Here is a 57,671-nt window from a genome sequence, read left to right as displayed (position 1 = left end):
GCGGGGTCCGGCCGACCATCCATCATCAGGTGGACGTGCGAGTCTATCAGTCCGGGCGCGACGTACCGGCCGCTGGCGTCTATCTCCTCGTCGGCGTCGTCCGGCACGTCACCGACCGCCGCGATCTCGTCGCCGTCGACCGCTACGTCCGCCTCGCGGACGCCATTCGCGTCCACGACCTCCGCACCGCGAAGTACGAGCATGTCCTTCCCCTCTGTGGCGGACAGCGTAAATCCCTGGGTTCCGGCAGGGGGTCGACCACGCTGGACGACCGTCCACCGACGACCCCGCGACCGTCCGTCGTGGAGACCGGGCGGCAGGCGTTCGTCGATGGCGTTCCGAATCGACCGCGAAGGACAAGAGTAACCTGCCGGGCCTCCGTCCAATCGGACATGACCGAGGAACGCGGAAACGACTCCGACGACGCCGAACCGTTCCGGTTCGAGACCCGGTCCATTCACGCCGGCCAGGAGCCGGACGAGGAGACGGGCGCGCTGATGACGCCCATCTACGCCAACTCGACGTACGTGCAGGACGGTCCGGGCGACCACCGGGGGTACGAGTACTCCCGCACGGGCAACCCGACCCGGACGGACCTGGAGGTGAACCTCGCCAGCCTCGAGGGCGGCGAGTTCGGGCGCGCGTTCTCCAGCGGGATGGGCTCCATCAACACGGTACTGAACCTGCTCGAATCGGGCGACCACGTCGTCGCCAGCGAGGACGTGTACGGGGGGACCCACCGAATCTTCACGCAGGTGTACGAGGACTACGACCTCGAGTTCTCCTTCGTGGACATGACCTCCCCCGACGAGGTCAGCGAGGCCGTCCGCGAGGAGACCGAACTGCTCTGGGTCGAGACGCCGACGAACCCCCTGTTGAACGTCGTCGACATCGCAGCTATGGCGGACCTCGCCGACGACGCCGACGCCATCTGCGCCGTGGACAACACCTTCGCCACGCCGTACCTCCAGCGCCCGCTCGACCTCGGCGCGGACGTCGTCTCCCACTCGCTGACGAAGTACCTCGGCGGCCACTCGGACGTGGTCGGCGGCGCGCTCGTCACCGACGACGCCGACCTCGACGAGCGGTTCGGCTTCTACCAGAACAGCGTCGGCGCGACGCCCGGTCCCCACGACTGCTTCCTCGTCCTCCGCGGGACGAAGACCCTGCCCGTCCGGATGGACCGCCACTGCGACAACGCCCGCGAGATAGCCCGGTGGCTCGACGGCCACGACCGCGTCGAACGCGTCTACTACCCCGGACTCGAATCGCACCCCGACCACGACCTCGCAAGCGAGCAGATGGACGACTTCGGCGGGATGGTCAGCTTCGAACTCGACGCCTCGCTCGAAGAGACCGCCGACGTGGTGAGCGAGACGCGGGTGTTCACGCTCGCAGAGAGTCTCGGCGGCGTCGAGAGCCTCATCGAACAGCCCGCCACCATGACCCACGCCGCGATTCCGAAAGAAGAACGGGTCGCCGCCGGACTTCGCGACGGCCTGATTCGGGCCAGCGTCGGCATCGAGAACGTCGAGGACCTGAAGGCGGACCTGGAGCGGGCGTTCGACAGCGCGCTTCGATAGCCGTTCACTCTCGGCGGGGGATTCCGGGAGGAACAGGTCTAACAGTCCGCTCGCCGTACTCGGGATTATGACAGACGACCGCCGTCCCGCCACCGAGTTCGACGTCACGGCAGACCGACCGGACAGCCCCGTCCAGGTCACGGGCACCGACCACGTCACGCTCGTCGGCAGCAACGCCGAGGACACCGTCGCGTTCTACCGCGACCTGCTCGGGATGCCCCTCGTCCTCAGGCAACCGAACCTCGATGACCCGTCCCAGACGCACCTCTTCTTCGACACCGGCGACGGCCGCATCCTCACGTTCTTCGTGAGCGACGACCGGCAGTCGAATCCGAACCCGCAGCGCACCGGCGTCGGCGCGGTCCACCACCTCTCTTTCAGCGTCGACCCCGAGCGGTTCGTCGAGGTTCGCGAGGCGCTCGCGGACGCGGGACGAGGCTACAACGAGTTCGACCGGGGCATCTTCCACTCGCTGTACACCCGGGACCACAACGGCCTCGTCGTCGAACTGGCGACCGACAAGTTCGAGATTCCCGACGACCGTCGCGGCGAGGTGCTGGCGACCGCCCAGCGCCTCCGCGAGGAGGACGGCGCGGACTACGCCGAGGAGCGACACCTCGAAGCCGCCCTGGAGGAACTGGGAATCGAGACGACGCGCCACGAACTGCCGGACGCCGAGAGCGGTGTCGGGGAGTAGACGCCCCGACAAGCTATTTCAGCCCCGCCGACCTGTTATGGGTATGAACGGTCGTCGGGGGCGACTCGTTCTGCTGGTCGCGCTGTTGCTGGTCGGCTGGGGGGCGATCCCACCGGGCGTCGCCACCGGAGCGTCCGGCGAGACGGCGAGCGTGGCGACTCCGGGGGCGACGAACGTATCGACCGCGGGAGCGGCGAACGCGCAGAACGCGGGGACGACGGACGTGGCGACCGCCGGGGGAGCGACGGACGCGCCGACCGTCGGAGTCGCGACCGACGCCCCGACGAACCGGACCGCGACCGCGTCGCGTCGACCCGACGACGAATCGGAGCGCACGACGGCGGTCGGCGTGAAAGTGACCGGCGGCACGCTGCCGGTCGACGCCGACCGCGTCTGGGGGCGCGTCGAGGCCATGCACGGGACGAACGTCGTCCCGCCGGTCGTGCGCGTCGACGACTCGGACCCCAGGCCGACCAAGAAGATGCTGCCGCCGAAGTTCCTGCGGGTGCTCGGCGCGAAGCCGGCACGTCTCAATCCCCCGACGCCCGGCGTCAACGGGCGCGTCTCGCCGCGCGGCCGCGTCACGATGTCCGTCGCCGACGCGCCACCGAAGGCGGTCGAACACGTCCTCGCTCACGAGTTCGCGCACGTCGTCCAGCAGTCGGCGGACGTTCTCGAACGCCTGCCGGACGGGAACTACCTGCTCGCCAAGAGCACGATAGAGGGCGGCGCGGAGTACGTCGAGGACGTCTACGCGCGGCGCTACCAGGACCACTCGTCGCTGGCGGCGACGCGCCGCGCGTACCAAAACGGAACCGCGTTCCAGAAGTGGGCCATCGCGCCGTACTACTTCGGCGCGCGGTACGTGCGCTCCCGGGTATCCTCGCCCCGGGAACTGTCGTCTGTGTACGCGAACCCGCCCACGACGACCGAGCAGGTGCTCCACGACTACCCGCCGGGGGCGGAGCCCGCGAAGTCGCTCTCCGTGACCGTCGACGAGACCGGCGAGTGGCAAGCGCGCCCGCCCGGTCGGAAGGGCGAACTGTTCGTCCGGGTCGCGCTCACGACCGAACTGGACGAGACGCGCGCGGCCCGGGCCGCCGCCGGCTGGGGGAACGACGCGCTCGTTCAGTTCCGTCGGACGCCGCGAGGACGAGACCCCGGCTACGCCTGGGTGCTCCGGTGGGACGACCGCTCGAACGCCACCCAGTTTCGACGCGCCTTCGAGACGGTGCTCGACCGGCAGGCGACCCGGACGGACGCGGGGTGGCGGCGCGACGACACCGCCTACCGCGTCGAGCGCGTGAGCGACGAGACGGTGGCCGTGTTCGCCGGCCATCCCCAGTTCGTGGCGAACGCCGCCGCGGAAGGGAGCCGCGACGACGTCGCGATAACCGTCGACTCGAACGGGCGACGGCCCGGCGACGCTCGCGGTGGCTCGGCGTTCGAGAACGACCGCCAGTGACGACGGACGAAGTAAAAGCGCGGTCTATATGCGACCGACGTTCTCGACTTCGACGCTCTCGACGTCGTCGACGTTCGAGAACTGCTCCTCGACAGCTTCGGTCCCGCCGGTGTCGTCGGGGACGATGACGGTCGGCAGCAGGGCGACGAGACCGAACGCGACCTCGTCACGCTCGAAGCCGTTTATCTTGGCTCCCTCGGGGAGGGAGTTCTCGAGTCGCTCCTGGAGGTCGTCGAGGTCGACCTCGGGGCTCTCCGGCATGACCTTGATTTTGGCAGCTACTTTCCCCATCGTTACGGACCCATGAACCCACAGTCGGGGCACTCGTAGAGGTTGCTCTGTTTGCGACACTTCGCGCAGCGGTAGATGGTCTGCCCGCAGTCCGGACACTTGAACGACGCGGCGTTCGTGCCGGAGATGTTGATCCCGCACGAGACGCACTTGCGCCTCTGTTTCTGCGATTGACTCATACCCCAACGTTGCCCTGCGCGACTTTTATACGCTTCCCTTTCACCTCGGGGAGCAGAAAGCGGCGAAGGAAGACGAATCGATGAGAACGACGGGGCCGGTCAGAACGCGCCGGTCTGGACGGAGGCGTCCGCGTGGAGACTGTCCTTGAGCGCGTCGTGGACCTTGCAGAGGTCGAACGCGCGGTCGACGACGCGCTCGGCGGTGTCGTCGTCCACGTCCGCCTCCCACTTGATGTCGAAGTCGACGGACTCCAGTTTGTCGTCGTCGTTGAGTTCGCCGTCGACGTCGATCTCGATCTTGCCGAGGTCGCCGGCGTCGCGCTGTTCGGCGCCGACGCGCAGGGCGGGGACGTAGCAGGAGCCGTAGGCCGCCAGCAGCGTCTCGAGCGTGTCCGGCGCTTCCTCGCCCGTCGCGTCGACGGTGAGCGAGAAGTCGCGGACGTCGTTTTCTGCGCTCATTCCCTCGTCGGACGTGGTAGTGACTTGTGGCATTGCATTCGGGGCTGTCGTCGGCGACGCCCCTAAGTATTGTTCTTCCGGACGCTCTCGTCACTGAGAGCAACTGCACCAGCGGAGTGACAGGTCCCGTTCCGGGACGACGCCGACCCGCCGTCGCGGGGTGGGTCCGAACGTTCAAGCCCGTCGCGTTCCAATTTCCGTCGAATGCGGCTGGACGAGTACATCGACGGTCTGCAGCAGGACGACGGCGAACGGCGGCGCCGGCTCGCCGAGGAGAAGTCCTACGAGATCCTCGACTACGTCGACGACTTCCAGGACCGCTTCGAGGAGGTGGCGCAGGGAGACACGCTGTTCGGCAGCACCTCCCCCTCCGTGTTCGTCGGGCGGTCGTCGTACCCGAATGTCTCGACCGGCATCCTCTCGCCGGTCGGAGCGGAAGAGAGCGCTTCGGAGTTCGCCACCAGCGGGGACTGGTACAGTCGTGGCCTCGACATCGACAACGTCCTCCAGTACCGGACGGGCCTGTTGAACTCCAATCGGTCCGCGCAGGTGAACGTCGAGGACACCTGGGACGGGTTCGTCGGCGTCCAGCGCGAGATAGCGATCGCCGACCGCCCTGTCGACGTGGAGATCGGTCTCTCCGAGTCGCTCGACCTGGACGTGGACGTGGACGACGTGGCGACCCCGACCGGACCCTCCGCCCGCGCCGAGTCCGCCGCGCTCGCGGAGAACCCGCACGTCCCCCGGCCCGTGAAGAAGACGCTGGAGGACGACGACTGGCAGGCGCAGGGCGCGATGAACTACCTCTACCGCCGCGGATTCGACGTGTACGACATCAACACCATCCTCTCGGCGGGCGCGCTCGGGCAGGGCGAGAACCGCCGGCTGGTCCCGACGCGCTGGTCCATCACGGCCGTCGACGACACCGTCGGGCAGTATCTCCGGGGGCGCATCCGGGACGCCCCGAGCGTCGACGAGACGCAGGTCTGGGTGAACGAGTACATGGGCAACCGCTACTGGGTCGTGCTCTCGCCCGGCCAGTGGGAGTTCGAACTCGTCGAGATGAAAGCGCCGGGGAGCATCTGGAACCCGAACCCCGACGACGACCTCTGGATGGCGAGCGCCCACGAGGGGTACGAGGGCCGGACGGGGTACGTCGACGAGACGGCCGGCGCGTACTACGCAGCACGCCTCGGCGTCCTCGAACATCTCGCCGACGTCGGTCGGCAGGCGAAGGCGCTCGTCTTCCGGGAGGTCAGCGACGACTACTGGGCCCCGGTCGGCGTCTGGCAGGTCCGCGAGAGCGTCCGGAACGCCTTCGACGGCGTTCCCGGCGGCGCGTCGGACGCGGCACCGGAGAGTCGCGAGTCGCTGGCCGGCGAGTTCGGCGAGGCCGAATCGTTCCACGACGCCGTCCGCACCATCGTCCCGCAGCTGCCCGTCTCGACGGCCGCCCTGCGTCGGAAGTCGAAGATGGTGTCCGGACTGCAGGTGCGGCTCTCGGACTTCGGATAGCCCGAAGCCGCTCTCCTCCACGGCTCACACCCCCCCAGAATCAGCGGGCCGAGGAGCACGCCCATCAGGTGGACGCGCCGACAGCCGACCCGGGTCGGTATCAGTCCGACGAGCGCGCTCCCGAAGAAGACGCCGACGCCGACGGCGCCCGCAAAGGCGAACGACACCGCGACCAGCAGCACGAGCACGCCGACCGTGAGGTAGGTGTAGTCCAGCCGTCCCACGGTCCGCAGGTAGCGGTCGCCGAGCAGGAGGACGAGCGCGAACCCGGCGGCGCTGGCGATGCCGGCGCTGGCGAGCAGGAGGGGGAGCGCGACGGGCGCGTTCGCCTCCCGGAGCGCGACCATCACACCGGTCCGCGGGGAGCCGAGCGACGCGAGCGCGAACAGGGCGAACACGGTGTTGGCCGTGTTGACGCCGCTGGTCGCCACGACGAACCCCCGGGCCTCGGTGCGCCCCGGGACGGCTGCCAGCGCTATCACGGCCGCGACGGCGCTGGAGACGCCGGGGAGGTAGCCGACGACCGCCCCCGCGAACGCGCCGGCCAGCGCGGTGACCCCGACCGACCAGGGCGGCGTAGCGACGGCGGGATCGGCCTGTTCGGGGACGCCGGCACCGCCGACGGCCTCGACGAGCACGGGCGCGCCGAACAGGCCGGCGAAGAGCGGCGCGAGCACGCCGTCCGCGGGCAGGGGCGCGGCCGGAGAGAGGTCCAGCGTCGCCCAGCCGAGCGCGGCGCTGACGGCGAACGCACCCAGTCCGGCGACGCGCCCGCGCCAGGTCGGCTCCGTGGCGACGAGGAAGCACACGACCGCCCCGAGGACGACCGGCAGGTGTGCCCGGACCGTCGGATAGGCGGTCGTCATCGCCTTCGTCACCGGCACGGCGAGGGGGACGGCCAGGAGAACGGCGAGACCGCTCCCGAGCGCCGAGAGCCGGACCGCCTCCCGGCCCCGTCCCTCGATGACGAGCCGGTGTCCGGGCAGCGCCGACGCGGCCATCGCCGGGTCGGGCACGCCCAGCGCGAGCGCGGGCACCACGTCGAGGAACGAGTGGACGACGCCGGCCGCGAGGATGGCCGCGCCGACGAGCCGCGGCGGGCCTGGAATCGCGAGTGCGACAGACGCCAGCAGCAGCGCGAGGTTGTTGACGTGGAGGCCGGGTACCAGACCGCTGGTCGTCCCGAGCGCGACGCCGCCGAGGACGAAGCCGAGCGCCGTCGCCGCGGCCGCCGGTGCGAGCACGACCTGGGTTCCGAACGCTTCCATCGGGCGGGAATGGTCCCGTCCTCCGGTTTAAACGTTCGCCGGGGCCGCCTCCGCGACCCCCGACGCAGGGCGGCAGCGACTTGCGTACGTTTAAGTGTTCGTCGGATAATCCTCGGGTATGTCTGGAATCGTACCCGAATCGTCGTCAGAGCGCGTCCTCCACGTCGGCCGCGACCGCCCGATTCGCATCAGCACCGGGCATCGCATCCTGCACCATGACGGGAAATGCAGCCGTCCGCACGGACACAACTACGAGATAGCGGTGACGGTCGTCGGCGAGTTGACCGAGGAGGGCTGGGTCGTCGACAAAGGAGAGATTACCTCGGTAATATCGAAGTGGGACCACCGGTTCCTGCTCGAGGCCGACGACCCGCTGGTCGAGGCGTTCGAGGCGAGCGGCGACGGTGACGCCGTGGTCGTGCTCGACGCGCCCCCGACCGCGGAGGTGATGAGCGTCGAACTGGAGCGTCGCCTCGACGAACGACTGCCCGACACCGTCTCGGACGTTCGGGTCCAGGTGTCCGAGACGGCCGAGCTCTGCGGCGGGAGCCCGCTCTGAGATGCCGGTGAGCAGCGACGCAGTGGAGCGCGAGGGAGACGGGGACGGATCCGACGAGCCGACCCTCCCCGTGAACGAGCTGTTCTACTCGCTCCAGGGCGAGGGGACCCTCGCCGGCACGCCCAGCGTCTTCGTCCGGACCAGCGGCTGTAACCTCCGGTGCTGGTTCTGTGACTCCTATCACACCTCGTGGGAGCCGACCCACGCACGGATGACGGTCGACGAGGTCGTCGCAGAGGTCGCGTCGCACGACGCAGACCACGTCGTCGTCACCGGCGGCGAACCGCTGGTCCACGACGAGATAGCGGTGCTCCTCGACCGCCTCGACGCGGCCGGCTACCACACGACCGTCGAGACGAACGGCACGGTGTACCGCGACGTTTCCATCGACCTCGCCAGCGTCAGCCCGAAACTCGCCGGGTCGACGCCGACCGCCGAGAAGGACCCGGCGGGCGAGGGCGAGTGGGCCGAGCGCCACGAGGCGCGACGCATCGACCTCGACGCGCTGGCGGCGCTCGTCGAGAACTACGACCACCAGTTGAAGTTCGTCGTCACCGACGAGGCGGACGTCCGCGAGGTCGAGGAGCTCCTGGGTCGAATCCGGGACGCGGCGAGCGTCGCCGTCCCGGACGACGCCGTCCTGCTGATGCCGGAGGGCGCGACCCGCAAGCGACTCGACGAGACGCGCCCCCGCGTCGCCGAACTGGCGATGGAGTACGGCTACCGCTACACGCCCCGACTGCACGTAAACCTCTGGAACGACGCCCCCGAAACCTGACGATGTCACCGACCGACACTCACGACGCATCCGACGCCGACGCATCGACCGAGAGACGAGCCGTCGTCCTCGCCTCCGGCGGGATGGACAGCGCGACCGCCGCCTGGGAGGCCCGCGAGCGCGGCTTCGTCCCCGTCTTCCTGCACACTTCCTACGGCCAGCGCACCGAGGACAGGGAGTTCGACTGCGCGAGACGGCAGGCCGACATCCTCGACGCGCCGTTCCTCCGCGTCGAGACGAGCCACCTCGCCGATATCGGCGGGTCGAGTCTCACCGACGACTCGATGGCGGTCGAGGACGCCGACATGGAGAGCGACGAGGTGCCGGACACGTACGTCCCGTTCCGGAACGCGAACCTCCTCTCGATGGCCGTCTCGGCCGCGGAAGCCAACGACTGCGACGCCGTGTTCGTCGGCGCGCACAGCGAGGACTTCTCCGGCTACCCCGACTGCCGCCCCGAGTTCTTCGAGGCGTTCCAGTCCGTCGTCGACGTGGGGACGAAACCCGACACGGACATCGACGTGGTCGCGCCGTTCGTCGAGTGGTCGAAGACCGACATCGCCGAGCGGGGGACGGAACTCGGCGTCCCCTACGAGCACACCTGGAGCTGTTACCGCGAGGAATCGCCGGCCTGCGGCACCTGCGACGCCTGTGCGTACCGCCTCCAGGCGTTCCGGAACGTCGGCGTGCGTGACCCCGTCGACTACGAGCGACGACCGGAGTACTGACGCGTCGTTTCGACCGGCGGGCTAGCCGGCCCCCGACGCCGTCGAGGTGACGTAGATGCCCGCGAGCACGACCGCACCGCCGGCGACGGTCGCCGTGCCGGGCACCTGGCCGAGCAGGACGAGCGCGAGCAGGGTGCTACCGACGGGTTCGCCCAGCAGGGAGACGCTAACGACGCTGGACTCGACGTACTTCAGTGCCCAGTTGATGACGGTGTGGCCGAAAATGCCCGGTCCGACCGCCATCCCGAGGAAGAGCAGCCACTCCACCGGCGGGTAGGCGGTGAGCGCGAGGTCGGCCGCGCCGACCTGCGCGAGCGCGACGCCGAACAGGACGACGGTACAGACGCCGTAGACGACGGTGACGTAGGGGACGAGCGAGACGCGCTGGCGGATGGACCGCCCGGCGAGGACGTACCCGGCCGCCGCGACGGCACCCGCGACCGCCAGGGCGTTGCCGTACAGCGGTCGCGGGCTGGCGCCGGCGCTCGCCGACTCGCTGTCGAGTATCGCGCCCGTGAGCAGTTCGTCCCACAGCGTGCCCGAAAGAACCCCCTGGAGCTCCGCGCCCGAGACCACGCCGCCGAGCGACATCGCCGCCATCCCGACGAACGCGACGAGGATGCCGATGACTGTCCGGCGCGTGACGCGCTCGTCGAGCAGCGCCCACGCGCCGACGGCGACGAACAGCGGCTGGGACTGGACCAGCGTCACCGAGGCCGCCACCGTCGTCCAGTCCAGGCTCTCGAACCACGTGATGAAGTGGACCGCCAGCGCCCCTCCCGTGACGACCGCGGCCAGCAGGTCCCGTCCGGCCAACGTCGCGAGGTCGCTCCGGTAGCGCGTCGCCGCGAACGGCGCGAGCAACAGGGTGGTGAAGAGGACGCGGTAGAACGCCTTGACGATGCTCGGCGCGTCGCTGAACTCGATGAGGATGGCGCTCGTGCTGACGGCGACGATGGCGACGGCGAGGGCGACCATCGGCGGCACCTCTCGTTCGGCCCAGTCGACGACGTGAAACATCGCTCTCGCTCGACGTTGGTTCCGGCACGCGATTCAAAGTTCGGGTCCCGGCGAAGGGCGAGGCCGGGAGAGCGCGCGGACGATGGACGGCGAACACCGCGAGAGCGCGTCGACGGACCGCGTGGCGACGCGGCCCTACAGACCCAGGGCGGTCGTGAGCGACAGTCCGCTGGCGAGCGCGCCGACGAGGTAGCCGCCGATGGCGCCGCCGTTGAGCAGCGGCAGGCCTGCGTGCGCTCGGCCCTTCAGCACCAGCCACAGCAGGACGACGAGGCCGCCCATCGTCCCGACCATCGACGTCAGCGCGGGGAGGTTCAGGGCGATGCCCGAGACGAGCGGTTCGACCGGCGCGAAGAAGGCGGCGCTGGCGACCATCACCGTCGGCATGACGGCGTCGCCGAGGCCGATGAAGAACACGTCGCGCTCGGACGCCCCCGGGCCGTGGCCGGTGGCCGTCCCGTCGTTCGCGCCGCCGTCGCCCAGTCGCTCGTCCGCCGAGACGGCTCCCTCCGGGGTCGCCTGCGCCGTCTCCTCCAGGTAGGAGTACGACAGCGTCAGCGGGATGACGAGCACGACGGGAATCTTGAGGTCCATCACGCCAGACGCGAGTGTGAGCATGTGTTCGGTACCGTAGACGCTGATGGCGTCGTAGACGGCGAGCACGGAGAGCAGGACGATGGCTGGCAGCAGGCCGAAACTGATGCCGAAGAGGCCGGCCGCGCCGGCACCCATCACGACGCCCGCCGCGTCGATGACGTACCACTCGGGGTACACCGCGAGTGCGAGCGCGACGAGCGCGGCGGCGACCCACGCCAGCACGTTGAACTGCGCCCCGCCGAGCGTGACCACCAGGGAAGCCGGTATCACGACGCTGAAGACGTACAGCGAGAGCAGACCGCTCGTGGCGATGATGACGACGCGGAGAATCCACTCCACGCCGAGTTTCATCACTGCGAGCATCCCCGCCGTAAATACGAGGATGATGCCGATGTAGACCAGACTGTTGGTGGGGTCCGAGGGGTCCTCGACGGTCTGGAAGCCGGCCGACTGGAACGGCTCGACCAGCGCCAGCGCGCCGAGCTGGACGAGGAGGAAGATGGCGACCGTCAGCCCGGCGGCCCCGAAAACGCGCGTTCGCTGTTCCATGCCCGGACCATCGAAGTCACAGGTCTTTGGGGTTTCGGGTTCCCACTCGGCGGACTGCGAGCGGTCCGGCGCTCCGTCCGGCGTCCGCGCCGATCACTCCGGGCGCCGCCGGGCGTGGCCGGGGTAGTCTCGCTCGAACCGCTCTTCTATCTCCCGTTCGCTGAACTCGACGACGACGGGCCGTCCGTGCGGGCAGGCGTACGGGTTCTCGCAGTCGTCCAGTTCGGCTAGTAGCGACACCACGTCGCCCTCCTTCAACGACGTGTTGCCGGTGATGGAGGGGTAACACGCCAGGTCGGAGATGAGCGCGTCCGCGGTCGTCGTCGCGGCGTCGTCGGTCTCGTCTCCGTCCGTCGAGACGAACTCGCTCAGCACGTCGCGGAGTAGCTCCGGGTCGAGCGTCTCGTCGAGCACCGCCGGAACGGTCGTCACCTCGACGCTGCGGCTCACCGCCGACGCGTCGCCCTCGTCGTCCGGTTCGTTCCCCTCCGGGTCCTCCGGCACGCGTCCGGCGTGGAACCCGAGCTGGGCCAGCGCGTCGCGGTACTCGTCGAACAGCGCCGCCTCCCGCGCGGTGAGTTCGAGTTCGACCGGCTCCGCGAGCACCTGCGTCGTCGTCTCGCCCGCGAACTGCTCGCGGAGCCGCTCGTAGTTCACGCGCTCGTCGGCGGCGTGCTGGTCGACGAGAACGAGTCCGTCCCTCGTCTCCGCGACGACGTACGTGTCGTGCAACTGCCCGAGGACGGACATCGCCGGCAGGCGGTCGAACTCCCGCTCCGGGGCGTCCCCGAGCGTCCCCGCCTCCGTCGCCGGCCGGAACTTGCGCTCGGCGGACCTCGGAACCTCCGACCCGCCGGCCGTCGATCCGCCGTCGTCCCCGTCCCGCGCGTCGTCCCTCGACGCGCTCGCCTCGTCGCCGCGGCGGCGTCCCGTCCGCCGATTCGCCGGCGTTCGACTCCCGGCCGGACTCGACCCGTCGGCGTCGGCTCTGCGTGCGGACCCGTCGACCTCGGTCGCCGTACCGGCGTCGTCCGTCGAGGCGGGTGCCCGGCCGGAGTTCTGTTCGGAACGGGACTCGCGTCCGTCCGTCGACGGTCGGGACGACCCCCCGGTCGCGCTCGTCGAGACGGACGACTCAGTCGCCGAGGCGGACGACTGCCGCGTCGGGGCGTCGGTCCGCTGCGGACCACCGTCGTCGGCGTCGTCGCCCGCGCCGACGCCCGCGGGGCCGGCCGAAGCGCCGAGTTCCGACTGATCGCGTGGCGGCCCGTCGCGGTCGACGTCTCCCCGCACCGGGTCGACGTCGGCCTCCGGAGGAGTCGAGCGTCCCCGGGGCGCAGACGAGCGAACCAGACCGTGGTCGAGCAGTGCCGACTCGACGGTCTCGCGGACCGTCTCCCGGACCGCCGCCTCGTCCCCGAACCGGACCTCCATCTTCCGCGGATGGGCGTTCACGTCCACCGCGTCCCCCGGCAGGTCGAGGAAGAGCACGGCGAACGGGTAGCGGTCGGGCGCGAGCTGGTCACCGTACGCGTCCAGCACGGCCTCCCGAACTGCCGACGAGCGCACGTAGCGCCCGTTGACGTAGGTCGAGACGTACTCGCGGCTGCTCCGCGTCGTCTCCGGATGGCTGACGTACCCCGAGACGTCGACCGAACTTTCCCCGTCCCCCGACGCAGCGAAATCGTCCCTGTCGCCCGGCTCTACCGATTCGTCCCCGTCCCTTGACCTCGCGGACTCCCCACCACTCGACTCGACGGGAATCATCGCCTCAGCGACCTCGCGGCCGTACACCGAGAGGATGGCCGACCGGAGGTCGCCGCGGCCGGTCGTCGAGAACACCTCGCGGCCGTCGTGGGTCAGCGAGACGGCGACGTCCGGATTCGCCAGCGCGTAGCGCGTGACCACGCGGTTGACGTGCGAGAACTCGGTCGCCTCGGTCTTCAGGTACTTCTCGCGCGCCGGCGTGTTGAAGAAGAGGTCCGCGACCTCGACCGTCGTCCCCTCGGGACAGCCGGCGGGCCCGACGGCCTCGACCTCGCCGCCGACCAGTCGGAGTTCGGTCCCGCGGTCGCCGTCCCGTGGCTTCGTCCGGATGGTCGTCCGGGACACCGCGCCGATGGTGTACAGTGCCTCACCGCGGAACCCGAGCGTCCCCACGCCCGATTCGAGGTCGTCGATGTCCCGTATCTTGCTCGTCGTGTGCTCCCGGACGGCGGCGCGAGCGTCCGCTTCCGTCATCCCGACGCCGTCGTCGCTGACGGCGATGCGCTCGGTGCCGCCCGCCTCCACCGTCACGTCGACGCGCGACGCGTCGGCGTCGAGGCTGTTCTCCACGAGTTCCTTGACGGCGCTCGCGGGCCGTTCGACCACCTCACCGGCCGCTATCTGCTGGACCGTCCGTTCGTCCAGTTCGCGGATGGTCGTATCCCGGGCGTTCGCGTCGTCGTCCCCCTCGCTCATCCCTCTAACCGTGTCCTCGCGGCGCCTTCAACGTTGTCACCGCCGACGGACCGTCACTCCATCAGCCGCTGATGTTCGACCTTCATGCAGTGGTCCTGGACGACGCGCTTGCCGGCGTTCTCTGCGCGTTCGGCCGCCTCGTCGTCGCGGATGCCGAGCTGCGTCCAGATGACGTCCGCGTCGTCGCGCTCGACCGCGGCGTCGACGATGCCTGCGACCTCGTCGCTCGGCCGGAACACGTCCACGACGTCGACGCCCTCCTCGACGTCGGCCAGCGAGTCGTACGCCCGACGGCCGAATATCTCGTCGGCGTACGGGTTCACCGGAATCACGTCGTAGCCGTGTTCCCGGAGGTACTTCGGAATCTCGTGGGCGTCTTTGCCTTCCGTCGTCGAACAGCCGACGACCGCGACGGTGTCGAGTTCGAGTATCTGACGGAGTTCGTCGTCGCTCTCGACTGGCATACCGGTAAATCACGGGACGCGCCAGCAAAAACGTGCTGCCGAAGGCCGACGTACTGCAGAGAAACGGCGTGCTGGAGAACGGCCCGCAGAAGCGGTCGACCGCTCGACTCCGCTCAGACGGTCTGCCACTCTGTCGTCTCGCCGACGCCTTTCAGTCGAAGCTCCGACCGGTCGGCGTCGCTCTCTCGAACCTCTATCTCGCCGTCGAACAGCTGTCGGAGCGGGCTCATCGTCTGGTCGTCGTGTGCCGTCGAGTCGACAACGAACAGGCCAAGGGCGTCTGCGCTCTGGACGCGACCCGTGAAGACGTGGAGGAACCGGAACACGGTCTGGAGGTTCGAGTACATCAGCAGCGTCGACAGCGAGTCGAGCAGGATGCGGTTCTCGCGGACGCCGCGCTCGTAGAACCGCTCCAGAAACTCCGAGAGTTCGATACCGATGCCGGTCATGTCGACCGGCGAGGACGCGTAGGCCACCCTGTCGGTGGGCGTCGGACTCGCTCCCTGCTGCTTGGAGACGCAGTCGACGACGCCCACTGCCGGAACGGCCCCGTCGAAGCGGTCCTCGTACGCCCGGAGGACCTCGTCGCCACTGTCCTGCGTCGTGACGACGATCGCACCGTCGCCCCGACGACTGCCGTGCGTCAGTATGTCGAGACCGAGGGCACGCTTGCCAGTCATCGGCGGGCCAGCGATCAGCAGGTTCGTCCCCGGTTCACATTCGGTGGCCGAGCACGCGTCACCGAGTTCATACATGACGTCCCTCACGGCAGTGTGGCAGGAGAACGCCGGCCGTCGACCACGGTCGACCCTCTCCTCTGTCTCATCGTAGATAAAGATAGGCACTTTTACTTATATTCTTTTTTATTGGTATCTGTTCCGTCACGTCGCTAGAGAAGGGTGCCGACGCGACCGACGACGAACGCCGCCGCGGCGAGGAACATGCCGTACTTGAGGTGTAACTGGCCCGCGGTCGGGTCCTCGAAACTCTCGTAGGCCGCGTACAGCATCACCGCGTCGGCGGGCGCGACCGCCACGAGGTACACCGCGCCGAATGCCGTCCAGAAGTACGGGAGCGGACTGGCGGCGACTGCGACCACGAGCAACGCCGCCCCGACGGCGAGCGCCGGCCGCGCACCGATGGCCAGCGGGAGCGTGTTCAGCCCCTCCTCGCGGTCGCCCGCCATGTCCTCCACGTCCTTGACGATTTCGCGCGTCAGCGTCGACAGTGCGGCCAGCACGAAGAGGACGCCCGACCCGGCGATGCTGCCGACGGCCGCACCCCCGAACAGGAACGTGCTCCCGCCGAGGTAGGCGACGACGGCGTTACCGACGCCCGGCAGTCCCTTGAACCACTCCGTGTACAGGAGCAGCGCGAGGAGGTTCACCAGCGCGATGGCGATGGCCAACGGCGGCAAGGTGAGCGTCGCCAGGACCGCACCGACGAACAGCGCCGCGCTGAACCACAGCGCCTCCCGCGGCGTCACTGCTCCGCGGGGAATCGGTCTGGCCGGCGCGTTGATGGCGTCTATCTCCCGGTCGAAGTAGTCGTTGATGGAGTTGCCGGCGGCGGTCGCGAGCCACGTCGCCGCGACCGCGGCCGTGACGTTGCCGACCGGATCCGCGACCGACTGGTCGGTGATACCGGCGACGAACGCCCCGATGAGGGTCAGAACGCCAGCGGCGAACGTGTTCCCGGGCCGGGTGAGTTCGAACAGCCCCCGGGCACGTCCGTCGTCCATACCCCGGCTACTCGTCCGACCCTGTATAAATGAATCGGACGTGCCGCGGTCCGGGAGAAACCACGGCGCTTAAAAGGAGTCGCGCAGTACGTGTGACCGAGGGCGCTTAGCTCAGTCTGGACAGAGTACTTGGCTTCGGACCAAGCTGTCGCGGGTTCAAATCCTGCAGCGCCCATCACGTTCTGTGACGGTCTGCATCCAACAGACGGCGTCGAGTTGGTTTTAAACGCGACGCCAGCCGCGGCAGAGAGTTCGTCATGCCGCATGACGCGGGTCACCGCTGTGGTGGAGTTCGCAAGAGCCAATTCATCGCGGATGCACTTATTGATTATTGAGGATAATATTCCATGTTGGGATGTCGCCCTACTATTCAGAGTCAACCTGTGTTGTTAGCGTGAGAGGCCAACCCGATTTACCACACTAAACCGACTAGTCTACCAATGAGTAAATCACCTAATGAGGACCGAGTTCAGAAGCTCGAGAGATCTATCCCAAATCTTTACTATTAGATAGCGGACTCTCACAAACAATGAGGAGAACAGAACCCTACGATGTCATGCAAGTTTGCATGAATGGTCACCAGATCACAGACCACTATATTGATCGCCCCCACGACAGACAGGACGCCTGTAGGAAATGTGGCGCTGATACTATCCACGAGTGCGTAGAGTGCGGGGAGACGATACGAGGAAAACATGATCCACCCGGAAGCGGGCGCGTGGGTATCTATAGCGCGACTGTTCCTAACTATTGCAAAGATTGCGGTGCGGCCTATCCCTGGGCAGACAACGCAAACGAGTTCTCCGAAGTCGATTCCGGCGTTCTCGACAGCGAACTTGCCGAAGAATGCCTCTCCACGTACGAAAACGGCGACTACCAAGAGGCTGTCCGGACAGCGTTCATCATTCTCGAAGAACGAGTGCGAGAAAAAGGAGAATTCGAAGCCGACGATTATGGAGATAGCCTCATGTCTGAAGCATTCAGCGTCAATGGAGGCCCGCTAAGCTTTGGTGAAACAGGTGCGGAGAAACAAGGAGCGATGTTCCTTTACCGAGGCGCAATTATGGCTTTACGGAATCCAGCCAGTCATCGCTTCGTTGAAGAAGCTGACCAAGACTACGCCCGAGACGTACTCCACACGGTCAACCTTCTCCTGCGCATCCTCGAAGAGAACACGGACTGATCGGGAACGCCGCCCCGGCTTCAATCATGATGATGCCACAACAGTTATCATTCTACATGTGGGGATTGGATGGGGGATAAGAATGCCAGAGACCGCAAAAGAGTGCCGTGAAGCAGTAGCAGAATTGCTGACTAAGTCTAACTCAATAAAACTTAATGAAGAGCAGAGAGACGCGCTTCGAGATGCTGCATACAATAGATCCAAATCTTGTGACGCCTTAGAAAAATTCGAGAAAGCGAAAAAGAGTCAATCTCCTAACCGGTTTCCTAAATATGTGATAGGAGTAGCAGCGTCAATATTGATTTATTTGTTTATGAGAAAGAAAAGGTGAATTTGGCTCTCTTAACCCCAGCTATCTCGACCGAGCAGAATCGACATCTCCTGCATCACGCCATGGGCGAACTTCCGCTTGCTCGAAAGAGCTGTCTCATCATCACATACACGCTCCATCTCCTGATAGATAAGCGCTATCTCACGTTGTTCTAAAACAAGAAGGTACTGAGTGGGCATTCCTAAATGAGTGGTTGGAGACGAGCGTGGTGGCTTTGGAGTGGAGGCCGTATCGCGTCGTGTGCCAGACCAGACGTAGACGTGGTTTGTTCACGCCGAGATTGAGCGTCACGTCGCCGTCAGCATCGGCTTCGCGGTTCTCGACCGACAACGTGAATTTCCCAACGTTAGTGACCGTGGCCTTATTGGCAGGGTCAGCAGGCTCGCCAGCGGAGTTGAACAGAGTTAGGGTGGTTCTCACGCAGATCAGGTTCTCACGGGTCTACTCTAATCCTAAATAGATTTTACTAATAAAGAAGTGGCAGTTAAGGTGGAAGTACGCCACAGATGCTTTAACTTTGGATAAAGTATGAAGATAGCGCTCCATATCAGATGTGGGTTAGGACGGAGGTGTGGATATGAAAAAGTCATCAGACAAAATTAGAATCTTTCCCATTCTTACAGACATTATTGGTTATTGTGACTTAAAGCTATTATTTATATGGGCTAAAAATACGTTCTACTCCTATATATTTCTTTCAGCTATATTATTGATCTCCATGCTTTACACTATACCGTTAAGTACTCTATCAAATACAGAGCTTGTTGTTTTCCCTATGTTAGCATTGATTCCTGCTGTTAGTTATTCAATAGATATTCTACAAACGTCTGTGCGCGGAATGGATGCTACACCGTCTCAAAAGAGAACTTTACCGCACTTACGAAGAGGATTAGAAGTAGGAATACTTTTAGTATTTTGGTGGTTTTCATTAAAAGCCATTGCATATTTTGTACTATCATTTATCTCGCCGGTTCTATCTCCGATTAATCTATATATATCGAATGATACAAATGTTATGGAGGAACTGCGATACATTATGAGCATTGCATTAACACCGCAACAGTCATATATTATTAGCGATTACTGGGAGCTAATTGATATTAACTACCATTTGTTTCTTGGCTTTTATGCCACTCCTTTTATCCTGGGGTCGTATTCTGAACGTGAGAGGTTTTTTGATTTTCTATCAATTCAAAGAGTGAGAGCTAGCATACTCACGAAGGATTATGCTATATTAGGTATTATCGCAGTAGTATTGTGGATAACTTTCTTATACTTAGGAAGTAATTCATTATCAGTTTTATACAAATACTTTGACTTATTCTTTCTCAAGTCAAACTTTGCCAAACGTTTCATTATAGGAAATACTTTAATACCGCTTTGGTTATATAACCCACTATATAATCTTATATATTTTATTCCTATTGCAATAATGATCAATATCAAATTTGCAGCTCCTTTTTATATTGTTGCCAGAATAACCGGTGTATATTGGCACATAATTGAACCAGATCAGGGGGAGAGAAAACTCCTTGTGGACACAACGAAACAACTCCAGCTCAGCTACTATGCGGAAAATCAACATAGAATATCACACCTATTACAGAAGATGATACTAATTATAAGTGAACCAGTTGGAGTGTGGAACGACGAAGAAGACGATGAATCTGATCGTTAAAGGATTATGTCAGGAATTACGCAAAGCGCCGATTTTTTGAGTGCAATCTTTGAGAACGCCCGTCTTGCGTGTCCCTCAAGGTTCGTTGACCTATCGGTTGCTATGACCTCAGAGCTGCTTGTAATATGAGGGAGTAAGAAATATAAGTTGGGAACCTAATATTAAAATGATGTCAGACGAGGGCTCTCAAGACGACGCAGCGGAGCTCAGCGAAGCCAGGGATAACAGTGAATTTTCCGAACAAGTCACCGATTCAGGGAGCATCGAGCAAGAAGGAGAACGGACAGACACGGAGGGGGTGCCCGAAGGCGGGTACGTGATGGCCCCAACATCCAATGACCCAGATCGCGGGAGCGGCGACAGCGGAAGTAACTCCGACGAGTAAGGCTTATCGCGGCGAGATATCTATATGAAACTCACTGGACAGACGCTAGTCTTAGCAGCACTATTGCTCGCACCGGGGCTGATTGCCGTTCTTATTGGAATCACACTTGGTGTCGTCGAGCAGAAAGTCGAAGAGTATCAGCTCTATGCGACGAGTTTTGTAACCAGTCTTCTAATCGATATCGTCTTCATTTATCTTGTGCAAGCTCAGGGAGACTCTGTTACCGGACAATCAGATCTGGAAGCCGTCTTTTTCGGTCCGGAACGATTTCATGTTGAGAGTGCAGCCCTTCTCCTTACTCTCTCTGCGCTCTTCGGGGTGGCCTATGCGATTTCTCTGACGTTTAATGTCACTCATCAAGCCAGAAATTTCCTCACAAGATTCCACGGCCATCGCCGAAATCCGTGGCAACCGTGGGAGGGTGCGCTGCGCAACGCAGATCAGATCATGGTGGAACTCGAAGATGAGGACGTGGTAGGAAGACTCAGCGAGTACAGCCGCGTAGAGAAAGAACGCCAGATAGTGTTACGTTCACCTGTCTTTCCGGATTTTGAAGAAGAGCCATCACGTGAGAAAGTGATTCTCACCGAAGACCAAATCACAACCGTACACGTACTCACGACCAAAGAGCGTACGGGATTGTTATCCAAAATACGCTCGAAAGCATCTAACGGATGGTCCCGTATTCGAGGGGCGTTAGCATGGTCATCGGTGCGTTCGAAACTGCCTAAAATCAGGTCTAGTAAAGAAGCGCTTCAACAGACACAGACTGAGAAGTCGGAGTCGAACACATCTGACGACTGACCTTGGGGCGCCTTCGAAGACGATTACAACCCAAGTCGATAGACGATTCGGAACCGCCTCGACGAGCTCGTGGACCAAGGAGAGATCGGTCAAAAGGAACATGCGAACAGTCATGTTACCTACCGGCGGCCAGACAACGCCTGAACTTTTCGAGCTATCAAGTTCGCTTGCAGCTCGTGTTTAATTCAGCGATAGTAACGACATCGGAAAGACAATGTCGTACCTATTCATGCCTACCGGGATTTGTGGAAAATGGACTCCGTTGAAACCCTCCATAGTTGATGGGATTGGCGTGCAAGATAGAGAGGAGTTATTCAGGAAGACGGCATGAGTAGGAAGGGAGATGAATTGGATCTGACAGTGGCATCGAACAAGGATTCGTCGTCGAATGTCCTAACATCCCTGCAAACACTGAATTCAGTAGTGAGCGCGGTCAATATGAAGGTACAGGTAGATACTACTCTCGCGACCTCACAGTCGGGATTATCGACTTTGAGCAACTGACCACTGATGATAAGGATACGGCAAGAAGATTAGTTAGTAGCGATCTGTATCCTGCGTTATCTGGTTCACTTGCAAATGATTACGAAATTATTCGTGTTGGTGCAAAGAACGTAGTGAAAATGGGTGTGTTGAGCGCCTATGGTGATTTCTAACGAGTAGAATCATTTTTAGAGGCAAACGTCTTCTGCTCGTTTTCGTAGCTCATTCTCCACCTGTTGTTATCCTCAAAGCGCTTCCAATAACTGGTGGTCTGCGTTGGTGAACTCAAGAAGAGCGATATTATAGTGGATTTCGTTCTGAGCTTCTACAAAATTTGACGCTTCAAAGTGTGTAGTGCTAATTGGAAGGCAAAGCCGTCGTTGGCAAAGGTGGCTGCTTGTTAGACCTAATCACATACTATATTCAATAAATAATTTTTGCCAGTGGTAGTCTTTATGAATCCTAGCTATCTTGGCCACTAAATTAGTGATGGTGTCTGGTTCGATCAGGCAATTTATCTCTCGTGACGGTCGCCAAGGAATCCGATGAAAACTGCTTTCTAGTTTGTCACACCTGTAATTCTCTGGAAAGCATGTTAAGGATCAGGGCCGTGTCGACCGCTCTCAACAGTTCATCAAGACCGGTTGTCCTTCCCGTACACCTGATATCTGTCTTTCGAAAGGTCAGAGTACAGGTGGTCGTCATTCAACAGCCGGATGATATCCCACTTCTTGCGCATATCTGGGATAGCAATTGACCAGTCCTCGTTACCTTCTCCCTCCTCAACGTCGATAGAAATTCCAAAATCCTCGACAATTTGTTCAACCTCTTCCCTTGTCATGTCATTATAGATTCCGACCTGCTTAATCTCTCGCATCTTTCGCAGCGCCCGGCGATCGTTTTTCACAGAGTCAACGAACCGGTCGAAGTCAGCGATATTGATATCCGAATTTTTGACTGACGTGAGCACATCGTTAGCGTCATCCTTGTACTCGTACAGGTAATCGAAGATATCTTCAAACTTAGTAGCGTTCAAAATGTAGACTGTCCCCTCAAAGTAGAAGCAATCGATACGACTCAAAAACGAGACTACTGTACCAGTAAACGGGTCGTAATCGCCGGAATCTTCCTCGAATGCTAGTTTGACGCCATCATCGTCCGAGAGGACCTGGCGCTGCGTGAACTTTTGCAGGGCTGCGAATCGTACTTTATCACCCTGCACAACGCGATACGCCTGGAACGCCGGGGGGTGACCAGGATTGAACTTACTCTCTCCGGTCGCCCCTGTTTCTAGCAACCCTTCGAACCGGTCGAAATTCTGGATCTTATCGGCAACCACGAACTCCAGCAGTGCATCTTCTTTCTTGCGGTTTGAAATATCATATTCGGCCAACTCCTTGTTCTCGTTTTTAACTACCGACTTAACCTGATTTTCGAGCACGTCTAACGAACGACCTCGTAGCAATTCCAGCACTTCCTCGTCATCTTCGACAAATTTCTCAAATGTATAGATAGTGTTCTCCTCGCCCCCAAGAAGGCTCTCTGTGGTCTGTGACTCTCGAGCCAGTAAGAACTCCTGGCTACCTGAATCCGGGAGTTCGTCGAGAAACGCGTAAGCTTCCGAAAGACTGTCTTCCGGTTGCTGAAGCACGGTCATACTCGGAGTCAACAAATTGAGTGTATATATTTATTGCGGAGAATTAATTTGGAATAACACTTACAGTCATACCGACAAGACCCTGTGCATCCTTTATATCAGGATTTAGGGTCACAAACCCATCGATACGATCCGTGTTCTCGGACGTAACAACGATCTCGTTTGTCTGCCACTCCAACTTTTCGAACAACTCTTTCTCGATTTTATCGTGGAATTCCGCCCCCTGTACCTGGGCAAACTCGTCGTCATAAAGCCATTCGACCACATCACCAGTCGAGTCCTCGCCAGCAGAATCTGGGAATTGAGCATAGAAGGCGAGGTTGGTGTTAAGGACCTCTTCGTCGTTTTCCTGCTCAGCAGTTATCTTGAAGAACTCGAATTCAGCCGTCTCGTCAGGGTTTATAGTAATCCTAGAGGGGTGTCCTTCTTCGGCCCAACAGACCGTACGTTCCACTTCGTACAGGCTGCCCTCGTGCTTTCCCTGTAACTGGATTTTCGGTTTGCAGTTCTTTGCCGCTGTCCTCCCCTCATTCCGGACAACTATTTTGAACCGTCTCGCTTCAGGGCTGCCATCGTTATCTACCTCGAAATCCGTGTTAGCGGTATCCCCGAACACTAGTTCTGGCTTCGTGTACTTCCGCCACAACCAATTTGCGGCGATATTGGCGGATAGCCCGCCGATTACGCCAGCGATCCACGGGGAGAGGCCTGACAATAGAGATGGAACTGTACTCATTAACGGTTGTTGACGTGTCGAACCGAGGCTCGCTACATAAAAGTATTGTTCTGACCACAATTACGATTGATTTGTAGTTTCTCGGAACACTGGCTAAGAAAGAGAAACTCGCTGCTGGAGGCATTCAACGACGCTGATAACCGTCCCTGGGATGACCGCCTAGATCATCGCAGCCAAGTCGTCGGCACATCATTCTCCTTGGCACCAAGTAGACGATTGCCAATCCCGGTCTTCAGGAACTCCTCTCGTCGATTCCCGGCATGACCTAATGGCACCACGATTTTCGGGGCGACCTATATAAAACACCCCTCCAGTGCCACATAGGCAACCTCGGTCGCCCCAAGTTTGGGTACATGTACAACGCTGGGAAGACCGCGCAGGTTCCTGGCAACGACTTCCAAACCTCCCTTCGAGTCATTCACTTCCGTGACGACGGCGCGACCCACCACGATATTAAGGCTACGACTGATGTTGGCCAAGGGACCATAGCAAATATCCTCTCTCGTCGCGTATGGTACTCGATCGACGCTGACAAATATGATATCGTATTTCCACCTGAACCAGGAAAATGCGGCAATAGGACTGGGAAAGTCGCTCTTGTATACGTTCTCCCTCATTCTCGACCCGGTAGATCGGGTTGCAACTACGTCCATTGACCTAGTTGGTGGTTATAGCGATTTACGATACTACTATGTGCGTTCTTTTTTATAGGCCGGTATGGCGGACAATCATCGAACGCTCTACGATACCTACATCGACTACGATCACGTTGACCTCGACATCACGGCGGTCGCAGACCACGTTGCGATGCAGCAAATCGCGGGCGAGAATTTCGAGATGGAAAAGAGGACGTTAGAAGACGTTCTCTCAGATCGGACGTTTAACGTTCCGGAATACCAGCGGCTGTTCTCGTGGAAGGAGAAGCATCATCGACAACTGTGGTCTGACCTCCAACAGTTCGTGGAGGCCGATCTCGTTGAGGACTCGGATGTCTCCGACGTGTTCTTCAGTTCGATGTACTTCGCTGTCGACAAAGACAGCAACACCCACGAGATCATCGACGGCCAACAGCGACTCACGTCAATCAATATCCTCTTACTATCCATCTTGGAGGAACTCCGCGCCCTCAAAGCAGAGTCGATCCAGCAGGACACAGTCAGTCAACTACGGGAAGGGAGCATCAAGCAGATCGAGTCACTTCTCTACCGCTTCGAGAACCCTCTCAAGGGAGACATCCCACGACTATCACTGAATAAACACGATGATGACGACGACGCAGACTTGGGGTTCTTTGAGGCTCTCATGCTAGGCCCTGAAACCCGATTAGAGTATCTCTGTTCAGACGAACGTGAACACGTAGATGGTCGCCGTGGCGATGCGACCCGAATCTCGGACCTCATCAAGGAGTTTCGGATTAGCGACCAAGTCATCGAAGAAAAGGACCCTGATACGTCGTTCTCCTACTTTACGCCGGTCTACGACTCGAATTGGCGGCTACTCGACGCCTACAACTTCTACAAAGAACGCATCAAGGAGGTCATCGACGGGGCAGACGACACCGACAGCGAGGCGCTAGCTCTGATCAACCTCAGTCATTACATCCAAAACTCGTACCACGTTGGCGAGTTCATTGTTCGGAACGCGGCACCAGATTTCCGGATGCAAATCTTCGAGATTCTCAACGACCGCGGGCTCGAACTCACCAAGATCGACCGTATCAGGGCGGCGGTCGTAAACGCGTTCTTTGATGCCGATGACCGACAAGAGTACGTGGACAAATGGGAAGACATCGTCGTCGCGTTCGCGACAGACGAGGACCAGATCGACGACTATCTCTCCGTCTATCTCAGCATCATCGACCCCGAGATCGAGACCGTGGGCGAAGCCAGTGCAGAACTCACTAACGCGTTCGCGACTCGCAATCTCGAATCCGACGTCCGACCACGATTGCGACACCTCGATGACGCCCGAGGCTTCCTCGACCACGCTCACGAATTCGTTCAGTACTACAAGGACATCACGAATTCTGCGCTGGAACCTACAGACCTCGCACTCGCGGAGGCACACGAGAAGTGCCAAGAGGTGCTGGTCCGTCTCAACGACCAGCAGATGAACCAGTGGCGCCCGTTTATTTTGGCGCTCTACCACCACACGGTGAGGGACTCGGATGCGAGCGGCGAACAGCTCTACGACGTTCTCGACACGGTCGAGAAACTCAACTTCAGACGACTCCTCGTCGGGGAAGACCCGAACATCTTCCAGGAGATTTTCATCGAGACCGTCCACCGATTCTCGCTCTCACCCGAGATGGAGGACCGTGAGAACGTATACGATGACTCGTGTCTCCATTTGATCGACGAGATGCGATCGTCGAACCCGTCGATGTTCTCCGACAGGTTCGTAGATATCGTCACTCAGGCGCAGGCATGGAACCCCCAGAACGCGAAACTATTGTTCGGCAAAATCGCGAATGAGCACTTCCGCGAGGACGGCATGTACGTCGAACGCCGTCTGAACATGGGTAGTATCCACCTCGAACACGTCCTTCCACAGAGCCTGATACACGACGCTAACGACCCGGTATGGCTGACCGAATTCTTCCAGCTCGAGGACGACGATGAGGTCGAAATCGAGGACGCGATTCAGACCTATGTCGAGTTGTACCGCCGGGACGACAGCGAACTCAGCGAAGACGAGCGTCAACGTCGCGACAACATTGCGGAGTTTATCACTCAACGATTCGTCAATGACCTCGGAAACTTCCTCCTTCTTCGCGACAGCGACAATATCAAGGCGAGCAATCTCCCTCTCGCCGAAAAAATGCCCCAGTACTTCGACACCGGTGAGGACTTCCGGAGTATCCATCCCAATCGATACTTCACCGGAACTGAGGGGGTGGTGGATCGAAGAAAGCTCGAGGACTTGCTCGAACAGTCTCGGGCCGTCCAGCAAGGAGAACGCGACGAAATCGATCCCGCCTTAGCGAACTACTTCAATTCCCTCTGGACGTACGAGGCGTTGCAGAACAGACGTGTTGGTCTTCTCGAGGATACACTCGATATAGTGGAGTTCGAGCAGCTCGATGACGAGTTCGGACTTACGTCCGACCGCGATGGTATCCGGGAACAGATCCGAAGTCAGACGGAACAGGAGTTCGAGAAACGGCTCTCGCTTCGGTCGCTCTGACAAGCTGATTATGACGCCAAGAGTGTAGCAGAATTTATATATAACCGAATTCACGAATACTGCCGTCGGTGCTTAGAACCAGCCAGCGATCGTTAGCCTCGACATTGGCGAGTTAGTTGTCGATAATGGTTCCGAGGTGGTCACCGTCTGCGTAAAGGGCGAGGACGTGCAGAACGTGTTCGGTGAAACCGCGGGGGTCTTAGCAACCCCCGTCTGAATGCTTGTTCAAGGATATCAGCATCTATTCCGAGCAGCCAATCATATGGAAACATGGCAGCAAGGACCCGAACTGTGATCAAAAGTAGCGGAAATCGAAAGCTACCCTCCAGCAGTTACCAGCACAGATATCGTCCGTATCTCTCAGGCCGAGTGAAACCCCGACGAATACGATAATGAGACCTGGGCGCGGATCGGGCCGATCTACTGCTGGAACTGCGGCAAACGAACCCGGAAAGTGTGCAGCGTCGACATCCACAATAACGGGTACAAACGAGTTATCTGCCCGGCGTGCCACTCCGGAGAGGACTGACGAAGTTCTTCCCTTCTCCTGGCTTCTGAGTCGATGCCGTCTTTGTCGAACCTCTCAGAGCTTGATATAGAGACAGAAACTATGGTCACGGGAGTCTTTGTGTGAGGGACGCAGAGATCGACGAGATTCAGTTCCCTCGTTATTCTCGAAGTCTTTGGCATACGGGGATGGGACGCGACTGAGGACTCTGACGGCTTTCGGTAAGTCACCTCTGAGATAATGCAATCTCCGTGCTTCGCCAGTTGGCAATGATAGACAGCGAGGGTTGATTTCGATTGTTTAATTTGAATCCCTTTGGTTCGGGTAGAAAATTACGATCAGATTTTACTAAATATTCTATTCAAAGAAGAACCGAGGTGAATTTTTCTGGGTCAAATTCTCACTGTAAGGGTTTGAGACGAATATTCAATATAGAGCATGCATTCGGAAAGTGACTTATCTTCCAAGAGTGTATCGAACGCTGACTGGGGTATTTCAATTAAACAGATAACGAATGATAGGAGGTACGGAACTCGTATGTTACTGGCACCCGCAATTGAGTGCAATCAGAACGATATCGTGCGGAATCAACCGGTAATTGTTCCAGATGTACGTTAGAAACTCTGGAATCGCCGGTGAAAGTCCGACGACTGTCTAGAGTCATATGCACTCCAGCTACAGATCTATTGAGGATGGCAATGGATAACCGGTTTAACTAATTAGAGAACTTTCCCTAAGCCACATCTTTATCATAGTAGACAAGGAGATCACGCACTCGATGTGCTTCCCCCTTACTCGTGCCATGCATTGTATGAAACATACTAATAACATCTCGGTAGCGAGGATCATTTTGCCTGAGTGCTCTCACTTCATACAATTTTTGCACAAGGTTTTCTGCTTCGTCTGGATAGGTGTCCTTATTAAAAATCCACTTATAGCTCGTTTTGTCCTCATGCTTATTGAATCGGTTATTGATACTGTCCCAATCAGCATTCTTGTACGATCCATCAAGCATGAATAACTGATTAGCGAGCAACTGACGAGCCCTATTCCTCTTGTTTGCCTTCCAAGCGCGAGCTTCTTCTTCTGCTGCTTCTGCAATTGCATAACAGAGAATAGTTGCTGCTCCTTCGTTGACTCGAGCGTTGTAATCATAGTTGTTGACGAGTTGGTCAAATTGGTTGAATATTCCGTCTGCGTGAGAAAGAAATTCTGCATAGAACGGTGGCCAATACCGCTCTAGTTCCGATTCAATAACAGACCCTGGTTCTTTCGGGACAGCACCACCGACCAGCCCTTCGAAAGGAGAGTCATAATGAAACGTGTACGCCTCCCAGATGTAGTCTAAGGGTTTTGCCATCTGGAGAACCGTACCGACTGCTGTATCAGCCAACATTACCGCTCCGCTAATAGAGATGGTAGTTATTGCATCGCTGAACTGCTTCTGTGCCTTCTCCTGAAATGATGCCTGTTGATTTAGAATCCGCCCAAAGCTTCTCATAATAGTTGCCCGCTGCTCAGCAGCAGTAGCGAAGTGTGAGAGTGAAATCTTGTTTTCCGGGCGGGCGCTTACGGGTAGGCGAATTTGGGAAGAGTGCCGTTTGCGCTTTCCCTGAGCTTTTGTCCGTGCTGAGACCTCAATAGTGAGATTAACCGTATTGACACTGGCTTTCGGTGCAACTGCTGCGCCAATGATGGCATTTTGACCGGCTTCCCACGGTGCATTAATTCCTTTCCCCTGTATACGTGCTGACTTGGATTTCGAATTAACAGCAATATCTACTGGGAAATTTCCAGGCGTTGGATGTTTGATTTTTGCTCCTGAAAAAGTCAGTTTGGCTTGTGGGTTATGGAGTTTTCGTGGGTCAAGAAGACCCAGCACCCCACGGTTGTTGACTTTCAGTGATAATAGAACCATGTTCGGGAAGTCGTGCATAAGTACTGGAGGATGATTCAAGGCTGCAGTTATGGGGAGAGAGTTAACCGTCAATTCTGATTTTTTGTGAGTCAGGGAAATTTGTGTATCTGATGATGTATTCCCCCCTGCTCCACCTTGAGGGGTGGTTGATGGAATTTGTTCATTGTTTGGATCGCTGATAACTATAGTTGTTGTACCGGAGGTTACTGTTACGGCTGCATCAACTGATTTAAAAACCATGTCATCTACCCGATGTCGCACCGGAATAGTATACTCACCCAATTTTGATTGAACTGGTACTTTGAGCTGGACCCAACCGTGTTTGGTTTCACCTGGTTTGATCGTCCATTCCCAGCCGTCAGCTGGTCTGGACTTGAATCCTGCGTTCGGGCGCCAAGTACCTCCATCATCTTGATGATCACTGATGCTCCATCCGTCAGGAATTGACAGCAAAATTGGGACTGTGACTTCAGTAGCCCCGGTATTTTTGACTGTAACATCTACTCGTACTGTTTCCCCCGGAGATGTCGAACCGCCAGTTGCAGAAAGATCTAAAGACGGCCTCGACTCTTCAGTCACTGAATTGCCAGTATTTGAGTTCGGGGCATCTGATCGGGCACACCAAGGACCTGCGTATGGATTGTCTGCGACGTGCTCAGACTGACTAACGGTACCCGTACCGTCTGTATCTACTCCCATTGAATCAATCGCAAATGGATTGCTGTGTTGTTCAGTCGGGTGCACTCTTGTTGTGCCTTCGACTGCCCCGGCGCCTAAATTGGAATGAGTACCAATTCCTTCGTCGTCCCAGAAGCTTGTATCCATCAAGACAGATCCGAACGTACCGTTTACACGCGCAGATTGGCAGTCAAGAAAGGTTATAGGAGTAGCAGCTGCCGGGTTTGTCCCCAGATCGCTCGGAGTCACTTGCTGTCCATCCTGATATATGGAAACTATACTGGCTTGGTCATGTGTGAGCGAAATGCGGAATCGAGTAATCGACCCCGATATCAAATATGCATCAGCACCACCTGCAATTGCTCCAGTAACTGATTGAGACTGATTTCCACTGATTGCATCCTCCGAATCAATCGTCACTGCTTCGTCATCAATAGGTGCATCGCCACTGTCATCTGTCTTCTCAACACTCCCATTGGCAGTAAAGGCGTATTTGATTGTTTGGTCAGTCTCACTGGTAGCTATAACAAAATGGGTCCCATCCGACTCAGATTCTTCACCTCCATCTGACTCGGTGTGTTCACAGTCCTTTGCCGACAGCGGATTTCTTACCGTATAATCTATTTTCGATGCCGGTGTTAACGGATTTATTAGTGTATCTGTTGCGAGGCTAACGTACAAAATGCGGGGCAAGTGGTCTGCAGGAATGTTGAGGTTCGGATGTTCTGTGACGTCGATCGTTGTCGTTCCGGATACTGGTGCAATGTCTTTGCTTAAAATATACTCAGTGACGTCTGCGTACTGATCAACTATATAGCCGACTTCCATGAAGACGCTTTTGAAATCGCCAGTGATTCTTACTGTTGTACAGTTGAGAAATTCAACTGGTGCCTTGTTGGGATTAGTTTGTTGGTGAGTAGTGACTTCTTCGGTAGTCAGAGGAGGCGTCGTTTGTGTCGGTAATAGCGGGGTCGTACTAGGAGATTGCGTTCGTGTATTCTTAGATTCAGTTGACGGTAAGGGTGTCTTTTGGCTTGTCTCAGATGATGTTAACCTGCTTGTAGTTGATGTAGAGGTGAGTGGGGGTTGTGTTGAGAGTGATTCCGTTGGCGTTGAAACTGGATCTGTTCCCTCTGTTGCCGGTACGGCTGTTGTTGTCGGGTCCTCAAAAGATGTCGTTGGTTCCGGCGTTGGTTCCGGTGTGGGTTCCGGCGTTGGTTCCGGTGTGGGTTCCGGCGTTGGTTCCGGTGTGGGTTCCGGCGTTGGTTCTGGCGTCGGTGCCGGTGTTGAGGGTGGTTGTTCGGTAGGATCTTGTTCTGCAGTAACTGTCTCTTGGCTAAAGACCTCTGCAGAAAAAGCATACTCACCTACTGCTGCAGCTGTCGGTACCTTCAGTAGGAAGGATGGGGAAACCGCTTCCCCTGGAGAGAGTGCACTCCATTTCCACCCGGAAAAATAGGGATTATTTGTTCCACTGTAAAGGCGAGTTCCTCCATCATCTCTCAAGCGTTGCTTGTACCAACCGTTACGTGGCGGACCAAATTGTATGCGGGGAGCCCGGATCTCTTGAGTGCCGTGATTCAGGAGTTTGAATTCTACCGGTACGGTACCTCCTGGACGCGCCCTCCCACCACGTACGGTCAGCTGTAGATTCCCTTCTGTGCTAAAGTCGTGTAGAACATATCCGCCTGCAAGCGTTCCTACTCCCAGAATTTTCAGGAATTCTCGCCGGTTGTTGTTCGGTATCATACTGAACGTAGTTTCGCTCACTCCTTCATATCATGCGTTGTGAATGAGGTCACACCCTGTAAACTCCTATAAAACAATACTGGGTGGATATGGGCTGTGCAAGAGGGTTTTCCGCAGAACAATTGAGTCGAAGGCATCCTTGTGGCCTCATTGTGGGAGAGGCCCCTGTCAGTGGTGATTGTCTCATGAGGAATGGGACCCCGCTCTGTCCGCATAACTACTGCTTGCAAGAATCACTTATTTAGGGCGATTCAAAGAGAGTGATACCCTTCTTTGGTAAAAGTTTTATCTGTGGCTAAGCACCCGTTTTCTGGCTAGATATATGCTGAAGAACGTGATAGTCTAGTTGGTGGGTGATAACAATGGACACGAGGGAGTACCTCTTCGATATTCTTTCACAGCGATCAAGGTTCACCCAACTACTTTTTGAGCACCCGGCAGATAAACGCACTCTAATCGACGAATTGGATGTTTCGCGTTCAACGGTTGACAGGGGTGTTCGCGACCTCGAAACAGCTGATTTGATTGAATACCAGAATGGCCAATATAGACTTACACCATATGGGCGTCTCGTCGCTGAGGAATATGATGATTTCACAAGACGAATCCAGATTGCAGGAGAGCTCAAACCATTTTTCCGGTGGTTATCGCTTGATGAGTTTCCGTTCGATCTCAAATTATTCGCTGATGCAAAGGTTGTAGTATCGACATCTAGTGACCCATATGCCCCGGCAAATCGGCATGCAGATGCGATGAATGATTCAAGGTCGTTACGGGCAATGGTTCCTGCTGTCGGGTTGAATCAACTTGAAGTCGCTCACCAAAATGTCCTTGAGGATGACCAACAGCAGCAGGTTGTGGTCGAATCAGAAGTAGTGGATACACTTCGTTCAAAGCCCCATTATGAAGAACGAATTCAACCTATGCTCAGCCAGGACAGTGTAACTCTGTACCAGTATGATGGTGCAATACCCTATTTTATCGGTATCTATGACGACCTTGTACATATTGGCGTTGGAGATGGTGAAGGAATTCCACGGGCATTAGTAGAAACTCCAAACGATGCAGTGCGTACCGAGGCAATCAAATTGTATGAGCAGTATCAGTCTGCAGCAACCAAGCTTTCACATTTTGGTGCAGAGCATACTGATTAGTCTCGTTGGCGAATGACTATGTCGACATCACCATCTGAGGTTTGGAGTTGTTCAATGTGTCCACTGAATTGGTAGGTGTCCGACGGTAGTTCTTCCCCACCCAGTTGCCATTCAACCTGATGATAGTCACTATTGGGAGAGTGGCGAGAAGTCGAATAGATTCGGCCAGATACTCGAATTAAAAATTTCACTGGTGCTGAGGGTTTGCCGTGGAGTTCGATAACGCTGGGGAGTGTGTCTGATCCAGAACTTCCCCCTGGATTCTCACCGATAAGTTGGCAGGGGTTTACTGCTTGGCCATTGATCCACACTTTCGCCTGATCGCAATTATCGATATCAAGAGCAGTTATTTGCCCAGTGTACACGTACGCATCATATCCACCAGCAGTTGCTCCATGAACTGTACTACCATCACGATCATCTTCTGGATCTTTTGTGATGGCTGAATCATCAATGGGGGCACCGCCGCTGCTGGTGGTTTTCCGTAGCCCTCCCGATACGGTGAATTGGTAATTGATTTCGGCTTCGGTTGCACTATGGAATACAATAATATTCCGTGCTGAGGAGCTCGCGAGACCGGTCGTAAGACCAAGGGCTGCAAGCCCCTTGAGTAGGGTGCGTCGTGCCGTTGATATGCAATTGATGTCTGGTGATTTCATGGTTGCTAGCAGCGTAATCAGCCCGACCGTTGGTCATGGACAATTAGTTCCTGGGGTGGCCCATGGAGGCTGACTACGCAATTGTTGAAGCCCTAGTTACTCGTTCTTCAGCATTGCAGTTTGGTTCATGCCTTGGCCGTTTGGTCACCAGTTGAAACCAAAGGTAAGTAGATTTCTATAGAAGCGCCGATACAGTGTTTGTTGAAAGCGAATAGAGGCTTGTAGCCCCTATTGGTTGGCCCATTTTTGAGTGCCTCTATCCACCCTCTGGCTTCTTACAGGTACGAACAGATTTTGCGTCCTAAAACTGGAGGACAGCGACTATCAGTGGACAAGCGCTGATAAGCGCGTGAGGAAGCCTGTGTGGGTAAGATCAGAATCGAGCCAGTCTTCGAACGCTTCTGCACCAGTGGCAATCGTAATTCTATTTCCTTCAACAGATGCTCGTAATTCTGTCGGGATTGTTTTGATGCACGTGTAGAGTTCCCGATACGCTGTGAGGCCGTCGATAACCGTAGACGGGAGCGGGTCGGGGTCGGAAAACTCAACTAGGATAAGTACAGTTTCTAGCCCTGTAGCTCTTTGACCAGTACGTAATTTATTGAGTTATTAAATATACTGCTGGATAGTTATTCTGGTCGCCATAGAAATACGGTATGGATAAAAGCCGGGGCGTGCGTCGATCTCCGTGAACCAGATCGACTCCTCAAGAAATATCCTAAGTAGATGATTAGTCGCGACAAGTAGCAATAGCATTGGGGAGTGTTCTCTCTATAGTGGGTTTTTGACGTTCAATCCACGCTCTGTATTCAGTACATCATTTCTATCAGTTGCTACGGGGTTCAACAAGGTCGCCTGGCTTAAGGACTGACCTGGTAGTGGCGTTTAGTTCGATAAGGCGATTTATCTGCCGTGATGGTGCCAATCGCCGAACCTGCTTACTTAGCAGTAGTTGGTAATACAATCTTTTATTTATATTTTATATAACCATTATTGTGGCAAAAGCGGTTATGGCTGTTCCCACTCTAAGCAGGAATATGGCAAAGGTAGATTCAAAAGGACGCATCGTCCTTCCACAGGAGGTGCGAGAGCAGCTCGGTATTACTCCTGGGACAGAAGTAGATATTTACGAAGAAGGTGGGAAAGCAGTCGTTGAACCCGAAGACAACCCCGAACAGATTATCGAACGCATGGAGCAATTCGTCAAGGAAACATCTTCAGAACGGGGAGAAACGACTCCGCTTGACGATGGCGCCAACCCAATTGCCCAGAAGCACAGAGACTCTGTTCGGCGCGGCGCGGAGAAAAACAGCGATGAGTGACGCTGAGGGGCCGTATCTTTTCGATGTCGGAGTGGTTGCACTCGCACACACAGAGGCGCCTGTTCGTGAGACCGTGACGAGTCAATTAGCTTCAACTCCGTTGCCTTCCGTCCTTGAGAATCAACAGTGACGGATAGATTCTTGATATACGTTAGTAACTCTCATGTCGAGCGATATTTGAGGATGACTACTGATGGATAGTTCTACCAGGACAACTATGCTACTCACGGTCGCAAAGGATCGTATGAAGGGCTTCGGTGTTCGTCAGTTCACGCTGCTACTACTGAGTATCACTATGGTCGCTATCGGATATCTAGGACTCGGTGGTCACATCGCTGATCCGACCCTGGTTCTTGCCGGTTGTCTTGTAACAGTGGCTGTACTATCGTTTTCTCTCGGTCGTCAGTCAACGCGTCTGGGTCGCAGCTAAGCCTCATCTGAAAGCCACTGAGGTAGAGAACTAAGTGATTTTAGGCTGAGGACGAGAGTATGCCAACGAATGATGCTTTAGATTGGAGGCAAAACGCGGTCTCGCTATTTCTTATTATACTATCAGGCGCACTTCTCATCATTCTTGGCACACAAATTCAATTAGCAGAAGCTCGGAGTATTGGAGATATAGTCTTTCTCGTTGCTGTTGGTCTCTCTATCATTGTTCTTAGCGGGATGGCTGTGACTAGCCGATGGGAGAAATGGGCTGTAGTGGGAGCAATGTTGACGATCATCTCTGCCATATTTGCTTTTTCGGCAGAAACACTCCAATAGACGCTGATCCGAACGATTATGAAAGATTCGATCGATAAGATTCCTAGTGAATTTCTAAGGTATATTGGAGGGATAGGGTGAGATCGTCGTCGATATGATATCTATGCGGATAGACCGAGATGACGTTTAAATTCCAATACCTCAGTAGATTTATGATCCTATACATTTATTTGATGTCCCTGAGTGATTCTACTGACGGATGAGGGGCGAGACTCAATCCATAAAACGTCGTCTTCAGCAGATGGACGACTATGATTTCGAGCACTTCGTGGCAGACCTCTGGGAGCGCCGCGGCTGGGACTGCGAAGTGTCCCAAGCGAGCGTGGACGCTGGCATCGACGTGACGGCCACCAAGTCAGTACCGTATAAACAGAAGAAACTGATACAGGCAAAACGTTATGGGGAAAACACCACTGTCGGCGGCCCTGAAATCCAACAGTATGCAAGCCTCAAACACCAACAGGCCGATGCCGACTCCGTGGTCGTCGTGACGTCCAACGCATTTACGAATTCCGCAGAAAACCGCGCCCGCGACCTAAACGTCAAACTCATCGATGGTGACGATCTCGAAAACCTCGTCACTTCCCTCGAGGCTCACGATCTCTTGGAACGCTACAACCCTACCCCTGATTCTGCGGATACAGAACCGATGGTGGGAGACGGAATGGGAACTGCCACCACCAACGGTAGCGACACCTCTATATCGTCTGAATCGACACCTGACCTTCGTGATGGCGATGGTATTTTAGCTCCAGACTCGTCACCTGAGTGGCTTCGACGACTCGAACGAGCCAAACAGTGGCATCGTCTCATCCCTATGGCTATCGTCTTTTGGTTCGTCTCCCTTGCTATCGCTGGATCTTTAGACGGTATGGGCGGCGTCATGAACGGGGTTGCTGATCTCGTTGGCTACGGCTTGGTTTGGCCGCTCTCTGTCGCCATTCCCACCGCATGGTATCTCGATATGCGTTATGTCCGCGCGGAGACTAATTGGTCGCCTACATTCCCGCTGTACCTCATTGCTAATGTCTGCACGGCGGGGTTGGCAATGGTATACTACTACTACAAGCGGTACAAGACCATTGGTCTCTGAACCTCCCTCTTCTTGTCTATGAGGGTCGAACACCGCTCGATTTGCTGTTGACGGATATGCGCAATGTATTCAGCATACCAGTTGAAACCTGTCACAATTTATGGGTTTTAACAAGACCGTTCAAAGAGACACTTGGACCCACCATCCTCTACGACAACATCAAACAACCATGTTGCTCCCGATTCTGACACAGAGGGAAGGCAGACCTACTTCTCTAAGTGTTCTTCCTGGATAAAATCCCCTTTGATCACGATTTTGTCGTCTTCACCATCTTCCCCGTATATTTTCTCCACATTTGATGATACAGATGAGGGAAATTTCACAGTAATTTTACCGCCGTGTCTTCTGATTGTGAGTTTAGTTTTCTTCGGCAAATCATCAGCATCTATTTCCAAGTCTTGTAGCCGATCATCCTCTTCAAAAGCATCGACTACATCTTCTGAATCAACTTCTCCATCAGAGTTCTCCTCCAGAGCAGATCCGATACTCTTAGAAGTGAGCTCTCCTCCGTCCTCGGCCTGAGAAATGATCTCTGTAAAGTCGTTTTGATTGAACTCTCTATCGAGGGATTCCTCAGTTATCGCTTCAGCTTTTCCAAGAGCAGTTCGTGCCTGTTCCAGACTAGATTGCTGTAGGGTGTCGTACTGAAGAAACTCCTCAAAGTAATCTGAATCGTTTGATTGGTAGATCTTAATATCTCCTGTTTTAGCGTGTGGAGGAATGCCGTCACCTGGATAGATGGCAGCCTTTTGAATCTGGTTCGGAGAGGGATAAGCACGATTCTCCGGGAGAACATCAATTCCATCTTCAGATTGGAATAGCCGAATCGAATCTTCAGTGTCTAATTTTAACAGAATGAGCGCCTCCAATGGCGTATCAACAATGTTTCCACCACTCAGAGTGGCTTGAGCTGCGAGCAGACTTCCTTCACTCGCATTGGCAGTTATTCTCTCATTCAAGTCTTCTGCCCACTCCGCAAGAGTGCTACGGAATTCTTCCTCATCATCGGTGTCGCGAGCCTCCTTCAACTTTCCTTTGAACGAAGATCTCTCGCTATAGGACGCGTGAGTTACCTTTGTAATGTCTCCCTTCATCACGATATCCTCAATATAGTACCTAAATTGTTTGAGAACGTGTTCGCTATTTTCAAGCGATGTTTTCTCTTTAATCGTCCCTTCTGTCTCATTGCCGACCGGAGCGTATGCTAGTTGATGAACCTCAGTATCAACCGTCTTGGCACGATCAGAACTCATATAGCTCATAACAAAACATAGCAAAATAATAATTTCGGTCTTTGAATAATCGTGAGTGGGACTCTAAGTAAATACCATGATCTACTATAACAATCTCAGCTAAGAATTCCAACGCATTATTTTGATTTGTAGAATGGGTGGATTAGTATCAAATTTGAGTTCGGCTTCGTCAAACTAATTGTTGCAACGCCTCTCAAAACCTATGTGGAACCAGGAGATACACTCATTATGTTCGACGAGATAATTGATTTGTTCCAGCCCAAGGAAACTGTTCCGGACTTGATAGAGGCCCTGGATCTGAAGGAATGGTATGTGAGTCTACCAGAGAAACAGCGTCAAAAACTTCACCAATACAGTACATCATTTGATATCGGCGGCGAAGTAAACACGCTCGAGCAAAGTGTAAAAAAGACACCACAAACTGCACAAGTGTATCTAAACGGCGTAGGCTCGACCGCAGCAAGTGAGAAAGAATACGAGTTCGCAGAGATGGTTCTGCTATCAGCGCTGGAGTTCGATGACGGGACCGCTACGAGCACCCACTTCACTTACAATGAACTGGTCGATGTCTACTATAAACAACGCGATGACCGGGAGGATGCACTCGAAAAATGTATCAAGTATTGCAAGAAAGACATTGAGATAGCCAGCGATTTTGTCAATGAGTTTGGCGAAGTACCGCGGATTCCTTCATTTAAACGCCTTGCTATCATTTACGAGAAACAATCCAGATATAAGGACGCACTTGAGGTTTGTGATCAGGCGCTGGAAATCGGTACTACTGATGGCACAAAAGGAGGGTTTGAGGATCGAAAAGAGCGAATCCGCAAGAAGAGAGATGGCTAGCCGGTCTTGTTAGGTTCCTTGCTGGAGATGAGAGCGAGACTACCTTGTTTAAATACCTGATCAGATTTTCGTAAAAAGGAGTTCGTGAGATTCAAAAAAGAAGCCGAGAAGTCATCAGTTCAGAATTTAGAGTGGAGTATCATTAACGTCCTCCTCTTCCTCGTAGGCGTTCGTGACGCTACGGTTCAGATCCTCGTGATGTTCTCCCCAACTATCACACCACTCCTGAGTTATGTCCGGACTTTCTGCCCCGTGCCGAGTGTGACGCTTTCGGATACTTGCCATCACCGGCGTATTCATTGCATCACCTGCAATAATGGCTTGCCCAGGAGTGAATCCTGGAAGTTCAGCAAGTATATCTTCACCGGCGCTTTCGACGGATTGACGTATTGCTTTCTGGTCGTGCGGATTCTGGATCTGCATGATGATTTGGGTTCCGCACTGCGAAAGCACATCAGCATCTAGTTTCGATGGCCGCTGAGAAATGATTCCAACGCCGAACCCGAACTTACGGCCCTCCGAGAGAATAGTTTGTAGGATTCCGAGCGACCGAGCATTGCCATCTGGAGCAAAGCGATGTCCCTCTTCTAAGAGCGTGAAGAGGGGAAAGTCGAGACGATCATCGTCACCCCGCATCGCTTGCTCACGAGCCTGGTAGAGTTTTCGAAGAAGCGCGGCAGCAAGCATTTGCTGATCTTCCTCTGAAAGCCGATTTAGTTGAAGTACGGTGACTTGGCCCGGTGCGACAAGGTCGGTCAATTCGTCACGAGCGGCGCGTACGAACAGGTCACGGTCGAGCGCCCGCTGAAGTCGCCATTCTAGCGCGCTCGCTGTATCGCTGTCTTCGCCATCAACGCTGTAACACTTGTTGATGATGTCGTGAACGCTGATATCGTTGCTCTCTTCTTGGAGATTCTTCCAAGCGTCGTGAAGAACATACTTCATCCGATCGCTAGGACCGTCGAGTAACGCGAGCAAGTCTCCATAGTTGAGATCAGGTATTGCGATGTCGATTTCTTCTGGCTGCTTAATATTGACCTCGGGAGTGTATTCACCGTCGCTAAATATCGAGGCGTTTTCGTCTTTCCGCATGCCCGGGAGTGTATCGTATTCTCCATGCGGGTCGAAGACGAGCATCGCTGCCCGAGACTGTGGGCGCATCATCTCCTCAATAATAACGCTTGCTGTGTACGATTTCCCACTCCCAGTTGAAGCGAGAACAGCCAGATGGGTCGAGGAGAATTCATCGATCGGAAGGAAGATATTGGAATCACGTGCGGGTCGGTTGAGCAACCATCCAATGTGTGCATTTCCACTGCCATTCTGCCAGTCCGCGTTCGGAAGGACGGCCTCGAGGAACTCATCATTCGCAAGGTACACCCTCGACCCAGGGTCAGGAAGTGAGCGAGGATTCGTGAACGTCTCCATATCTTCGTCGAAATAGCCGATATTCCGAGCAGTTATTCGGTCGATTTCGATATCCTCACTCGGGACCCCGAGCGTACCTGCAATCTCGTCTGGATCGACGGATGGGTCCGCAAGAAAGTCTCCTGGTAGTCCCCGTTCTTGTTGGGTATTTGTGACTCGAGCGAGGACCTCATGGTGTGCACCTTCGACGGTGGTTTCGTAAACGACGAACTCTCCGGTTCGGACGTCCGTTTCGTTCGGGGTAATAAACTGGAATTCGTCAGCGGAGTCACCCGGTTTCTCGACAGTACCTACTACCGTGTCCGACGTAGCTGTGTTGTCTCGTCCCTGTGGTGGAGCTGGTATCTCGTCAGTCATCGGACCACCCCTCGATCAGCACTCGCTTCCCAGCGAATTTTCTGCTCGATAACATCTAGTATGTCTTCATCGGCAGCTGTTTCATGGCGAAGGCGGTCGATAAGCGTGAGCGTTACTTCGGCACCGAATTGACCAGCAGTAGCGATGAGTCGGTCGTAGTACTGAATTCGGAGAGTATCGTTTGGAAGATGGAACTGGTTGAAGCCCCCGCTCGAAAGCTTCGAGACCTCCTTGTCGATATCAAGCGTCCAACGTGGCATCTCCTGCGTGACTTCAGTAAAATTGTATGCTCCCGCATCGCTAGCGGGAACAATATTAGCGTACCCCAGGAATGCGATACCGAGTAGCGTTCGTTTTTCGTCAATGTAGCCGGGAACGAACATCTCCTGGTCTGGATTCGAGAGACGAGGTCCCTCTCGACCTTGGTCTGGGTCGACGAGTTGTGAGTCGTAGACTACACCGACCAACGCGTACTCATCGCCTCGAACGGTTGTCTTGCTGTATACGAGTTGTCCGAACTCGTAATCCTGCTTCTCTGGTGGCGTTTCTCGTTCATGTTCCCGATAGACTTCGACAACGTAATCCATCTGGGAGTGGGACTGCGCGATACTACCGATGGTGAGGTCGTTCTTCGTGATGGCCGCTTCTTCCGTCGAAAGGTCAGCTCGTGTCATGTTAGGATCTATTAGTTATAATGGATGGTTCGAGGAACGGTATTATCGGCGCCTTCGTTTCTTGCTCAGGTCTTTTGCGTTCCATTCGATGGGTAGATCTTCTTCCTCTGCGAACTCCTGAACGAGGGACATGAACCGTCGTTTAGCCTCCATGTCGAGAACAGCGTTCGTATCCGCCTGTTGAACTATTTCTGGATAACCTCGTCCAATGCCGATTTCCGCGCGGACGATGTCGAATAAATAGTCTACGAGCCCTTCTCGTTGGATCCAGCCAGGAAATTCCAGGCAATCCATCACGTCGCCCTCCGGAATGTCGAGATATCCAAACAACACGTCAGTTGCGAATTCGTACTCTTTACCGCGATACGTGATCTCCATCGCATCGACGGTCCCATACTGTCTATGAACGAACGCCAGTGAGCGATCACCCCAGTGGTCCGTGAACCCATCGAGAATTCGCGCATCTGCGACAAAGGGTTCTCCTTTAAGACGGTCGCTGTATGTCCGACGAAGCATTTTCGCAATGTTTGTCTGACTACTGCCCGCCGTGTATCCCACGACTGGCACCCCGTGATGTTCACTCGCCGCCAGCACACGGGACATTGTCCGTCGATAGTAGTCGTCTCGTACTTCAGGTGAGTACCTGTTGGCGAACGTAGGGACGAGAGGACCGTCATAGATAACAACAGGTGGTGGATTCCTATCAGCGAATTTCTCTATACATTCGATAACTGTCTTGCCTTCATCTCGATAGCGTTCGTGTCCTGGCGCTCGTCCGTCTGTATATCGAACGCCGTCTTCTTTGTCTGATTCCTCGGTGACCGCGTTCGGGCTAAGGATTCGAGTACGAACCCCTTGGTCATAGTCGCCGTCTTTGTGGTGATGATTTGCGTTCCAAGCTACTTGGACGAGTCCGAGTGGGACAGTGAACTCGTCGATGGGACCGAGTTCTGAACCGTCAGTAGCAATGGATGTCACGTCTTCCAACACGCCCTTTGCCCATTCGTTGACCACCTCGTGATTGTCCCACTCAGCAGCCTCGTCAAACGAGATGGTAGGCGTGTCATGATTACTCCATTCCAAGGTCGGCAAAGCACCCGGATATCGTTCCAGACCGAGGTCAGCCTGTAGTGAACCCTCGTCATATTCTTCGATTGCATCACGTAAGGCATTCCGATACTTTTCGACGGCTTCCGTGTCGTCATCGACAAACGCCCGGATTTCATCGGCATGGTCCTGGAGGCCTTTGAGGACCGCGTTCGGATAGAAAGGCATCAGTCGGACACCACCCTCGTCAATTCTTCATGCTCGTCTTTTTCTAACTCGATCGTTCGTTCGGTCAATGACTCGAATGTCCGGTCGTGACTGACAGCGAGAAGTTGGTTCAGTTGATTTAGATCATCGAGTTGATTTACAAGATTCTGTTTCTTCTCCTGATCGAGGTTTGCCGTTGGTTCGTCGAGGAACGCGATGCCGACCGATGCGAGCCGTTCGAGAATGGCAAGTCTGACTGAGAGGGCCGCGGCCATCTTCTCGCCGCCTGAGAGGGTGTCGTAGGGTTTGTTTTGAGCCCGGACGTGTACTCGGAGGTTGTACGTCTTATCCCAGACGAGTGTTTCCGTGGGATTACCACGGAGTTGCTGGAAGATGGTGTTCGCCCGGTCACCGATCTCGCTGGTGATGAGATCCCTGAGGTCTTCGGCCCCCTGCTGGAGGCTATTGCGCGCCCAATGTGCAAACCTCTGGTCTCGTTCCACTTCTACGACTTCCTGTTCAAGTTCGCGTTTTTCTTTCAGCTTTTCTTCAAGTTCTGCGAGTCTCTCTTGGGCTTCTCCCAGATTGGATTTCGCGTTCTTGTGCTGCTGCTCTCTTTGTGCCCGGTTTTGTTTCAGATCATCGAGTTTATCTATAACCTCATTAAGATAGCCAGGATCGAATTCAGCACGAAGGTCTTCAATACAGGTTTCGACGTCTTCACGTTTGGCTTTCAGATCCGCAAGTTCAGCGAGCTCGTCTGTAACTTCCTGCTGGCGTTCAGAGAGTTTCGCCACTTCATCCTCGTTTTTAACGTATCGCTGATGCGCTTCCTCCGTTTCATTGATAGTCTGTTTTGCTTGGTCGATTTCTTCGTCAAGACCATCGAATTTGGAGAGGCTCTCTCGGATTTCTTGATATATGATGAGTTTCTTGCCTAACTCGTTTCTTGTGGTTCGGAGTATCTCAGGAGCATCTTCCGCGCTATCGACTTTTGCCTTCGCCGTGTGGTACTTATCGACGACACCTTCTAGCTCTTCCAGCTCTTCCCGTTTCTTTGGAATCTCAGCTACTTTGTCTTCGAGTTCCCTACGTTCTTGTTTCAGCTCTTGCTTCTTGTCTCGGAACTCCGCTATGCTTTCTTCTAAATCTTCGAGCTCGCTCTCCAAATTAGGAATCTGGTTAACGGCTTCTTTAGCGGCCCGTGCTAACTCGATTTCTTCTTTGAGTTCCGAGATCTCAGTTTTGAGTTCAGGAATCTCCTGATTGGTTACTTCATTGATACGGGCTTCATTTTGACTGATAACCTTCTCGCGGTGATCTGCGGTGATAGGTCGGTCGCAAGTGGGGCAGGAAATTTCCGTGTTCCCGTCTAAGTCTATATCGCGAAGTTCGGCGTTCTGTTCCTGAAGATCATCAATCTCATTCTCTAAAGTCTGCTTTTGGACGAAAAATTCTTGATTCTCTTCCTGGAGTTCGGAGAGACGATCCGCCTCCTCCTGTTGTGATTCCGCTTCTTCGATCTTGGCTTCGACCTCCTTGATTTCCTCTTTTAGGTCTACGATTTTGTCATCGATCTCGTCTATTCTCGTCTCAACGTCATTGATACGGCCCTCTTTATCCTCCAATTCGGAGATTTCATTCTTGAGCGATTCATACTGCTCTTTCTTTGGTTCGAGGTCCTCAACCTGCTCTTCTGCCTGCCGTGCTTCCATCAGGTCGGCCTTGTACCCTGAAACTCGCTCTTTGAGGAGGTCTATTTCACTGCCCACATCGGAAAAGCGATTTTTCAATCGGTCACGCTCTTCACGGTCATCTTCGAGTTCTTCGAGACGGAGCTTAGCCGTCTTGTGACGCTGATAATCGTCTTCAACTTCTTCGAGTATCTTTTTCGCTTTTTCGGCTTCATCACGCCGTTCTTCCGCGCTTTCGAGACTCTTCTGTTGTGCAGGTATCTTAGTTTCCTCTAATGCTTTTAGATCCTGCTCTGCATTACGAAGTTCTTCTTTTCGGCTTTCGAGTTCGCTCTTTTCGCCCTCTAATTTCTCGATCTCGTCTTCAAGAGACTGGATTTCCTGAGTCAGTTCTGTGATCGTTTGCTCGTAGCTCTCTACCTTTTCTTCGACATTCGGGAGGTCCTCTAATTTGACTTCGAGCTGAATGATTTCCTTCTCAAGTTCGTCGATCCCGTCTTCGAATTCATCTTCGAGTCCGCTAAGGGACTTGTATGCTTCCCGGTAGCGTTCGATGTCAAACAACGGATCAAACGTGTCTATCCGATCGGCTTCCGTTTGCGTAAAGTCTGAAAGGAAGTCCGTCTGGGGAACGCCTATACTCCGCTCCCATATCTCAGCTAGTTCATTGGGACTGTCGATACCTAGCTCAGTACAGATCCAGCCTTTGACGTCGCTCTTGGTGTCTAAACCGAGAAGGTCACCGTTCTCGTCCAGCACATCGTATTTTGAGCGTCCGGCCCACCGACGTACCGTGTAGGTGTCGCCTGTCGTCTGGTTTGTGAATGTCACTTCCACGTGACCGGAACTTTCCCCATCACGGACTAGCCGATCTTGATTCTGGAAAGGATGAGTGTCAAAGAGCGCGAACCCGACGCCTTCCTGAATGGTACTCTTCCCTGCACCGTTATCGCCGAGGATAGCTGTAACGCCTGTGCCTAATTCGATCGTTGTCTCACCACTATAACTCTTGAAATTTTCTAGTGTGACTTCATCGATGACGATACTCATTTCGTGCTCACCTCCAGAGTGGTGGTATCGTCTTGGACTTCACTCTCTGACTCATAGGCCTCCCCGGGTCCGTCAGGAAAGAGTTCTCGGCGACGTTTCCTGAGGTACTCCGCTACCTCTGAGACGTCTTGGCCATCTTCGTTGACGAGGCCCTCTACGTGATTCAGTGTTTCTGCAACTTCCTCCTCCTCCGTACTGTATCGAGATTCGCCAGCAATCGTAGTGAAGACTCGATCTTGGAGAACATCCGTATTGACGGTCCCATCGGGATTAAAGGCTTCATCACGTTCGAGTTCGCCGAGTAACTCCTGAACCGCTTTTCGCTCAGTCTGATTCGTTGGTTGGACGTATAGAGCATCCAGCGTCTCCTTAGCGATATTGGAAAGAGCATCTACGTCGAAAGTTGTATGATCAAGTAGAAGCGTCCCTTCGAAGCGAACGTTGAGTATTGGTTTCCGACGGTTACCTCGTCCATCGAGATGGATTTCACGATTGCAGACGTCTTCTACATCTGACCGAGTAGCCTCAATTTTTGTCTCGAAATCACTACGGAGGTCGTCGAATGTACGGTATTTCGAGACATCGAAGTTCAGTGTGTAGTACGGTCGGCGCTTAGATAGATAGTGTTCCGTTGATTCTTCGGTAGTGTCGTAGATGTAATACCCGTGGTCATCGTCCCAGCGACCTTCCTGAATGTCGAATGCTTCGAGACTACCCGGATTCCAGGCAACTGAGCTACTCTCGTACTGCTTGTGAATGTGGCCGAGTGCGATATAATCTACTGCTTCTTCGAGTTCTGTAAGAGCTGCTCGTGCGACTGTCGCACCAAGGTCGGGGACAGCATCGTCAACACCGAAGTGGGCAAGCAAAATAGTCGTATCGGGCATTCCTTTACTTTCGTTTATGGACTGGATTTCTTCGGCTACGTTCGGGAGGTCACGTTCGATGTACGCACCTCGGTACTGGAGACCGAAGTACCGAATAACATCCTCATCCACCTCGAAATCGACGTATCCACCACCACCTTGTCGTTGATCCGCCATGTCCGTCGGCTTGAATGTCACTTCGCTATTAGCCAACTCCGCCGAGAGAAGAGTGATGAGCCCCTTGTCATTGAGATATTGGAGCCATGTGAGATCCCTTCGACGACTCATGTTTTCATCGTGATTTCCGGGCGATACAATGATGGGCTGCACTACATCTTCAAGTATCTCTTCCGTCCGCTGGAGTGTCTGTGGACGAAGATCACGCGAGTCGAATAAGTCGCCGGGTATAACGATGGCATCGGTGTTGTGTTCATGTGCTTGTGATAGAAAATGTTGGAAGGAAAGACGTGCGTCGAATCTGCGCTGTTTGAGTCCGTACTGTTGGTGACCAAGATGAATGTCGGCAGCGTGTGCAATGCGCATTATTCTATTCGTGCCTTCATGCAAGGACTTCCGAATCTGCTGTTCGTCTTCTTCGCAAGGTTCATTTTTATACTCATATTTCCTAACAACTACATCCCTTGTTCCAATACCTATAAAGGTAATCCTACAAAGATGACAGTAAATATAATCTATTAAATATTAATATTCTCATAGAGCGGCCAATCGACGATTGCAATCACGACACAGTTGAAGGTAATTTCGTGAACTTTTCATTACCTGTTTCACTCCGCCTTCAACTAAATTCTCTACTACACACTCCAAAACTACCTTCCACCGTGTCTTTGCACGAGGGATACCCTCCTGATGGGAAGAAAAGGATGAGATTATAATTGTATTAGAGCTTGACCTGATATCAAGGAAACACAGGTTCACGGTGAATCATTAGATCATTACATTTGGTGCAGGTTTACTCTTCTAAGGTATCGCCGTCAACTTCACCTGCGAGGTAGTTGTTGCCGAGTTCTGTAATTTCGTACATCGCCTTGCCTTCGTGAACACGGTCAACAAGCCCATGTTCCGCCAAAACACGACACCGCTTAGAGACGTACCGGCGGTCGTAGTCAATGTTGAACGCAATTGTGCTCGGATTTGCTGCAATCCCCGCTTCGCTGAGTAACTCGAGAATGGCGTCGTCTGCGCGAGTCATCCAGCTAACGCGGGGTCGCATTACGAACGGATTGTCCCCAACTGCTGTATAATTGCACCGTTCCGGCAGGTATAGATGTACAAACGTAGTCTAAAAACTCCGTTTGTGCACTAGACTTTCTGGTTTGCCCACGTACTCTCTACCTGAGTATGTCCATACTCAACGCCAACCGAGGACAAAATCGCCACAAGAGGTGCCGAGAAGAAGCAAAGCACCACCGTCACACGAGATTCGCAATCGAGAAATCTAGCCCGGAGCGAATTGATGACCATCGACTTACCCGACTCTGAAGAAAACAAGGACGATCTCGTCGGCACGCTCGTCGATAAAATCGGCCCGAAAAGCTTCGAACAATGGAATCGAGAGCGCGAGTTCAAGCAGAACGTCCAGTCGGGACGCGCCTACCTGAACACGCCACCGCCAAACAAACCAGCTCGACAGCACAATCCCAGCCAGCTGAACCAATGCCACCGGAAAATCTACTACCGACAACTCAACGCACCAGAGGAGACGGAAGACCCAGAGGGCATCTTCTGGACCGGTACGAAGTTCGAGGAAGAAGTGATGATGCCGTACCTCTCCTCAATCGTCGATGGGGTGGCGTACATCCAGAATTCCATCTGGGTGGAGTTCACCGTTGAGACAGACCAGGGCGAGGTCGAGTTCAGAGGTAAGACAGACCCAGTCGTCGTTGACGCGGAGAGCTCACCGATTCTGCCGACAGAAATCAAGACGAAGCAGTCGATTGGCTCGCTCGAGGAGCCGAACGCGCACCACCTCGCACAGACGTACGCGTACATGTACGGGCTCTCCCAAGCGTGGGAGACAGAGATTACTGATGCCCTAATTATCTACGGGGATCGCACGTCACTCGACATCAGGCCGTTCCACGTGCAGTTCGACGAGGACTACTGGTGGGACAACGTCGTAGCATGGGCAGCGGACCATACAGGATTCCGAACTGACGACCGGCTCCCACCTGCCGATCCCGTGTTCGGCTGGGAATGCCGATACTGTTCGTTCAAGACCCGCTGCGGTGAGACTAAGAAGCAGTTCAGTGACATCGATGCGGTCGGGTTCCTACCACTCTTCGGCGAGTACCCCCGCGAGAAAGTTATCAACTATCTTCACAGCCATGAAGGCGCGAAGCTCACGCCCACACTCGCGAACCAGTACCCCGAACTGGTCGGGAAGTACGGGAGCTATCGATGGCGCTGCCCCGGCTGTGATGGTCGTTTCCCCATTGACGTCATCGAGTGGACTGGCGATGTCTCCAACCTGCCTGACTGTCCGAAGTGTAGCGACACTGGTGTCTCGGTCGCGTTGAGCGGACCTGACCCAGACGACCAGACTCCGGACGAAACACCAAGAGGTGACTAATCACAATGCCGACCGAAGACTACACCCAAGACGAGCGGTGTCCAGTATGCGACTCGTCGGATCTCGATGACGCAGTCGAAGCCCTCGGCACCATCTGTACCCAGTGCGGATACGTCATACAGGACGCATCGATAGAGCTTCCGGAAGAGGTGCAGCAAGCCCTTGCGTTCGAGCCGAGCGAGGAAGAGACGCCGGCGGAGTGGTCGGAGACGTATACCGTCACGAATAGCGTAGAGGAACGCGTCGGGGTTGCACTGGAAGCGCTGGAGGCCCTCGCTGTCGCACTTGACCTCCCGGCTGAGACCCGGAAACAGGCTGCGACGCTGTTCGGGGAGGCGACGAAGCAGAAGGCGACTGATGGGAGGAACACCGCGGACGTCGTCGGTGCACTCCTCTGTCTCACCACCCGACATCGGGGTGAACCAATTCCGATCACGCGCATCGCACGCGAAGTCGACACCGAACGCCAGTCGCTGGCGCGGCTCGTTCACCGCCTCCGAGAAGATCTCAATCTGGACGCCACGGAGTGTCGGCCCGAGGACTATGTTCCTGCACTCTCCCGGGAGCTCGAATTCGATGAGGACGTAATCGCCGAGACGACGACGTACATCCGGCGAGCACGCGAGGAAGGTTTGACGAACGGACGCAACCCGGCTGGCATTGCTGGTGCGGCACTATACGGGGCCGCAGAAGGGGCCGAGTCACAACGGACGGTTGCCCGAGTAGCGGGTGTCTCAAAGGAAACACTCCGTGTTCGAATCAAGGAGTTCAGAAATCGAAGTGTGTTCGATGAGTAGTCTATACACGTCATGTCCTAGTGACACGAAAGACAACGAGGTGGAACGGGCAGCAATTTATGCCCGTACGTCGTCGTATAAGCAGAAGTTCGGCTACTCGCTGGACGAGCAGGTGCGGTTGTGTGTCGAACGCTGCCACCGGCAGGGGTGGGATCCCGTATTTGTCTTTCGTGACGAGGCGGAGAACGGGAAAGACATCGAGCGTCCGAAGTTCCAGTCGATGATGACGCAGGCCGAACGCGGGTTATTTGACGTGGTCGTGATCTGGAAACTTGATCGGTTCTCGCGGAGTCTTCTGCACGCGGTGCAAGTCGAGGCGGAGCTTCGCGAGCTTGACGTGGCATTACACAGTATCACCGAACAAATCGACACCACGACGTCCGCTGGCCGGTTCAACTTCAGAAGTATCGCGAGTGCAGCCGAGTTTGAACGCGACATGATTAGCGAGCGGACCCAGATGGGGTTGAAGGCACTCGCACTGGAACACCGGTGGCCGAACGACCATCCACCGTTAGGGTTCCAGAAAGCGTCGGATGGGACGCTCGAAGTTGACGGCGAGGAGGCGAACCTTGTCAATGAGATCTGCCACCGCTATGTTGAATTGCGGTCGATGCCGCAATTAGCGCACGAACTCAATCAGGAGGGGGTAACGACGAAAACTGGTGGTGAGTGGACGGCAAAGGCTATCAGCGATGTACTCCGAAACGAGCTGTACATCGGCATGTACTCCGTTGGTGGTTTCACAGAGTATGTTGAAGACTATCGTATCGTTGAGGACGATGTCTTTGCCAGTGTTACCGAGGTCAGGAATCGGTTCAGGACCCGCGCTGATAATCGGGAATCTCCGGCGCAGAATGACTGGAAAGCAATCTCGATTGATGCGATGACGACAGACTACTGCGGATATGTCGATGAAACTGGGAAAAGTTGATTGCTTGACAGTGTCTCGTTTTTGGAATAGAGTCTTATCGGTTATTACTTAGATTCATCACTATCCTCGTCTTGCTGGTCCTCATTCTGGCTACTACGCTCGTCCTGGATCGTTTCCCAATTCTGGAGACAGAATAGCTCCCAGTGGTTCGGGAACGTCTTCCGACTCCCACACTTGCGGCACTCCCAGACATGGACCGTTTTACCGTTTTCTTCTCCCAATGACTCGTCGTCAAGCGTGTTTCGATCATAGTGTCGGGTTTGACCGTCGCAATCGTCTTCTGGACAACGGACCTCAACACAGTCGAACATCGTGACGACCGGCTCTATGCCGTACTTGGTGAGAAGATAGTCTAAATCAATGCTTTCCTCGTTTGTCGGCGTCGAATACTTCTCATGAATCTTTTGCACCTTCTCTCGGTTCGACTCAAACAGCTCTTCGTCGATTATCTGAAGGCTGTCATCTTCGACGACTGCTTCCTCGCCATCATCACCGATTGATTCGCCACTTACAGTCGGCCTTCCGATGAACACTGGATCGGTGAGGATACGCTTGACCTGGGACCGAGAGAGAGTGACACCGTGGTTCCGCTCGATGTACTCTATCGTCGCTGCGAAACCGTTCACTATCTTTGCCTCTCTGTCGAAGAATTTGGCTAGATCTTCCGAGACCTCTTTTTCATCCTCATCGATTTTAATCCACTTTTCATCGGCGTTCTCGTCGTCCCAGTTCCCATCTTCCGTATAGCCGTATGGTGGGTAACGAAACCACGACGGCCAGTTGCGATTTTTGAAGGCGTTGATTTTCCCACTGAGGAGCCGATGGGCTCGGTTTCTGTTTTCGATGTCCCCGACAATTGTCTGAAGAGCGACCATCGACAGGCCACTGATTTGTGAGGTATCCATCTCACCCACTGGTGTAACGATGATGACGTCGCATTCCCTCTGAATCAAATCGACCATGCTCAGCGTCTGTGGTGCACGCCGCCCGAGCCGGTCTGAGTCCTCAACGACTACGTATTTGTTCTCCTCGCGTTGCGCACGAGTTAGGAGTTCCCGTAGTCCATTTCGGTCGAACTCTCGGCCAGTCTCTCCAATGTCTCTGATTATATCGACGAGTTCGATGTCCTCTTTGTCTGCTATTTCGTGAATCGTGTCGATTTGCCGATCTTCACCGGTGCCCTCCTCCTGCTCAGGGTCACTGAGACGGACATACCCCAATCCTTTGCGAGATTGGTCATCCGACGTGTCATCATCTTCATTTGACTTGTAGGAGGCACACATCAGCGGCAGAATGATCGGTAGTTGGTCTGGCCACCCAACAACAATCCAACTCACAGTGGTGATACCTCCAACTAGTCCGAGGAAGAGAGAGAGGAGCCGCCTTGAATCTGGTACACACTCACCTATTAAGGAAGGTATGTGACCAGACATGTCTGAGCACATCCCTTTTTGAATAAGGGGGTTGCCCAAAGCGGCCAGAATTGAGAGGCTCAGCGCCTCGGCCAAGAGGCGCTTGTTGCTCTCAGACCTAAGGTTGCTGAAGGGGGTCCAACCACCAACTAACCGGACAACCCTTTGGCTGACCCTGTAGTGACCACACAACTCATCACGAATCCTTTTCATGGTAGCACCTCCATTGTCGGTATCACTATTACTGACCGGTCAGCCAGCTTTGTTCGTGACTTCATATCACATCACCCTGTTCGTGAGCTTTCTCAAGCAACTCTTTCCGCTGTACCATCTTTTGATTCTCTGTTCGCTGGTCGTAATGATGCTCAAGCACCTTTTCGCTTACATTACACCGATCGCTGATAACGTACCGTGGGACGCCAGTCGCGAGCTGATGAGTGATGTGCCCCCGGCGGACGGCGTGCGGCGACTTACTACTTGGACACTTACACGCTTCTTCCGCACGACGTGCGGCAACACATTCCTCTGGTATCCTGCCATGTGGACACGTTCTGTCCACTTTACACGGACGCGTCCATTTGTAGCCGTACTTCCGAATCGTCGATCCCGATATCCGACCGTGTCGCGTCGCCAAGAGCGGCTCACGCCCGAACTCACCGGTCACCTCGGGACGCGTCTCCCGACGGTAATCATCGAGTATGGTACAGTCGTGTTTGCTCTGGAAGATTAACCGTTCACCTCTTTCCTTGTTCTTGATAGGGGTCTCACCAGCCCGATGATTCACCTCCAGATAGGCCGGTTCTGCATCCGGATGATAGTCTGCTTCATCGAGCGCGCGGCTCGTTCCTATCCGGAATCCAGTCGTCCCGAGGAGCCGCCAGACGACGTGGTCCAACGAGGCATAGCAGTACCGCTCGAGGTGCGTCAGAATACGTTTGATGTCCTCGGCAGGAACCATCGTATCACGGCTGTTCTCACCCTCTGACAGGGAGGGCGAGATCACTTTCGACGACAGGTCCGCCGGTACAGCATTTACGGCCTCACACCATCGAATGAACACCCGGAGCGTATCCTGTTCGGTTTTCTCCGTCGTATTCTTCAGGCCTACCTGTTCTCGACGCCATCGCCGATAGCGATGGAGATCCCGCCCAGTCAGGTCATTCAGATTCTCGATACCCTGTTCATCACAGTAGTCCAGAAAGTGACTGAGTCGAGAGCGGTGCGAGTTGTACGTGGACTGTGCCGATTTCTGCTTCTTGTCTTCGAGGTACTCTTCACACGCCTTCGGCGGTGACATCGGCTCAAGTTGATTCTTCCGCAGGTTAGCGCGGAGCAGATCCGTTAACTGCTCATCGGTAGCCGCGCTCTCATACGCCATGTCCCTCACCTCCGAGACTGACCCTCTCCTTCACCGCCATCACTGATGCACACGCGGGTGCGTGTTCCGGCTGCACTCTTCTACTCGAGACTCTACGGGATGCGGAACTCGAGTGGAATTTCCCTATTCTACTGCCGGGATTTCGGTGCAGATGGTCGATTACTTGCTTGCTCTCCGTTGACCTCTGATGACGATCATGGCGAGTAACTGCCGTCCGACTATACCATCGCTGCTGGCGTTGGTAAGGGCCGGTCGTCGTTCCGTGGTTTTCGCCGATTTCGTTCGGTATTGGCATCTGTTGCTGTGATTATTTCTGTTGCTCTTCGAACTAGGGAACCGGCGAAACCCACTTGAATTCGGACTCCGAATTCAGAGCGGGTACACCGTGTACCCAGTCCAATGCCGGTTGACCAAGCTTGGACACGCTCAGAGTCAACCGGCATGGGCCATACGCCGCGTCATGGTGTGTGGTTCTTCCTCACATCTTCGACTTAGGGTGATCGTCGACTTGTTAATAAGCTTAGCTGATGGTATCATAGTGGAGCTGCCCGATTATTTGATAGAATCTACCAGATGAAAATGACTGACGAGTATATTATGCTGGCCCAAAGGGTTTATTGGGGGAATATCTATAGAACCAGTTGATAGCCGCCCCTCCACGTCCTAATTTCCGTAGCAACTATTGGTACAAATACCCTATTGAATAGTACTTTTAACGACAACAAAGCCCGACAACATCTTGTCTTCCACTTCATTTTCATCCATCAACAATTACCCCTCTTCCGATATAGACGACACAAACTTCTGTGCTAAGGGCAACATTTGTTTTGTATGTCATTTCCTGTGTATAGTCACGGAAAAGTAGTTGGCCATGAACAACTCGTATATTTTCTGTTGATTTGTATTGGCTACAAAGGAACAATCCAACTCGTCCTTCTTTTTCTTCTTATTTACCTAGCTGAGATACGAAGACTGAATAATACGCTAAATAGCGGGTAATGGAAAGAGGCTAAAAACTTAATATTCCCCTTATTTGCATCCCAATCTAAATTATAAGGATAATAAGGAAAATCAATAGAACAATGATTTGCGCGTAACGGTGGCCCTTGTCGAAGATCTTGTCTTGTTCACTGGGATTTCTTGGGAAGAAAGAGACTCCTCGTTTCGTATTGGACTAAAAAGATCGTCTGGCTTCGTTGGAGCCCTCATAGATTGGCAGGTTCGATTCGGCGTAATGAATACAGGGCGCGAATGCAGCACGCCCACGATCTCGAACAGGAGAGGATAGGTTGCTTAGTGCCGATTGAACCTCTCTCGGAACGGCTGAATCGGTTGTTTGGATGGTAGTTGACGGTTCTGATAGGAAATAATCTTCTTGCCCACTATCAGAGCCAGAGACTCCTCAAGTAACATTGGAGCACCACTTAGCCCACCGCTCGTTGTACCGAATGACCAAGTCGACCTGCCGGTACTCGACGTTGTGGAACTCCTTTCGGGACGACGGTTTCTTGGCAAATCACGTTGAGGGTAAAGACTCGACATGAGTGTCAATAGCCTAGAAATGGTCCCGGCTCTCCCGGTCAGTGCCTCGACGGCTAGTTGTTCTCTATTGCTGCAGTTGGATTTCCTCGAGCGAATTCTCTCCGATCCTCTCGGTCAAATCGTTACTGCGCTAGTCGTTATCGGGGGTACAATCCTAGCAGCCATCCAGAGCGAAATCATCAAGGGCTACCTCGTGAACGGCGGAAAGCGGGTTCGGTTTTACAGCGAGCGAAACCGACGAAGGGACGAAATACATCATCTAGTCGGTGTCCGAGTATCCAATATCTTATGGAAGGGGGTCTTCCAGTATCTGGGGAATGATCCGGTCACAGAAATGAAGAAGCTCTCCAAGGAGGATGGTTTTACATGGTTGAGTACGACCGAGATCGAAGACGGGGAACTGGACCAGCAGAAGTGTTGGCAACGACCGTTCTCATTCAGAGAGATACATGAGGGGTTCGCCATCGACCGAGAGCGCGAGCGACATGGCAGCCGTGAGAATTTCTCGGAAGTGCTCCTCAACGAACTCGACGATGGCGCTCTTGCATTCGTCGGTCATCCAGGATCGGGCAAGTCGACCATGTGCAAGACCATCGCCATACGGTGGTATGACCAGGATGACTTGGGTCCGGTCTTCTACAGAGCGAGCGGGATGGAAGAGGACATCAGCAAGTCCGCGGTGTTCAGAGAACGAATCGAGAACGGGAAGCGGATTGGGCCAGTGCTGATCGTGGTCGAGGATACGGTCCGTCGCGATGCCGCTCCGATTTTCGAGACGATGCTGGAGTATCGGAACGATGAGGACGTCAGCTTCCTTCTTGACGCCCACGAGCATGAGTGGAATTTCAAATCATTTGAGGACGTCCTTCAAACACTCGTCGAACGACCCGACACCACCCGCTGGCGGGAGCTCATAGACCTTCAGAACGATGTCGAACTTCACGATGTGCCCCCCATCGATATTCGCGAAGTCGAGCGCATGATAGAGCGGTTCGAGAAGGTTACGGGCCGGGAGGTGCGCGAGGACCCACAGCAGATTCTCCAACGTATCAGGCTTGAAAAGGAGGACGTCTCGGCGGGTGGACATCGTTCCGACATGTGGCCAAGTCCAATGCTCCTGCTCAGCTACCACTTCCCTATTGGCAGGGGAGAATCGGGTGGTGGAGAACCGTCCTCCTCGCTTAAGGGTGACGAAGAGCTGACTTCCGCGCTAGAGTGTAACGTCAACGAAGTACTCGAAATGTTTGAAAATGCGGACACCAAGGCGTTGGACATTGAATCAAATAACCTCTTTCAGGAGGTGTCACTCTTGGTCAATATCCTAAACGCTTCGAATATTGGCGTATATGAGGAATTACTCTACGCGTTGGCCGATACCAAGGAAGAGTACGATGCTATCGAAATCTGTATAGCTGAATTAGACGGAAAGGTGCTGTTCGGTCGGTCAAGCGGCACCCACTATTGGTCGAACCACCCGCTCTGGTCGGAACTCTACCTCGAGCGGTTTCTCGTCAGAAACAGTGATAGGGACAGGGAACGGTGGGCGAGAGCGCGGTTCGAGAGGTGCGTGAACGCGCTGTTCAGGGTGGTTGATGAGGACTCACGCCGAGAACAAATTCAGCGGGAACTCGGCCAGACGACGAATGAATTCAGGCAGATTGAGGAGGACCCAACCGAGCGAGCAGACGCGTACGTAGAGAAGATATTCAAACTCGGTACCGCTCGTCCGAAGCTGACCCCGCTGTTCACCACATCCGAGTATTCGGGAATACGGGTTCCAGAGGCGTGTTCCAGTTGGACACGTGCATACTGTTCGATCTGGCGCTTGCGAATGTACCAGCTTCGTTCGGAGTATCCGAAGGCTGAAAAGGAAGCCGAAGCTTTCCGTGACACGGGATTGGAAGTAGGGGTTGATGAACGAAAAGTCGAGTTAGAGTATCAACGTAACCTCGGGAATGTCGCCTCTCGTCAAGAAACCTACGAGAGAGCCCACTCGCACTACAAGAGGAGTCTGGAAATTAGCCAGGAGCTTGACGACCGCCGCGCCGAAGCAAAGGCCCTCAACAATCTCGGGAATGTCACCCATAATCAATGTGACTACGAGGACGCCCTCTCGTATTACAAGGAGAGTCTTGACATCAAACAGGATCTTAATGACCGCCGCGGCGAGGCGGCGACTCTCAACAATCTCGGGACTGTCGTCAGCGACCAAGACGACTACGAGAGCGCCCTCTCGCACTACCAGAAGAGTCTGGAGATCAGTCAGGACCTCGGTGACCGCAGCAGCGAGGCAGCGACCCTCCATAATCTCGGGAGTCTCGCCAGCGACCAAGACGACCACGAGGACGCCCTCTCGTACTACGAGGAGAGTCTGAAGATTGAACGGGACCTCGGTGACCGCTACGGCGAGGCGAAGACTCTTAACAATCTTGGGGATGTCGCCCGCAAACAATACAACTACGAGAATGCCCTCTTGTACTACGAGAAGAGTCTGAATATTAGCCGCAAGATAGGTGCTATCTGGGTTATCTTAAACTCGATTGACAATCTCGTGTCCACCTGTCGTTGTCTGGAGGATAAGGAAAACGCTATCCAGTGGTGTCGAACCGCGCTTTCAATCATCGACGAGTCGGACATCGATCTGACCGACGAGCGGACGATGTTCGAAGGCTACCTTAATGAGTTAGAAAGCTCTGAGGAGGACGGCCAGTAGGTCTCCAGTCTTGGAGTCTGGTGTATGAGTGTCGTAGGTCTCGACCCGGATACAATAGGGGGAACGAGGGAAGGCGCACGACGGGCGGGTCGAGAGTAAGGCCTGATCGTGTTCCGAGAGTCACATCGTCCATCTCAATGAACAAGCAATCTACAGGGCCAGAGCGATGACCCAGAGAAGAACAAACTCCAAATGGATACTACAGACATACGTACACAGACTTGTTCTGCTACACTGCCTA

At 55.4% G+C, this 57,671-nt stretch carries 46 protein-coding genes, 1 tRNA gene and 1 pseudogene (1 of these 48 only partly in view); 23 read left to right on the top strand and 25 right to left on the bottom strand.

Annotation, left to right across the window (positions count from 1 at the left end):
• On the bottom strand, positions 1-203 hold the start of the coding sequence (locus tag ACRYA2_RS12565; protein WP_433628463.1) for a metal-dependent hydrolase family protein. It extends 952 nt beyond the left edge of the window; the window shows 203 of its 1,155 coding nt (coding positions 1-203); the start codon lies at positions 201-203; the stop codon falls past the left edge of the window.
• A gap of 189 nt (positions 204-392) precedes the next feature.
• Between ACRYA2_RS12565 and ACRYA2_RS12560 the strand changes: the two genes are divergently transcribed.
• The 3 genes from ACRYA2_RS12560 to ACRYA2_RS12550 all read left to right on the top strand — a co-directional run bounded on the left by ACRYA2_RS12560 (position 393) and on the right by ACRYA2_RS12550 (position 3,745).
• Positions 393-1,583, top strand: a complete 1,191-nt coding sequence (locus tag ACRYA2_RS12560) for a cystathionine gamma-synthase (RefSeq protein ID WP_433628461.1) — start codon at positions 393-395, stop codon at positions 1,581-1,583.
• A 67-nt stretch (positions 1,584-1,650) separates the two neighbouring features.
• Positions 1,651-2,280 (top strand): VOC family protein, encoded by a 630-nt coding sequence (locus ACRYA2_RS12555; protein WP_433628458.1) that lies wholly within the window; start codon positions 1,651-1,653, stop codon positions 2,278-2,280.
• Between the two features lie 43 nt (positions 2,281-2,323).
• On the top strand, positions 2,324-3,745 hold the full coding sequence (locus ACRYA2_RS12550; RefSeq protein ID WP_433628456.1) for a hypothetical protein: 1,422 nt from the start codon (positions 2,324-2,326) through the stop codon (positions 3,743-3,745).
• A 24-nt stretch (positions 3,746-3,769) separates the two neighbouring features.
• On the opposite strand, the gene ACRYA2_RS12545 is transcribed toward ACRYA2_RS12550, so the two are convergent.
• The 3 genes from ACRYA2_RS12545 to ACRYA2_RS12535 form a co-directional block, all read right to left on the bottom strand.
• Complete coding sequence (locus ACRYA2_RS12545; RefSeq protein ID WP_113277355.1) at positions 3,770-4,036, bottom strand: elongation factor 1-beta; 267 nt, start codon at positions 4,034-4,036, stop codon at positions 3,770-3,772.
• 2 nt (positions 4,037-4,038) lie between these two features.
• Positions 4,039-4,215, bottom strand: coding sequence for an HVO_2753 family zinc finger protein (locus ACRYA2_RS12540; RefSeq protein WP_113277356.1), 177 nt, complete (start codon positions 4,213-4,215; stop codon positions 4,039-4,041).
• Between the two features lie 99 nt (positions 4,216-4,314).
• Positions 4,315-4,707, bottom strand: a complete 393-nt coding sequence (locus ACRYA2_RS12535; protein WP_433628453.1) for an OsmC family protein — start codon at positions 4,705-4,707, stop codon at positions 4,315-4,317.
• Positions 4,708-4,878: 171 nt separating this feature from the next.
• Between ACRYA2_RS12535 and nreA the strand changes: the two genes are divergently transcribed.
• Entirely contained in the window at positions 4,879-6,189 is a 1,311-nt protein-coding gene (nreA, locus tag ACRYA2_RS12530; RefSeq protein ID WP_433628451.1) for a DNA repair protein NreA, read from the top strand.
• 32 nt (positions 6,190-6,221) lie between these two features.
• Here the strand turns inward: nreA and ACRYA2_RS12525 are convergent.
• Positions 6,222-7,457: pseudogene (locus ACRYA2_RS12525) on the bottom strand (tripartite tricarboxylate transporter permease); the annotation flags it as partial.
• 118 nt (positions 7,458-7,575) lie between these two features.
• On the opposite strand from ACRYA2_RS12525, the gene ACRYA2_RS12520 reads away from it, so the two are divergent.
• Genes ACRYA2_RS12520 through queC form a run of 3 tightly spaced genes read left to right on the top strand, consistent with a single transcriptional unit; the run spans position 7,576 to position 9,522 of the window.
• A complete protein-coding gene (locus ACRYA2_RS12520) occupies positions 7,576-8,016 on the top strand; it encodes a 6-pyruvoyl trahydropterin synthase family protein (RefSeq protein WP_433628448.1) in 441 nt (146 codons plus the stop codon).
• Position 8,017: 1 nt separating this feature from the next.
• Positions 8,018-8,794, top strand: a complete 777-nt coding sequence (locus ACRYA2_RS12515) for a 7-carboxy-7-deazaguanine synthase QueE (RefSeq protein WP_433628446.1) — start codon at positions 8,018-8,020, stop codon at positions 8,792-8,794.
• 2 nt (positions 8,795-8,796) lie between these two features.
• A complete protein-coding gene (gene queC, locus ACRYA2_RS12510; RefSeq protein WP_433628443.1) occupies positions 8,797-9,522 on the top strand; it encodes a 7-cyano-7-deazaguanine synthase QueC in 726 nt (241 codons plus the stop codon).
• A gap of 21 nt (positions 9,523-9,543) precedes the next feature.
• On the opposite strand, the gene ACRYA2_RS12505 is transcribed toward queC, so the two are convergent.
• The 6 genes from ACRYA2_RS12505 to ACRYA2_RS12480 all read right to left on the bottom strand — a co-directional run bounded on the left by ACRYA2_RS12505 (position 9,544) and on the right by ACRYA2_RS12480 (position 16,356).
• Complete coding sequence (locus ACRYA2_RS12505; protein ID WP_433628441.1) at positions 9,544-10,542, bottom strand: DMT family transporter; 999 nt, start codon at positions 10,540-10,542, stop codon at positions 9,544-9,546.
• A 135-nt stretch (positions 10,543-10,677) separates the two neighbouring features.
• Positions 10,678-11,688 (bottom strand): presenilin family intramembrane aspartyl protease PSH, encoded by a 1,011-nt coding sequence (locus tag ACRYA2_RS12500; protein WP_433628438.1) that lies wholly within the window; start codon positions 11,686-11,688, stop codon positions 10,678-10,680.
• Between the two features lie 93 nt (positions 11,689-11,781).
• Positions 11,782-14,151, bottom strand: coding sequence for a DNA mismatch repair endonuclease MutL (gene mutL / locus ACRYA2_RS12495; RefSeq protein WP_433628436.1), 2,370 nt, complete (start codon positions 14,149-14,151; stop codon positions 11,782-11,784).
• Between the two features lie 53 nt (positions 14,152-14,204).
• Entirely contained in the window at positions 14,205-14,615 is a 411-nt protein-coding gene (locus ACRYA2_RS12490) for a CoA-binding protein (protein WP_433628433.1), read from the bottom strand.
• A 113-nt stretch (positions 14,616-14,728) separates the two neighbouring features.
• Complete coding sequence (locus tag ACRYA2_RS12485; protein WP_433628430.1) at positions 14,729-15,370, bottom strand: RAD55 family ATPase; 642 nt, start codon at positions 15,368-15,370, stop codon at positions 14,729-14,731.
• A 134-nt stretch (positions 15,371-15,504) separates the two neighbouring features.
• Positions 15,505-16,356, bottom strand: a complete 852-nt coding sequence (locus ACRYA2_RS12480) for a geranylgeranylglycerol-phosphate geranylgeranyltransferase (RefSeq protein WP_433628426.1) — start codon at positions 16,354-16,356, stop codon at positions 15,505-15,507.
• A gap of 100 nt (positions 16,357-16,456) precedes the next feature.
• On the opposite strand from ACRYA2_RS12480, the gene ACRYA2_RS12475 reads away from it, so the two are divergent.
• The 6 genes from ACRYA2_RS12475 (at position 16,457) to ACRYA2_RS12450 (ending at position 20,737) form a co-directional block, all read left to right on the top strand.
• A tRNA-Arg gene (locus ACRYA2_RS12475) sits at positions 16,457-16,531 on the top strand.
• A 354-nt stretch (positions 16,532-16,885) separates the two neighbouring features.
• Positions 16,886-17,539, top strand: coding sequence for a TIGR02391 family protein (locus ACRYA2_RS12470; RefSeq protein WP_433628424.1), 654 nt, complete (start codon positions 16,886-16,888; stop codon positions 17,537-17,539).
• Between the two features lie 82 nt (positions 17,540-17,621).
• Positions 17,622-17,870 carry a hypothetical protein gene (locus ACRYA2_RS12465; RefSeq protein ID WP_433628421.1) on the top strand — a complete coding sequence of 83 codons (249 nt, stop codon included), beginning with the start codon at positions 17,622-17,624 and terminating at the stop codon, positions 17,868-17,870.
• 577 nt (positions 17,871-18,447) lie between these two features.
• Entirely contained in the window at positions 18,448-19,548 is a 1,101-nt protein-coding gene (locus tag ACRYA2_RS12460; RefSeq protein WP_433628418.1) for a hypothetical protein, read from the top strand.
• A 169-nt stretch (positions 19,549-19,717) separates the two neighbouring features.
• On the top strand, positions 19,718-19,933 hold the full coding sequence (locus ACRYA2_RS12455) for a hypothetical protein (protein ID WP_433628415.1): 216 nt from the start codon (positions 19,718-19,720) through the stop codon (positions 19,931-19,933).
• A gap of 24 nt (positions 19,934-19,957) precedes the next feature.
• A complete protein-coding gene (locus ACRYA2_RS12450; RefSeq protein WP_433628413.1) occupies positions 19,958-20,737 on the top strand; it encodes a DUF6338 family protein in 780 nt (259 codons plus the stop codon).
• 1,117 nt (positions 20,738-21,854) lie between these two features.
• Here the strand turns inward: ACRYA2_RS12450 and ACRYA2_RS12445 are convergent.
• The 3 genes from ACRYA2_RS12445 to ACRYA2_RS12435 form a co-directional block, all read right to left on the bottom strand.
• On the bottom strand, positions 21,855-22,877 hold the full coding sequence (locus ACRYA2_RS12445) for a Kiwa anti-phage protein KwaB-like domain-containing protein (protein WP_433628410.1): 1,023 nt from the start codon (positions 22,875-22,877) through the stop codon (positions 21,855-21,857).
• Positions 22,878-22,920: 43 nt separating this feature from the next.
• Positions 22,921-23,613, bottom strand: coding sequence for a hypothetical protein (locus tag ACRYA2_RS12440; protein WP_433628407.1), 693 nt, complete (start codon positions 23,611-23,613; stop codon positions 22,921-22,923).
• Between the two features lie 293 nt (positions 23,614-23,906).
• Positions 23,907-24,230: a hypothetical protein gene (locus ACRYA2_RS12435; protein ID WP_433628405.1), complete on the bottom strand. Its 324-nt coding sequence runs from the start codon at positions 24,228-24,230 to the stop codon at positions 23,907-23,909.
• Positions 24,231-24,330: 100 nt separating this feature from the next.
• Between ACRYA2_RS12435 and ACRYA2_RS12430 the strand changes: the two genes are divergently transcribed.
• The gene (locus ACRYA2_RS12430) at positions 24,331-26,799 is read left to right on the top strand and encodes a GmrSD restriction endonuclease domain-containing protein (RefSeq protein WP_433628402.1); all 2,469 of its coding nucleotides are present in this window, start codon (positions 24,331-24,333) and stop codon (positions 26,797-26,799) included.
• Between the two features lie 1,241 nt (positions 26,800-28,040).
• Here the strand turns inward: ACRYA2_RS12430 and ACRYA2_RS12425 are convergent.
• Positions 28,041-31,652 carry a COG1470 family protein gene (locus tag ACRYA2_RS12425; protein ID WP_433628400.1) on the bottom strand — a complete coding sequence of 1,204 codons (3,612 nt, stop codon included), beginning with the start codon at positions 31,650-31,652 and terminating at the stop codon, positions 28,041-28,043.
• Between the two features lie 362 nt (positions 31,653-32,014).
• On the opposite strand from ACRYA2_RS12425, the gene ACRYA2_RS12420 reads away from it, so the two are divergent.
• Positions 32,015-32,806, top strand: a complete 792-nt coding sequence (locus tag ACRYA2_RS12420) for a helix-turn-helix transcriptional regulator (protein ID WP_433628398.1) — start codon at positions 32,015-32,017, stop codon at positions 32,804-32,806.
• Here the strand turns inward: ACRYA2_RS12420 and ACRYA2_RS12415 are convergent.
• Complete coding sequence (locus tag ACRYA2_RS12415; protein ID WP_433628396.1) at positions 32,803-33,465, bottom strand: hypothetical protein; 663 nt, start codon at positions 33,463-33,465, stop codon at positions 32,803-32,805. The two genes, ACRYA2_RS12420 and ACRYA2_RS12415, sit on opposite strands and share 4 nt — an antisense overlap.
• 1,037 nt (positions 33,466-34,502) lie before the next feature.
• Here ACRYA2_RS12415 and ACRYA2_RS12410 point away from each other — a divergent pair.
• From ACRYA2_RS12410 to ACRYA2_RS12400, 3 genes are all read left to right on the top strand, one after another.
• Entirely contained in the window at positions 34,503-34,787 is a 285-nt protein-coding gene (locus tag ACRYA2_RS12410) for an AbrB/MazE/SpoVT family DNA-binding domain-containing protein (protein WP_433628393.1), read from the top strand.
• Between the two features lie 489 nt (positions 34,788-35,276).
• The gene (locus ACRYA2_RS12405) at positions 35,277-35,552 is read left to right on the top strand and encodes a hypothetical protein (RefSeq protein ID WP_433628391.1); all 276 of its coding nucleotides are present in this window, start codon (positions 35,277-35,279) and stop codon (positions 35,550-35,552) included.
• A 199-nt stretch (positions 35,553-35,751) separates the two neighbouring features.
• Positions 35,752-36,645: a restriction endonuclease gene (locus ACRYA2_RS12400; RefSeq protein WP_433628388.1), complete on the top strand. Its 894-nt coding sequence runs from the start codon at positions 35,752-35,754 to the stop codon at positions 36,643-36,645.
• A 206-nt stretch (positions 36,646-36,851) separates the two neighbouring features.
• Here ACRYA2_RS12400 and ACRYA2_RS12395 read toward each other — a convergent pair whose 3' ends face one another.
• Complete coding sequence (locus ACRYA2_RS12395) at positions 36,852-37,898, bottom strand: hypothetical protein (protein WP_433628385.1); 1,047 nt, start codon at positions 37,896-37,898, stop codon at positions 36,852-36,854.
• A 228-nt stretch (positions 37,899-38,126) separates the two neighbouring features.
• Here ACRYA2_RS12395 and ACRYA2_RS12390 point away from each other — a divergent pair, with 228 nt between their 5' ends.
• Positions 38,127-38,744, top strand: coding sequence for a tetratricopeptide repeat protein (locus ACRYA2_RS12390; RefSeq protein WP_433628382.1), 618 nt, complete (start codon positions 38,127-38,129; stop codon positions 38,742-38,744).
• A gap of 126 nt (positions 38,745-38,870) precedes the next feature.
• On the opposite strand, the gene ACRYA2_RS12385 is transcribed toward ACRYA2_RS12390, so the two are convergent.
• The 6 genes from ACRYA2_RS12385 to ACRYA2_RS12360 form a co-directional block, all read right to left on the bottom strand.
• Entirely contained in the window at positions 38,871-40,529 is a 1,659-nt protein-coding gene (locus ACRYA2_RS12385; RefSeq protein WP_433628379.1) for an ATP-binding protein, read from the bottom strand.
• A complete protein-coding gene (locus ACRYA2_RS12380; protein WP_433628376.1) occupies positions 40,526-41,203 on the bottom strand; it encodes a DUF8166 family protein in 678 nt (225 codons plus the stop codon). The genes ACRYA2_RS12385 and ACRYA2_RS12380 overlap by 4 nt, the downstream gene beginning before the upstream one ends.
• A gap of 42 nt (positions 41,204-41,245) precedes the next feature.
• Positions 41,246-42,478: a DNA double-strand break repair nuclease NurA gene (locus ACRYA2_RS12375; RefSeq protein ID WP_433628374.1), complete on the bottom strand. Its 1,233-nt coding sequence runs from the start codon at positions 42,476-42,478 to the stop codon at positions 41,246-41,248.
• Entirely contained in the window at positions 42,478-45,201 is a 2,724-nt protein-coding gene (locus ACRYA2_RS12370) for an AAA family ATPase (protein WP_433628371.1), read from the bottom strand. The genes ACRYA2_RS12375 and ACRYA2_RS12370 overlap by 1 nt, the downstream gene beginning before the upstream one ends.
• Positions 45,198-46,610: a metallophosphoesterase family protein gene (locus ACRYA2_RS12365; RefSeq protein ID WP_433628369.1), complete on the bottom strand. Its 1,413-nt coding sequence runs from the start codon at positions 46,608-46,610 to the stop codon at positions 45,198-45,200. Before ACRYA2_RS12365 ends, ACRYA2_RS12370 begins: the two co-directional genes overlap by 4 nt.
• 427 nt (positions 46,611-47,037) lie before the next feature.
• Complete coding sequence (locus ACRYA2_RS12360; RefSeq protein WP_433628366.1) at positions 47,038-47,277, bottom strand: MarR family transcriptional regulator; 240 nt, start codon at positions 47,275-47,277, stop codon at positions 47,038-47,040.
• 264 nt (positions 47,278-47,541) lie between these two features.
• On the opposite strand from ACRYA2_RS12360, the gene ACRYA2_RS12355 reads away from it, so the two are divergent.
• The 3 genes from ACRYA2_RS12355 to ACRYA2_RS12345 are packed head-to-tail and all read left to right on the top strand — an operon-like array spanning position 47,542 to position 50,385.
• Positions 47,542-48,657 (top strand): CRISPR-associated protein Cas4, encoded by a 1,116-nt coding sequence (locus ACRYA2_RS12355; RefSeq protein WP_433628363.1) that lies wholly within the window; start codon positions 47,542-47,544, stop codon positions 48,655-48,657.
• A gap of 5 nt (positions 48,658-48,662) precedes the next feature.
• Positions 48,663-49,454: a transcription initiation factor IIB family protein gene (locus tag ACRYA2_RS12350; RefSeq protein ID WP_433628360.1), complete on the top strand. Its 792-nt coding sequence runs from the start codon at positions 48,663-48,665 to the stop codon at positions 49,452-49,454.
• Positions 49,455-49,494: 40 nt separating this feature from the next.
• Positions 49,495-50,385: a recombinase family protein gene (locus ACRYA2_RS12345; protein ID WP_433628357.1), complete on the top strand. Its 891-nt coding sequence runs from the start codon at positions 49,495-49,497 to the stop codon at positions 50,383-50,385.
• A gap of 44 nt (positions 50,386-50,429) precedes the next feature.
• On the opposite strand, the gene ACRYA2_RS12340 is transcribed toward ACRYA2_RS12345, so the two are convergent.
• Together ACRYA2_RS12340 and ACRYA2_RS12335 are read right to left on the bottom strand one after the other, a co-directional pair.
• The gene (locus tag ACRYA2_RS12340) at positions 50,430-52,010 is read right to left on the bottom strand and encodes a recombinase family protein (RefSeq protein WP_433628354.1); all 1,581 of its coding nucleotides are present in this window, start codon (positions 52,008-52,010) and stop codon (positions 50,430-50,432) included.
• 61 nt (positions 52,011-52,071) lie between these two features.
• Positions 52,072-53,175 carry a tyrosine-type recombinase/integrase gene (locus ACRYA2_RS12335; RefSeq protein WP_433628351.1) on the bottom strand — a complete coding sequence of 368 codons (1,104 nt, stop codon included), beginning with the start codon at positions 53,173-53,175 and terminating at the stop codon, positions 52,072-52,074.
• A 1,540-nt stretch (positions 53,176-54,715) separates the two neighbouring features.
• Here ACRYA2_RS12335 and ACRYA2_RS12330 point away from each other — a divergent pair.
• Positions 54,716-57,430 (top strand): tetratricopeptide repeat protein, encoded by a 2,715-nt coding sequence (locus tag ACRYA2_RS12330; RefSeq protein ID WP_433628348.1) that lies wholly within the window; start codon positions 54,716-54,718, stop codon positions 57,428-57,430.
• Positions 57,431-57,671: the final 241 nt, after the last annotated feature.

The organism is Halomicrococcus pelagicus, from assembly GCF_050954125.1.
This window is presented reverse-complemented; position numbering and strand designations above follow the sequence as displayed.

Coding starts and splice junctions, on each gene's coding strand:
- ACRYA2_RS12560 (WP_433628461.1), top strand. CDS start 393: ATGACCGAGGAACGCGGAAACGACTCCGACGACGCCGAACCGTTCCGG.
- ACRYA2_RS12555 (WP_433628458.1), top strand. CDS start 1,651: ATGACAGACGACCGCCGTCCCGCCACCGAGTTCGACGTCACGGCAGAC.
- ACRYA2_RS12550 (WP_433628456.1), top strand. CDS start 2,324: ATGAACGGTCGTCGGGGGCGACTCGTTCTGCTGGTCGCGCTGTTGCTG.
- ACRYA2_RS12545 (WP_113277355.1), bottom strand. CDS start 4,036: ATGGGGAAAGTAGCTGCCAAAATCAAGGTCATGCCGGAGAGCCCCGAG.
- ACRYA2_RS12540 (WP_113277356.1), bottom strand. CDS start 4,215: ATGAGTCAATCGCAGAAACAGAGGCGCAAGTGCGTCTCGTGCGGGATC.
- ACRYA2_RS12535 (WP_433628453.1), bottom strand. CDS start 4,707: ATGCCACAAGTCACTACCACGTCCGACGAGGGAATGAGCGCAGAAAAC.
- nreA (WP_433628451.1), top strand. CDS start 4,879: ATGCGGCTGGACGAGTACATCGACGGTCTGCAGCAGGACGACGGCGAA.
- ACRYA2_RS12520 (WP_433628448.1), top strand. CDS start 7,576: ATGTCTGGAATCGTACCCGAATCGTCGTCAGAGCGCGTCCTCCACGTC.
- ACRYA2_RS12515 (WP_433628446.1), top strand. CDS start 8,018: ATGCCGGTGAGCAGCGACGCAGTGGAGCGCGAGGGAGACGGGGACGGA.
- queC (WP_433628443.1), top strand. CDS start 8,797: ATGTCACCGACCGACACTCACGACGCATCCGACGCCGACGCATCGACC.
- ACRYA2_RS12505 (WP_433628441.1), bottom strand. CDS start 10,542: ATGTTTCACGTCGTCGACTGGGCCGAACGAGAGGTGCCGCCGATGGTC.
- ACRYA2_RS12500 (WP_433628438.1), bottom strand. CDS start 11,688: ATGGAACAGCGAACGCGCGTTTTCGGGGCCGCCGGGCTGACGGTCGCC.
- mutL (WP_433628436.1), bottom strand. CDS start 14,151: ATGAGCGAGGGGGACGACGACGCGAACGCCCGGGATACGACCATCCGC.
- ACRYA2_RS12490 (WP_433628433.1), bottom strand. CDS start 14,615: ATGCCAGTCGAGAGCGACGACGAACTCCGTCAGATACTCGAACTCGAC.
- ACRYA2_RS12485 (WP_433628430.1), bottom strand. CDS start 15,370: ATGTATGAACTCGGTGACGCGTGCTCGGCCACCGAATGTGAACCGGGG.
- ACRYA2_RS12480 (WP_433628426.1), bottom strand. CDS start 16,356: ATGGACGACGGACGTGCCCGGGGGCTGTTCGAACTCACCCGGCCCGGG.
- ACRYA2_RS12470 (WP_433628424.1), top strand. CDS start 16,886: ATGAGGAGAACAGAACCCTACGATGTCATGCAAGTTTGCATGAATGGT.
- ACRYA2_RS12465 (WP_433628421.1), top strand. CDS start 17,622: ATGCCAGAGACCGCAAAAGAGTGCCGTGAAGCAGTAGCAGAATTGCTG.
- ACRYA2_RS12460 (WP_433628418.1), top strand. CDS start 18,448: ATGAAAAAGTCATCAGACAAAATTAGAATCTTTCCCATTCTTACAGAC.
- ACRYA2_RS12455 (WP_433628415.1), top strand. CDS start 19,718: ATGTCAGACGAGGGCTCTCAAGACGACGCAGCGGAGCTCAGCGAAGCC.
- ACRYA2_RS12450 (WP_433628413.1), top strand. CDS start 19,958: ATGAAACTCACTGGACAGACGCTAGTCTTAGCAGCACTATTGCTCGCA.
- ACRYA2_RS12445 (WP_433628410.1), bottom strand. CDS start 22,877: ATGACCGTGCTTCAGCAACCGGAAGACAGTCTTTCGGAAGCTTACGCG.
- ACRYA2_RS12440 (WP_433628407.1), bottom strand. CDS start 23,613: ATGAGTACAGTTCCATCTCTATTGTCAGGCCTCTCCCCGTGGATCGCT.
- ACRYA2_RS12435 (WP_433628405.1), bottom strand. CDS start 24,230: ATGAGGGAGAACGTATACAAGAGCGACTTTCCCAGTCCTATTGCCGCA.
- ACRYA2_RS12430 (WP_433628402.1), top strand. CDS start 24,331: ATGGCGGACAATCATCGAACGCTCTACGATACCTACATCGACTACGAT.
- ACRYA2_RS12425 (WP_433628400.1), bottom strand. CDS start 31,652: ATGATACCGAACAACAACCGGCGAGAATTCCTGAAAATTCTGGGAGTA.
- ACRYA2_RS12420 (WP_433628398.1), top strand. CDS start 32,015: ATGGACACGAGGGAGTACCTCTTCGATATTCTTTCACAGCGATCAAGG.
- ACRYA2_RS12415 (WP_433628396.1), bottom strand. CDS start 33,465: ATGAAATCACCAGACATCAATTGCATATCAACGGCACGACGCACCCTA.
- ACRYA2_RS12410 (WP_433628393.1), top strand. CDS start 34,503: ATGGCAAAGGTAGATTCAAAAGGACGCATCGTCCTTCCACAGGAGGTG.
- ACRYA2_RS12405 (WP_433628391.1), top strand. CDS start 35,277: ATGCCAACGAATGATGCTTTAGATTGGAGGCAAAACGCGGTCTCGCTA.
- ACRYA2_RS12400 (WP_433628388.1), top strand. CDS start 35,752: ATGAGGGGCGAGACTCAATCCATAAAACGTCGTCTTCAGCAGATGGAC.
- ACRYA2_RS12395 (WP_433628385.1), bottom strand. CDS start 37,898: ATGAGTTCTGATCGTGCCAAGACGGTTGATACTGAGGTTCATCAACTA.
- ACRYA2_RS12390 (WP_433628382.1), top strand. CDS start 38,127: ATGTTCGACGAGATAATTGATTTGTTCCAGCCCAAGGAAACTGTTCCG.
- ACRYA2_RS12385 (WP_433628379.1), bottom strand. CDS start 40,529: ATGACTGACGAGATACCAGCTCCACCACAGGGACGAGACAACACAGCT.
- ACRYA2_RS12380 (WP_433628376.1), bottom strand. CDS start 41,203: ATGACACGAGCTGACCTTTCGACGGAAGAAGCGGCCATCACGAAGAAC.
- ACRYA2_RS12375 (WP_433628374.1), bottom strand. CDS start 42,478: ATGCCTTTCTATCCGAACGCGGTCCTCAAAGGCCTCCAGGACCATGCC.
- ACRYA2_RS12370 (WP_433628371.1), bottom strand. CDS start 45,201: ATGAGTATCGTCATCGATGAAGTCACACTAGAAAATTTCAAGAGTTAT.
- ACRYA2_RS12365 (WP_433628369.1), bottom strand. CDS start 46,610: ATGCGCATTGCACACGCTGCCGACATTCATCTTGGTCACCAACAGTAC.
- ACRYA2_RS12360 (WP_433628366.1), bottom strand. CDS start 47,277: ATGACTCGCGCAGACGACGCCATTCTCGAGTTACTCAGCGAAGCGGGG.
- ACRYA2_RS12355 (WP_433628363.1), top strand. CDS start 47,542: ATGACCATCGACTTACCCGACTCTGAAGAAAACAAGGACGATCTCGTC.
- ACRYA2_RS12350 (WP_433628360.1), top strand. CDS start 48,663: ATGCCGACCGAAGACTACACCCAAGACGAGCGGTGTCCAGTATGCGAC.
- ACRYA2_RS12340 (WP_433628354.1), bottom strand. CDS start 52,010: ATGAAAAGGATTCGTGATGAGTTGTGTGGTCACTACAGGGTCAGCCAA.
- ACRYA2_RS12335 (WP_433628351.1), bottom strand. CDS start 53,175: ATGGCGTATGAGAGCGCGGCTACCGATGAGCAGTTAACGGATCTGCTC.
- ACRYA2_RS12330 (WP_433628348.1), top strand. CDS start 54,716: ATGAGTGTCAATAGCCTAGAAATGGTCCCGGCTCTCCCGGTCAGTGCC.